Annotated in this window: 45 protein-coding genes (1 of these 45 cut by a window edge); 17 read left to right on the forward strand and 28 right to left on the reverse strand. The window is 61.1% G+C overall.

Features of this window, described 5'->3' with window-relative positions; translation table 11 throughout:
* On the reverse strand, positions 1–296 hold the 5' end (the start) of the coding sequence (locus tag WBK19_RS18385; RefSeq protein WP_511292341.1) for a glycerate kinase type-2 family protein. Its footprint begins 961 nt before the window's first position; the window shows 296 of its 1,257 coding nt (coding positions 1–296); it begins with the start codon at positions 294–296; the stop codon falls past the left edge of the window.
* A complete protein-coding gene (hyi, locus tag WBK19_RS18390; RefSeq protein ID WP_511292343.1) occupies positions 293–1,066 on the reverse strand; it encodes a hydroxypyruvate isomerase in 774 nt (257 codons plus the stop codon). The genes WBK19_RS18385 and hyi overlap by 4 nt, the downstream gene beginning before the upstream one ends.
* Before the next feature lie 62 nt (positions 1,067–1,128).
* On the opposite strand from hyi, the gene WBK19_RS18395 reads away from it, so the two are divergent.
* From WBK19_RS18395 to WBK19_RS18405, 3 genes are read left to right on the forward strand one after another with little or no spacing between them, the layout of a single operon-like run.
* The gene (locus WBK19_RS18395) at positions 1,129–1,707 is read left to right on the forward strand and encodes a cob(I)yrinic acid a,c-diamide adenosyltransferase (protein WP_511292345.1); all 579 of its coding nucleotides are present in this window, start codon (positions 1,129–1,131) and stop codon (positions 1,705–1,707) included.
* 40 nt (positions 1,708–1,747) lie between these two features.
* Complete coding sequence (locus WBK19_RS18400) at positions 1,748–1,963, forward strand: hypothetical protein (protein WP_511292347.1); 216 nt, start codon at positions 1,748–1,750, stop codon at positions 1,961–1,963.
* A 60-nt stretch (positions 1,964–2,023) separates the two neighbouring features.
* Positions 2,024–2,845 carry a crotonase/enoyl-CoA hydratase family protein gene (locus WBK19_RS18405; protein ID WP_511292349.1) on the forward strand — a complete coding sequence of 274 codons (822 nt, stop codon included), beginning with the start codon at positions 2,024–2,026 and terminating at the stop codon, positions 2,843–2,845.
* A gap of 136 nt (positions 2,846–2,981) precedes the next feature.
* On the opposite strand, the gene aroG is transcribed toward WBK19_RS18405, so the two are convergent.
* The 6 genes from aroG to WBK19_RS18435 all read right to left on the reverse strand — a co-directional run bounded on the left by aroG (position 2,982) and on the right by WBK19_RS18435 (position 11,870).
* Entirely contained in the window at positions 2,982–4,073 is a 1,092-nt protein-coding gene (gene aroG / locus WBK19_RS18410) for a 3-deoxy-7-phosphoheptulonate synthase AroG (RefSeq protein ID WP_511292351.1), read from the reverse strand.
* Between the two features lie 105 nt (positions 4,074–4,178).
* Positions 4,179–4,961, reverse strand: coding sequence for a type IV pili methyl-accepting chemotaxis transducer N-terminal domain-containing protein (locus WBK19_RS18415; protein WP_511292353.1), 783 nt, complete (start codon positions 4,959–4,961; stop codon positions 4,179–4,181).
* Between the two features lie 104 nt (positions 4,962–5,065).
* A complete protein-coding gene (locus tag WBK19_RS18420; protein ID WP_511292355.1) occupies positions 5,066–5,689 on the reverse strand; it encodes a c-type cytochrome in 624 nt (207 codons plus the stop codon).
* A gap of 28 nt (positions 5,690–5,717) precedes the next feature.
* The gene (tldD, locus tag WBK19_RS18425; RefSeq protein ID WP_511292357.1) at positions 5,718–7,163 is read right to left on the reverse strand and encodes a metalloprotease TldD; all 1,446 of its coding nucleotides are present in this window, start codon (positions 7,161–7,163) and stop codon (positions 5,718–5,720) included.
* Positions 7,164–7,173: 10 nt separating this feature from the next.
* A complete protein-coding gene (locus WBK19_RS18430; RefSeq protein WP_511292359.1) occupies positions 7,174–7,983 on the reverse strand; it encodes a carbon-nitrogen hydrolase family protein in 810 nt (269 codons plus the stop codon).
* Positions 7,980–11,870 (reverse strand): YhdP family protein, encoded by a 3,891-nt coding sequence (locus WBK19_RS18435; RefSeq protein WP_511292361.1) that lies wholly within the window; start codon positions 11,868–11,870, stop codon positions 7,980–7,982. Before WBK19_RS18435 ends, WBK19_RS18430 begins: the two co-directional genes overlap by 4 nt.
* A gap of 100 nt (positions 11,871–11,970) precedes the next feature.
* Between WBK19_RS18435 and glnE the strand changes: the two genes are divergently transcribed.
* Together glnE and WBK19_RS18445 are read left to right on the forward strand one after the other, a co-directional pair.
* Positions 11,971–14,667: a bifunctional [glutamate--ammonia ligase]-adenylyl-L-tyrosine phosphorylase/[glutamate--ammonia-ligase] adenylyltransferase gene (gene glnE / locus WBK19_RS18440; RefSeq protein WP_511292363.1), complete on the forward strand. Its 2,697-nt coding sequence runs from the start codon at positions 11,971–11,973 to the stop codon at positions 14,665–14,667.
* A gap of 215 nt (positions 14,668–14,882) precedes the next feature.
* Positions 14,883–15,461 (forward strand): Spy/CpxP family protein refolding chaperone, encoded by a 579-nt coding sequence (locus tag WBK19_RS18445; protein WP_511292365.1) that lies wholly within the window; start codon positions 14,883–14,885, stop codon positions 15,459–15,461.
* Positions 15,462–15,526: 65 nt separating this feature from the next.
* Here WBK19_RS18445 and mscL read toward each other — a convergent pair whose 3' ends face one another.
* Positions 15,527–15,952, reverse strand: coding sequence for a large conductance mechanosensitive channel protein MscL (mscL, locus tag WBK19_RS18450; RefSeq protein WP_511292367.1), 426 nt, complete (start codon positions 15,950–15,952; stop codon positions 15,527–15,529).
* Between the two features lie 174 nt (positions 15,953–16,126).
* Positions 16,127–17,410, reverse strand: a complete 1,284-nt coding sequence (gene nhaD, locus WBK19_RS18455; RefSeq protein WP_511292369.1) for a sodium:proton antiporter NhaD — start codon at positions 17,408–17,410, stop codon at positions 16,127–16,129.
* 147 nt (positions 17,411–17,557) lie between these two features.
* On the opposite strand from nhaD, the gene nhaR reads away from it, so the two are divergent.
* Positions 17,558–18,457: a transcriptional activator NhaR gene (gene nhaR / locus WBK19_RS18460; protein WP_511292371.1), complete on the forward strand. Its 900-nt coding sequence runs from the start codon at positions 17,558–17,560 to the stop codon at positions 18,455–18,457.
* 243 nt (positions 18,458–18,700) lie between these two features.
* Here nhaR and WBK19_RS18465 read toward each other — a convergent pair whose 3' ends face one another.
* Both WBK19_RS18465 and WBK19_RS18470 read right to left on the reverse strand, forming a co-directional pair.
* Complete coding sequence (locus WBK19_RS18465) at positions 18,701–19,234, reverse strand: hypothetical protein (RefSeq protein ID WP_511292373.1); 534 nt, start codon at positions 19,232–19,234, stop codon at positions 18,701–18,703.
* Between the two features lie 86 nt (positions 19,235–19,320).
* Positions 19,321–21,120: a DUF294 nucleotidyltransferase-like domain-containing protein gene (locus WBK19_RS18470; RefSeq protein WP_511292375.1), complete on the reverse strand. Its 1,800-nt coding sequence runs from the start codon at positions 21,118–21,120 to the stop codon at positions 19,321–19,323.
* Between the two features lie 489 nt (positions 21,121–21,609).
* Here WBK19_RS18470 and WBK19_RS18475 point away from each other — a divergent pair, with 489 nt between their 5' ends.
* The 5 genes from WBK19_RS18475 to WBK19_RS18495 all read left to right on the forward strand — a co-directional run bounded on the left by WBK19_RS18475 (position 21,610) and on the right by WBK19_RS18495 (position 26,194).
* A complete protein-coding gene (locus tag WBK19_RS18475; protein ID WP_511292377.1) occupies positions 21,610–21,864 on the forward strand; it encodes a DUF4212 domain-containing protein in 255 nt (84 codons plus the stop codon).
* Positions 21,865–21,875: 11 nt separating this feature from the next.
* On the forward strand, positions 21,876–23,681 hold the full coding sequence (locus tag WBK19_RS18480; protein ID WP_511292379.1) for a sodium:solute symporter family protein: 1,806 nt from the start codon (positions 21,876–21,878) through the stop codon (positions 23,679–23,681).
* Between the two features lie 139 nt (positions 23,682–23,820).
* Positions 23,821–24,192: a hypothetical protein gene (locus WBK19_RS18485; RefSeq protein ID WP_511292381.1), complete on the forward strand. Its 372-nt coding sequence runs from the start codon at positions 23,821–23,823 to the stop codon at positions 24,190–24,192.
* Positions 24,193–24,228: 36 nt separating this feature from the next.
* Positions 24,229–24,921 carry a response regulator transcription factor gene (locus WBK19_RS18490; protein ID WP_511292383.1) on the forward strand — a complete coding sequence of 231 codons (693 nt, stop codon included), beginning with the start codon at positions 24,229–24,231 and terminating at the stop codon, positions 24,919–24,921.
* The gene (locus WBK19_RS18495) at positions 24,902–26,194 is read left to right on the forward strand and encodes a sensor histidine kinase (RefSeq protein ID WP_511292385.1); all 1,293 of its coding nucleotides are present in this window, start codon (positions 24,902–24,904) and stop codon (positions 26,192–26,194) included. The genes WBK19_RS18490 and WBK19_RS18495 overlap by 20 nt, the downstream gene beginning before the upstream one ends.
* Positions 26,195–26,287: 93 nt before the next feature.
* Here the strand turns inward: WBK19_RS18495 and WBK19_RS18500 are convergent, their stop codons facing one another.
* Positions 26,288–27,448 carry a pyridoxal phosphate-dependent aminotransferase gene (locus tag WBK19_RS18500; protein ID WP_511292387.1) on the reverse strand — a complete coding sequence of 387 codons (1,161 nt, stop codon included), beginning with the start codon at positions 27,446–27,448 and terminating at the stop codon, positions 26,288–26,290.
* Positions 27,449–27,569: 121 nt separating this feature from the next.
* On the opposite strand from WBK19_RS18500, the gene WBK19_RS18505 reads away from it, so the two are divergent.
* Genes WBK19_RS18505 through dmeF form a run of 5 tightly spaced genes read left to right on the forward strand, consistent with a single transcriptional unit; the run spans position 27,570 to position 30,837 of the window.
* The gene (locus WBK19_RS18505) at positions 27,570–27,794 is read left to right on the forward strand and encodes an AbrB/MazE/SpoVT family DNA-binding domain-containing protein (protein ID WP_511276113.1); all 225 of its coding nucleotides are present in this window, start codon (positions 27,570–27,572) and stop codon (positions 27,792–27,794) included.
* 1 nt (position 27,795) lies between these two features.
* Positions 27,796–28,176 (forward strand): type II toxin-antitoxin system death-on-curing family toxin, encoded by a 381-nt coding sequence (locus tag WBK19_RS18510; protein WP_511292389.1) that lies wholly within the window; start codon positions 27,796–27,798, stop codon positions 28,174–28,176.
* Between the two features lie 3 nt (positions 28,177–28,179).
* Positions 28,180–29,268, forward strand: coding sequence for an S-methyl-5-thioribose-1-phosphate isomerase (gene mtnA / locus WBK19_RS18515; RefSeq protein WP_511292391.1), 1,089 nt, complete (start codon positions 28,180–28,182; stop codon positions 29,266–29,268).
* Positions 29,261–29,890 carry a class II aldolase/adducin family protein gene (locus WBK19_RS18520; RefSeq protein WP_511292393.1) on the forward strand — a complete coding sequence of 210 codons (630 nt, stop codon included), beginning with the start codon at positions 29,261–29,263 and terminating at the stop codon, positions 29,888–29,890. The genes mtnA and WBK19_RS18520 overlap by 8 nt, the downstream gene beginning before the upstream one ends.
* Positions 29,887–30,837, forward strand: coding sequence for a CDF family Co(II)/Ni(II) efflux transporter DmeF (gene dmeF, locus WBK19_RS18525; RefSeq protein ID WP_511292395.1), 951 nt, complete (start codon positions 29,887–29,889; stop codon positions 30,835–30,837). The genes WBK19_RS18520 and dmeF overlap by 4 nt, the downstream gene beginning before the upstream one ends.
* Positions 30,838–30,858: 21 nt before the next feature.
* Here dmeF and WBK19_RS18530 read toward each other — a convergent pair whose 3' ends face one another.
* The 14 genes from WBK19_RS18530 to WBK19_RS18595 all read right to left on the reverse strand — a co-directional run bounded on the left by WBK19_RS18530 (position 30,859) and on the right by WBK19_RS18595 (position 46,994).
* Entirely contained in the window at positions 30,859–31,605 is a 747-nt protein-coding gene (locus WBK19_RS18530) for a flagellar brake protein (RefSeq protein WP_511292397.1), read from the reverse strand.
* Positions 31,602–32,456 (reverse strand): NAD(P)-dependent oxidoreductase, encoded by an 855-nt coding sequence (locus WBK19_RS18535; RefSeq protein ID WP_511292399.1) that lies wholly within the window; start codon positions 32,454–32,456, stop codon positions 31,602–31,604. The genes WBK19_RS18530 and WBK19_RS18535 overlap by 4 nt, the downstream gene beginning before the upstream one ends.
* Positions 32,453–33,319 (reverse strand): NAD(P)-dependent oxidoreductase, encoded by an 867-nt coding sequence (locus WBK19_RS18540; protein WP_511292401.1) that lies wholly within the window; start codon positions 33,317–33,319, stop codon positions 32,453–32,455. The genes WBK19_RS18535 and WBK19_RS18540 overlap by 4 nt, the downstream gene beginning before the upstream one ends.
* Before the next feature lie 225 nt (positions 33,320–33,544).
* Positions 33,545–35,491, reverse strand: coding sequence for a putative bifunctional diguanylate cyclase/phosphodiesterase (locus WBK19_RS18545; RefSeq protein ID WP_511292403.1), 1,947 nt, complete (start codon positions 35,489–35,491; stop codon positions 33,545–33,547).
* Between the two features lie 163 nt (positions 35,492–35,654).
* Complete coding sequence (locus WBK19_RS18550; protein ID WP_511292405.1) at positions 35,655–35,879, reverse strand: YgaP family membrane protein; 225 nt, start codon at positions 35,877–35,879, stop codon at positions 35,655–35,657.
* Positions 35,876–39,106 carry an efflux RND transporter permease subunit gene (locus WBK19_RS18555; protein ID WP_511292407.1) on the reverse strand — a complete coding sequence of 1,077 codons (3,231 nt, stop codon included), beginning with the start codon at positions 39,104–39,106 and terminating at the stop codon, positions 35,876–35,878. The genes WBK19_RS18550 and WBK19_RS18555 overlap by 4 nt, the downstream gene beginning before the upstream one ends.
* A 3-nt stretch (positions 39,107–39,109) precedes the next feature.
* Positions 39,110–40,045: an efflux RND transporter periplasmic adaptor subunit gene (locus tag WBK19_RS18560; RefSeq protein WP_511292409.1), complete on the reverse strand. Its 936-nt coding sequence runs from the start codon at positions 40,043–40,045 to the stop codon at positions 39,110–39,112.
* Positions 40,046–40,193: 148 nt separating this feature from the next.
* Complete coding sequence (locus WBK19_RS18565) at positions 40,194–41,471, reverse strand: MFS transporter (RefSeq protein WP_511292411.1); 1,278 nt, start codon at positions 41,469–41,471, stop codon at positions 40,194–40,196.
* A gap of 33 nt (positions 41,472–41,504) precedes the next feature.
* Positions 41,505–41,807: a c-type cytochrome gene (locus WBK19_RS18570; protein WP_511292413.1), complete on the reverse strand. Its 303-nt coding sequence runs from the start codon at positions 41,805–41,807 to the stop codon at positions 41,505–41,507.
* A 73-nt stretch (positions 41,808–41,880) separates the two neighbouring features.
* The gene (locus WBK19_RS18575) at positions 41,881–42,939 is read right to left on the reverse strand and encodes a potassium channel family protein (RefSeq protein WP_511292415.1); all 1,059 of its coding nucleotides are present in this window, start codon (positions 42,937–42,939) and stop codon (positions 41,881–41,883) included.
* Entirely contained in the window at positions 42,936–43,433 is a 498-nt protein-coding gene (locus WBK19_RS18580; RefSeq protein WP_511292417.1) for a DUF3124 domain-containing protein, read from the reverse strand. The genes WBK19_RS18575 and WBK19_RS18580 overlap by 4 nt, the downstream gene beginning before the upstream one ends.
* A 95-nt stretch (positions 43,434–43,528) precedes the next feature.
* Positions 43,529–43,909, reverse strand: coding sequence for a response regulator (locus tag WBK19_RS18585; RefSeq protein ID WP_511292419.1), 381 nt, complete (start codon positions 43,907–43,909; stop codon positions 43,529–43,531).
* Positions 43,906–46,659 carry a response regulator gene (locus WBK19_RS18590; protein ID WP_511292421.1) on the reverse strand — a complete coding sequence of 918 codons (2,754 nt, stop codon included), beginning with the start codon at positions 46,657–46,659 and terminating at the stop codon, positions 43,906–43,908. Before WBK19_RS18590 ends, WBK19_RS18585 begins: the two co-directional genes overlap by 4 nt.
* Positions 46,659–46,994 carry an Hpt domain-containing protein gene (locus tag WBK19_RS18595; protein WP_511292423.1) on the reverse strand — a complete coding sequence of 112 codons (336 nt, stop codon included), beginning with the start codon at positions 46,992–46,994 and terminating at the stop codon, positions 46,659–46,661. Before WBK19_RS18595 ends, WBK19_RS18590 begins: the two co-directional genes overlap by 1 nt.
* Before the next feature lie 209 nt (positions 46,995–47,203).
* On the opposite strand from WBK19_RS18595, the gene WBK19_RS18600 reads away from it, so the two are divergent.
* Positions 47,204–47,908: a response regulator transcription factor gene (locus WBK19_RS18600; protein WP_511292425.1), complete on the forward strand. Its 705-nt coding sequence runs from the start codon at positions 47,204–47,206 to the stop codon at positions 47,906–47,908.
* Between the two features lie 87 nt (positions 47,909–47,995).
* Here WBK19_RS18600 and WBK19_RS18605 read toward each other — a convergent pair.
* Positions 47,996–48,405, reverse strand: a 410-nt coding sequence (locus WBK19_RS18605) for a YybH family protein (protein ID WP_511291105.1), incomplete at its 5' end; no start/stop codon positions are given.

A 48,405-nucleotide genomic window follows, 5' to 3' on the forward strand; every position in this document is an offset into this window, starting at 1 on the left:
AAAATGAAATGGGCTGCTGCCTCGCCGGCGGCGTCGGGTACCGGGTGTGAGGCTTCGATGATTTGGATTCGCTCGCACGGCACGCCGTGGCCGTAGCGCGTCACGACCGTTCCTTCGAGCGGCCCGGACCAATGTTGCTCAACGGCCCGCGCCATCGCCGCCGAGGCTTTGCCGGCACCGATGACGATGAGCCGGCCACCATCGTCCGGCGGTAAATGCGGCGGCACGCGCAGCGCCGGATCGGCGGCGGCGATTGCCGCATCGAAGAGCCGGCGGAGGATTTCGCGCGGGGTCACTTAGGGATCCAGCCGAGACCCGCTTCGGTCGTCGTCAGCGGCTTGTATTCGCAGCCGACCCAGCCAGCGTAACCGAGACGATCAAGCAGATCGAACAAGAACCGATAGTTGATTTCGCCGGTGCCCGGTTCGTGGCGTCCCGGGTTGTCGGCGATCTGGACGTGGCCAATACGCCCGATGTTGGCTTCGATGGTTCGCGCCAGGTCGCCCTGAATGATCTGCGCGTGATAGAGATCGAGTTGCAGTTTGACGTTGGGGCGGTCGATGGCGTCAAGCAGGCGTAGCGCCTTGTTCACGTCGTCCAGCCAGTAGCCCGGCATGTCGATGCGGCTGTTGATCGGCTCGATCATCACCGTCGCGCCGACGGTGGCAAAGCGGTCGGCAGCAAATTGCAGGTTGGCGATGTAGGTCGCTTCCAGCTCCATCTCGCCAACGCCAGCGGGACGAAGCCCGGCCATGCAATGCACGCGTTCGCAGTCGAGGACCATCGCGTAATTGAGCGCCTGCTCGACGCTTTCGGCGAATTCGCCCTGGCGGTGCGGCAAACAGGCCAGACCACGCTCGCCGGCCGCCCAGTCGCCGGGCGGCAGATTGAACAGAACCTGCTCGACAGCGGCCGCCTTGAGCCATTCCGCGACATCGCGGGCCGGCCAGTCGTAGGGAAAAAGATACTCAACACCCTGAAAGCCGGCCGCCGCCGCCCGCTCGAAACGCTCAGGGAAAGCTGTGTCGGTAAATAAAAAACTGAGATTGGCAGCGAACTGGGGCATAAGGATGGCTGTCTGTAGTGCGGACCAAAAGTATAATCTGCACTGACTCTGGAGAAAGCACCGTGAACGACACCGAACATGAACGCAAGGGCAACCGCCTGTCGAAGATCGTCACCCGCACCGGCGACGCTGGCACGACCGGCCTCGGCGATGGCAGCCGGACGACCAAGGACAGCCTGCGCATCGACGCCATCGGTGAGGTCGACGAGCTGAACTCCAGCCTCGGCGTACTGCTCTGCGAAGACATGCCGGAAGCCATGCGCGCCGCCCTGCTCGATGTCCAGAACGACCTCTTCGACCTCGGCGGCGAACTTTGCCTGCCCGGCATGGAAGTCATGAAGGACGCCCAGGTTGCCCGCCTCGAAACGCAGGCCGAAGCCTTCAACGCCGACCTGCCGATGCTCAAGGAATTCATTCTGCCTGGCGGCACGCGCGCCGCCGCGCTCGCCCACCTGAGCCGCACCGTCTGCCGCCGCGCCGAACGTTCCATGGTCCGCCTGCACGGTGCCGAGCCGCTCTCCGAAGCGGCCCGCCGCTACATCAACCGACTTTCCGACCTGCTCTTCATCCTCGGCCGCGCCCTCAACCGGGCCGGCGGCCGCGGCGATGTGCTCTGGCAAAAGGGCAAGAATGCCGCCTAGCGCGCCCCGGCCGGCCATCCACGCCCCTCCTGGTTAAACCGTGTACCGCGTCAAGACAAGCTACCGCACCGGCACCGACCGCCCGATCATCGAGCACGGCCCCTGGCACGACTCGCGCCAGGTCGCCGAACACTGGGCCGAGCAACTGCGCATCGCCGGCTACGCCGTCAGCATCGAGAGCCAGAACATCCATGCCGGCGGCGGTGGCGACGACGACAACGCCGACCTCGCCGCGGCGCTGGCCGGGATGGCCTGAGCGGGCAGCGCCGGACTGGCGTAACATCGGCAAAAAACCCAGGCATCAGGAGACCAGCCGATGAATCCCCCCCAATTCAGCACCCTCGCCGTCACGCTGGTCGATCACGTCGCCGAAGTCCGCCTAAATCGGCCGGACAAGTCGAATGCGATGAACGAGGCGATGTGGCAGGAAATCCGTCTGGCTTTCGAATGGGTCGATGCCACGCCGGAAGCCCGCGTCGCCATTCTGAGCGGCGAAGGGAAGAACTTTTGCGCCGGGATCGACCTCGCCATGCTGAGCGGCATCCAGCAACAAATCGCTCACGCCGATGGCGCCCGCAGCCGCGAAATGCTGCGCCGGCTGATCCTCGACTTGCAGGATTGCCTGAGCAGCATCGAACGTTGCCGCAAGCCCGTTATCGCCGCTATCCAGGGCGCCTGCATTGGCGGCGCGCTGGATCTCGTGACCTGTTGCGACATGCGCTACGCGGCGCCGGATGCGGTTTTTTCGATCAAGGAAATCGATCTCGGCATGGTCGCCGACGTCGGCACCCTGCAGCGCCTGCCGCGTCTGATCGGCGAAGGCATGGCGCGCGAATTGGCGTACACCGGCCGCAATGTAGACGCCGAAGAAGCGGAAAAACTTGGCCTGATCAATTTCAAATTTGGCGATTTTTCCCGGTTGACCGTGGAAGTCCGGAAAATCGCCCAAACCATCGCCGCCAAGTCGCCGCTGGCTATTCGCGGCTGCAAGGACGTGCTCAATTTCAGCCGTGACCACTCGGTGGCCGACGGCCTCAATTTTGTCGCCGGCTGGAATGCAGCGATGCTGCTCTCGGCTGATCTCGGCGAGTGCATCGCCGCCCAGCGCGAGAAGCGCCGCCCGAATTTCGCTGACTGAGCCGGAAACAGGCGAGCCAGAAACACGAAGGCCCGACCGGCTTGCGCCAATCGGGCCAGAATTCAGGGCTCGGGGAGAATCAGTTGAGGCCGCAGCTTTGCCGCTTGCTGCCCGCACCCAGCCAAGTCGGGAAGGCCTATTCGGCCGCTTCGGACACCCGCCGGGCGCGCACGGCGGCGGCCAGCTGATCGAGCACCTTGACGCTGTCTTCCCAGTTGATGCAGGCGTCAGTGACGCTCTGGCCGTAGGTCAGCGGCTTGTCCGGGACGATGTCCTGGCGGCCTTCGACGAGGTGCGACTCGACCATGACGCCGACGATGCGGTCTTCACCGGCGGTCAGCTGGGCGGCGACGCTGTCGCTGACTTCCATTTGCAGCTTGAATTGCTTGCGGCTGTTGCCGTGCGAGAAATCGACCATGAGCCGGGCAGCGAGGCCGGACTTAGCGATTTCGGTGCATGCGGCATCGACGCTGGCGGCGTCGTAATTCGGTTCCTTGCCGCCGCGCAGGATGACGTGGCAGTCCTCGTTGCCGGTCGTCGACACGATGGCGGTGTGGCCGGACTTGGTCACCGACAGGAAATGGTGCGGTGAATTGGCCGAGCGAATGGCGTCGACGGCGATGCGCATGTTGCCGTCAGTACCGTTCTTGAAACCGACCGGGCAGGACAGGCCGGAAGCCAGCTCGCGATGCACCTGCGATTCGGTGGTGCGGGCGCCAATGGCGCCCCAGGCGATGAGGTCGGCGGTGTATTGCGGCGTGATGGTGTCGAGGAATTCAGTGGCGCACGGCAGGTCGAGCTCGTTGATTTCGAGCAGGATGCGCCGGGCCAGGCGCAGGCCTTCGTTGATACGGAAGGTGTTGTCCATGCGCGGATCATTGATCAGGCCTTTCCAGCCGACCGTGGTGCGCGGCTTTTCGAAATAGACGCGCATGACGACGATGAGGTCTTCAGCGTATTTTTCGGCCTCCTTGGCCAGCTTTTTGGCGTAATCCATGGCCAGGTCATGGTCGTGGATCGAGCAGGGGCCGATGACAACGAGCAGGCGGTCGTCGGCACCATGCAGGACACGGTGAATCGCCTGACGAGCGGCGTAGGTTGTTTGGGCGGCGCGGGTGGAAACCGGATATTCGCGGAAAACGTGGGCCGGTGGCACCAGTTCCTTGATTTCCTTGATGCGCAGGTCGTCGGTATTCGGTTTGCTCGTTTGCGTGCTATGCGGCGTCATGGCCAGCCCCATTCAGAAATGCTGAAAACCCAGCATTCTACCGGATGCCCATGGAAGATTTCGCGCTGGCCGCCTGCGAACACGCGGCAATTCAGCCAGTTCCGGCTACTTCGGCAGCTTTTCGTAAAGGCCGACGACGCCCTCCATCTCATCGAGAATACGTTCGCTGGTTGTCGCCACGGCCAGCTGTGCCCGCTTGTCGCCGCCGGTTTTCTGGTTGAGGGCGCTCTCGAAGAAAATCCACTGCTGCTTGACGAGGCCAAGGCTATCGTTGATCAGAGTCGTGTTGGCCGGTGCCCCAGCCAGTTCCTGCAACGCGGCGGAAAAATCCTGGCGGGCCTTGCCCAGATTGGCCGTGCCGCCAGTGTCGCCGATGCCCCACGAAGCGGCTTGGTAATACTTGGCCATGCGTTGCGACAACATGCGCTGACGGCCCGATAAATTGACCAGACGGCCTGCGTTCGAGCCCGACTTCTTTTCCAGCTGGAGGGTGGCCTGATGCGCCAGCTCTAGCACTTCCTCGGAAATGGCCAGCACCTTGCGCCCGTTTTCCGGGGAAGGCGTCGCCCCGACCAGTACATCCTTGTAGGCCAGCCAGGATTTTTCGAGCTTGAGGTAGGTTTCCTTGATCTCCGGCGTCGGCGCGTAGTTCTTCAACTCGACCAACTGCCGGTCGAAAACGGCAATCGAGCCATCGAGAACCTTCTTGCTACGGTCAACATCGATTTGCTGGCCAATCTGGAAATAGGCCTTGGCCATGCGCTGCGACAACATGCGTTGCCGCCCCGCCTTGTTGATAGCCGAATTGATATCGCTAATCTGGGCCAGCGCCTCATGGCCGGCCAAGGTAAGGAAAAGTGCGAGCAACGCAGACAGTACGGTCTTCACGAGGCCTCCCGGGATGGCTTTTTTCGAGCCAAGAGGATAGCCGCGGCATTTGCCGCAAGACCATGATACGTATCAACAATGTCACACGACGGTAAATCCGTCGATCAGGGCATCTGCGTCAGGTAATTGGCAATCGCCGTGATGTCTTCGTTTTTGAGGGTTGCCGTGGCAATCGACATCAACTGGTTGTTGCGCACGCCGGTCATGTCACGATAACGGGTGATCGAGCTTTTTAGGTACGGCACTTTCTGGCCGGCCAGACGGGGATACAGCTCGTTGCCACGAGCCTGTTCGCCATGGCAGCGAACGCACAGCTTGGCGAACAGCTCCTTGCCGCGCGGCACCTGGCTGTTGTCGGCGACGGACGGCGGCACCTTGACGCTGGCGTAGTAGTGGGCGACCTGAATGCGCTCGTCGCCCTTGAGGACCTTGATCAGGCCTTGCATGAACTGGTCCTTGCGTTCGCCGCTGCCGAACTTGCGGATCTGCTCAAGCAGGTAGGCCGGGTTCTGGCCGGCCAGGTTGGGCACCTCGGCCGTCTTGCTGATACCGTCTTCGCCGTGACAATTGGCGCAGAAGAAAGTGACCTTCTTCCCTGCATCGACCGCCGAACGCAGTGCCACCGGGTCGGAACCGATGCTCTTCAGGCGTTCCTGCAAAGCGGGGTCAGACTGGGCATACCCCGAAGTGCTTGCAAAAAAACAGGCCAAAATGAATAGTCCGCGCATCAAATCACCTCAACAATGTGACTAGATATTATGCAGTACCACCCACCGTCAGTCCATCAATACGCAAGGTGGGTTGTCCGACGCCGACCGGAACGCTCTGTCCATCCTTGCCGCAAGTACCGACACCGGGGTCGAGCTTGAGGTCGTTGCCGATCATCGAAACGCGGGTCAGCGCGTCCGGACCATTGCCGATCAGCGTCGCGCCCTTGATCGGGCGCGTCACCTTGCCGTCTTCGATGAGGTAGGCCTCGCTCATCGAGAAGACGAACTTGCCGCTCGTGATATCGACCTGGCCGCCGCCGAAATTGGCGGCATAGATGCCCTTCTTGACCGACTTGATGATTTCCGCCGGATCATGCTTGCCGGCCAGCATCATGGTGTTGGTCATGCGCGGAATGGGCAGATGGGCGAAGGATTCGCGCCGGCCGTTGCCGGTCGGTGCAACGCCCATGAGACGGGCGTTCAGGCTGTCCTGCAGATAGCCTTTGAGGATGCCGTCCTCGATCAGCACGGTGCGCTGCGTCGTATTGCCTTCGTCGTCGATGTTGAGCGAGCCACGCCGGTCGGCAATCGTGCCGTCGTCGATGACAGTGACGCCCTCGGCGGCGACGCGCTGGCCAACCCGGCCGGAAAAGGCCGAACTGCCCTTACGGTTGAAGTCGCCTTCGAGGCCGTGGCCGACGGCTTCGTGCAACAGGATGCCAGGCCAGCCGGCACCGAGCACGACAGTCATCTGGCCGGCCGGGGCCGGATCGGCGTGCAGGTTGGTCACGGCCTGATGAACTGCTTCCTTGGCATAGCGCTGGAGGATTTCGTCGTCGAAATAGCCGAAATCGAAACGGCCGCCACCGCCCGACGAGCCCTGCTCGCGTTTGCCGTTTTCTTCGATGATGACCGAGATCGAGCAGCGCACCAGCGGCCGGATGTCGGCGGCCAGACGGCCGTCGGAACCGGCGACGAGGACCACTTCGTACTCGCCGGCCAGCGAGGCCATGACCTGGAGGACGCGCGGGTCAAGCGCCCGGGCGAAACCTTCGAGGCGTTCGAGCAACTTGACCTTGGCTTCGGCCGGTAGCGAGGCAATCGGGTCATTCGGCACGTAGAGCGACCTTGCCACGGTCGACGGGAAAAATTGGCCAAATTTTGAATTCTGGCCGGCCGCGGCAATCGCCCGCACGGCGTTGGCGGCATCGCCGAGCGCCTGCGAACTGATGTCGTCGGAGTAGGCAAAGGCCGTTTTTTCGCCCGAGATGGCGCGGACGCCAACCCCTTGGTCGATGTTGAAGCTGCCCGACTTGACGATGCCTTCGTCGAGGCTCCATGCCTCGGAACGCGAATACTGGAAATAGAGATCGGCGTAATCGACCTGGTGGGTCAGGATCTGTCCGAAGGTTCGCGACAGGTCGCCCTCGCTGAGCGAGAAGGGGGCCAGCAGCAGGGATTCGGCCTGGGCCAACGCGCTGTTTTGAGTCATGAATACTTCCTTAAAGTTTGCGGTGTGCAAGCGCCGGCAGGCTCTCGCGAATTTCAGCAATGCGCTGGTGATCGAGGTCGGCGATGACGACGCCCGGCCCCTTCAATTTGCGGTCGAGAATCTCGCCCCACGGGTCGATGATCATGCTGTTGCCGTGTGTCATGCGACCATTTTCATGGCGCCCGCCCTGTCCGACAGCGAGAAGATAACACTGGTTCTCGATGGCTCGAGCGCGCAGCAAAATTTCCCAGTGCGCCTTGCCCGTCGTTTCCGTGAAGGCAGCTGGCATGAGGATCAGATCGACCGGCGCCAAGGCCCGGTACAACTCTGGAAAGCGCAGGTCGTAGCAGATCGACAGGGCGACCTTGCCGAACGGTGTATCGACCGCGACCGGCGTATCGCCCGGCTCGATGAAGCTGGCCTCGTCGTAGGACTCATCGCCCTTCTTGAAGCCGAACAGGTGAATCTTGTCGTAACGCGCGACACATTCGCCAGCCGGGTTGTAGACCAGGCTGGAATTGCGCATCTTGTCCGGACTGCTGGCGGTCAACGGGAGGGAACCGGCAACAACCCAGATGCCGTGGCGCTGCGCCATTTCGGCCAGCCAGGACTGGATCGGTCCGGCGCCAAAATCCTCGCGCGCCCGCACCCGGTCGGCATCGGCGGCGCCGATGATGGGAAAATACTCGGGCAGTACGACCAGCTGGGCGCCCTGTCCAACGGCATCCTCGATCAGCCGGCCGGCGGTGGCCAGATTGTCGGCAACGCGCGGCCCGGAAATCATCTGCACGGCGGCGATACGGCAATTCTGCTTGCTCAAGGCTTGCTCTCCATGGGTTTGCTGGCGTCTTCTGGCTCGGGTTTTACGTCCTGCACCGACTCACCCGCCTTGTCGACGAGCGGATCGGCCCAGGTGCCGGTCACATGATAGCGGTAGCTGAACAGCCGGTTGAGCGGTTTTTGCAGCACGGTATTGGCCAGCAGCGCCGCCGCCCCGATGGCCGGATTGACCAGTGCTGCGGCGCCGACGGCGGCCAGCCCGCCGAGTTCCGGCCGGACGACCACCTGGAGGTCCTGCGTTTCTGCCTTGAGATCGGTTTCGCCCCGCATTTCGACCTGCGCAGCCGGCCCGGAGATGCGCAGCGGCTCGACGGTGCGCATGATGCCTTTGCGGATCGACAGCTTGCTCTCGATGCTGTCGAAAGCCAGGCCATCGCTGAAGATATCGCGGAAATCGAGGGTCAGGCGGCGCGGCAGGGATTGCAGCGAAATCAGTCCGAGCAGTTTGCCGACCCCCGGTTCGAGCTTGTTGAACTGGCCTTTTTCGGCCTCGACAGCCAGTTGACCGGTCAGCGACGGGTAGTGAATGCCGGTCAGCGGCCCGTTCCATTGCAGGTCGCCGGTCAGTTTTGCCTTGCCGCGGCGGACGGTGTCGCCGTAGCCAAGACGATCAAGCAGCTTGCCGACATCCTTGGCGGTCAGCTCGAAATCAAGCCGAGTCTGCGGGCGAACACCCTGCGTCCACACCCCTTTGCCCTTGAGAGCGCCATCCGGGTTCTCAAGGTTCAAGGTATCGAGGTGCCAGGCCCCCTTGTCGTTGCGTGCCTTGAGTTCGAGCCGGCCCAGCGCCTTCTCGCCGAGGTGAAAATCATCGACCGACAGGCTCATCCCGGGCAGGGTATTGATCAGCGACGACGCGTCATCGATCGCCTCAGTCGCCGGACGCACAATGAGTCGCTTGAAATTGCCCTCTACCCAGCCCTCGCCGGCACTCTTCCAGAACACCTCTCCGACTGCTTCACGGGTATTCAGACCAATTTGCCAGCCGCTGTCGCGTGGCCGCAGGCTGACATCAACCTGGTTGTAATCGCGCTCGAACAGGCGTAGCTGCGGCGTTTTCAGCGTCACCACATTGAGTGCCAGACCACCGTTATCGGCGTCGCCGGTCGCCCCTTCGGGCAGGAAATTCTTCCAGGCATCGGCATCGATGCGCGACGTCGCCACGCGCACGGCCAGCCCCTTTTCCGGCAGGCGCGGCTCGGCATCGCCAACAGCGAAAACGCCCCGCTCCCAGCTCTCCCCCTTGCGGACAATCAAGCCCTGGGCCACCTTGCCGAGCGTGATCCGGTATTGTTCGCGCGGGGCATCCGGCGCCGTCCGCTCGATACGCAGGGCGAGCGGCATGGTCGCATTCTTGTTCAAGGGTTCGGGCAGCGGCGAGCTGATGCCGAGCAGGTCCGATTCGACGACGACTTCGGCATTGCGCCGACGAATGTTGATGTCGGCCTTCCACGCCGCATTGCCGCTCAGATGGTTGATCAGCGGCCAGCCGAAATACTTGCTCACCTCGCCGATGCCGGCCGTGCCGGTGGCTACCACGCCAACCTTGTCGCCGGCGCTCTTGACCTGCACCTTGAGCGGCCCGCCAAAAACCTGGCCGGCAATATCCTTTGCCGAGACGGTATTTTCCGTTATCAACAGGCGCCCGTTGACCTGCGTCAGGGGAGGCAATCCGGCCAGAGGCTGGAGCTGATTATTCTGGAAACGATAGTCGCCACGTACCTTGGTATCGAGCGCGTGACGCAGCGGAATATCGAGTTCGAGATTCAGGCTGCCATTGCCCACTGCCTTCATGCCATCGGTGAAACGATCGATCTGCTCCGCCACCGGGCTTTGCTCGATGAAGCGGAAGAACTCGCTGGTCGGCCCGAGTGCCGTGCCACGGACCAGCAACATCTCCTCGTGCGACTCGAAATCCGGGATATCGACCTTGACGTCGGCCAGTGAGGCACCAAGGATGCGGCCCTTGCTGGCCTTGATGCGCATGCCGGTATCGAAGCTCATGTCGGCATTGATGTCGTCGATGACCGGCCAGCCGTCGGCGTAATCGACCTTGGCACCGGTCGCCTTGGCGGTGACGATGAACTTGCCACCCTTGCCGTCGCGGAACGGGAAATCCTTGAGATTGCCCTTGAGGATGAGCTTGCCGTCATAGCCACGCCCGCCGACGATGCCGCGCCGAATCCAGTTGCGCGCCGCCGCATTGACGGCGTGTGGCATGTAGCGCCAGACAGCAGTTCCCTCACCACGGTCGACGCTGGCCGTCAGATCGATTTCGCCCGGCCCTTCGCCGGTGTAGCGATACGTCCCCTGGGCCGTACCAGCCGCATCCGGGCCGGCGAATTCGAGTTTTTCCAGCTTGATATCGGTCCCCTGCGCCGAGTTTTTCCAGCTCGCCTTGACCTTCAGCGCATCGAGCGCGATGTTCGGCTCAGGGAAAATCGCTGGCAGGGAAAGACTGGAAACCCCCGAATCCAGCTTCAGGTCACCACCTTTTTCGGTCAGATCGATCGTTCCGGAAACGCCGCCGGCGCCGGGGAAAATGCCGTCCGCCTCGATGCCCATTTCACGGAAGCCGGCCTTCAGACTGTAGCGCTTGAGCGTTTCGCCGGCCAACGACCAGCTCGCCTTCAATTCGGCAATCTGGCCCTGTGGCCGATGGCGGATCAACAAGTCCCGGCTCTGTGCATCGAGCGGCAAATAGGAAGCGAGGCGGCCGAGCACCGCCAGATCGAGAAAACTGGCGCTGGCATTACCATTGATCGCAGTACTGGCCGCGTCCTGGCGCCAATCAACCTTGAAGTCGGTCGGCGCGATGCGAATGCCATCCTGCGTCTGCAGTTCGACCTGATGACCGGAAACCGCCCATTCATCAGCCTTGTAACGACCTTCGAGACGGCCACGCATGCTGGCCAGGTCAAGTTCGGGGAGCTTGCGGCCAAGGCGGATGCGTAATTCCTCGAGCGCCACGTCGGCTGTCACTTTGCCGGCCCCTTCGTCGAGATCGCCCCAGATGCGCAAAGCGCCCCGCCCCTGTGGCAGATTGACCGGGTAATCGACCCATGCCCGCCAGCCGGCCAGATCGGCGTAATCGAGTTCGACAAAAATCTGTCCGGACAAATGCTCGAGCGCCTCGCCGAGATCGCCCTTCACCTCGCCACGGATATCGACGCGGGAGGCCAGCTCATCGGGCGGAGCGGCGGAGATACCGAAGCGATGGCGGCGCCCGCTGTTGTCGAGGGCGAACTGCAGGTCTTCGAGGACCAGCGGCGGCGCCTTGCGCAGCCGGTCGTCCCAGACAATCGTCGCATCGCGGATGCGGATGCGCTTCTGTTCGAGCACCCACTCGCCAAAAGCCGGGTCGCTCTCGCCTTCGGCATCGACGCCGGCCACCGTGATCTTGCCGTTGGTGTCGCGCCGGACATGCAGCACCGGGCCATCGAAAGCCAGCAGGGCCAAGGTCGGGCGCAGGCGCCACAGCGTCTGCCAGGACAGAACACCTTCGACACGGGTCAGCGAGAAGGCCGGGGCGCCCTGACGGTCGGCAATGACCACGTCAGTCAGCACCAGGTCAGGATTCAACCCCCGCCAGCGCGCCTCGATCCGGCCAATACTGACCGGTTGCCCGACGGCGCGCGTTGCCGCCTGCTCGATCTCAAGCTGGTAGTCGCCAATCCTGGGCAACACCGCATAGCGCAAGGTCAGCACAAGGACGGCAAAAGCCAGCCAGGCGGCGAACAGCCCCCAGCCCAGGACGCGAATGCTGCGCCCGGCGAGCACCGGCCACAGCCAGTGCAGCCGGTGATAGAGCGCCGCGCGCACATCAGGCGAAATCACTTGGGTTTTGTGGTGGAGCGGCTCACTCACGCGTCAAACCGTTTTGCCAGAGGGGGGAATAGATCACTACAATCGAATACTGGATAAAAACGACATTCTACCTTTTCGGCCCAGCTGCCGATGGACCATCATGGACACAACCCTAGATCCCCGCTGGCAAGCGGCTGTACACCACAGCCGTTATCTCGCCAATTTGCTGCAGGCGCACCCGGAACTGATTCCCGAGCTGCTCGCCACCTGGCAACAGCCGCTCTCCGAGGCCATGCTGCTGGCGCCGCTGCAACGGGAGTTTGCCGACGACGATGCGGTTCGCACCGCCCTGCGCCGCCTGCGCCAACGCACCATGGCCCATCTCGCCCTGCGCGACCTGGGTGGCTTGGCGCCGCTGGCTGAAATCGTCGAGTGTATGACCCTGCTTGCCGACGTAACGACCAACTTCGCGCTCGAGTACTATCACCGCCAGCTCGTCGCCACGTACGGGGAACCGCTCGACAAGGCCGGCCAGCCGCAGCGCCTTCTGATCATCGGCATGGGCAAGCTGGGCGGGCGCGAATTGAATGTGTCTTCCGATGTCGATTACATTTTTGTTTACCCGGAAGACGGCGACACGGCCGGCCCGAAAAGCATCGAGAACTTCGACTTCTTCACCCGCCTCGGCAAGCGCATCATCGGCGCACTGGGCGACCTGACGGCCGACGGCCAGGTTTTCCGTGTCGACATGCGCCTGCGCCCGAACGGCGACTCCGGCCCGCTGGTCTGTTCGCTCGACGCCCTGGAGAACTATTTCATCACCCAGGGTCGTGAATGGGAGCGTTACGCCTGGATCAAGGGCCGCACCATGAATGCCGGCGAGAATCTGCAACCAGCATGGGTGACGGCCATGCAGAAGGTCGCCCGGCCCTTCGTCTTCCGCAAATATCTCGATTTCGGCGCCATCAACGCGATGCGCGACCTGCACGCCCAGATCAGCCGCGAAGTGGCCCGCAAGGACATGGCCGACCACGTCAAGCTCGGCCCTGGTGGCATCCGCGAAATCGAGTTCATGGCCCAGGTTTTCCAGCTCATCCGCGGTGGACGCGACCCGGCGCTGCAGATTCGGCCGACCCTTTCCGTGCTCAAGCTGCTCGTCGACCGCAAGCTGATCCCGGCCGAAACCGAGCAGGAGTTGCGCGAAGCCTACGTTTTCCTGCGTCGCCTTGAGCACCGGCTGCAATACGTCGAGGACAAGCAGACGCACATGCTGCCGGTCGACGCCGAAAATCGGCAAAATATCGCCGTCAGCATGGACTTCCCGGACTGGCCAGCGATGCTGGCCGTGCTCGACAGCCACCGCGAAAAGGTCAGCCAGCATTTCGGCGCCATTTTCTCCGACCCGGAAGCCGGCGAGCACCCGCTGACCGGCCTGTGGCAAGGCCAGCTCGACGAGGACACGGCCATTGAAGCCTTCGGCAATCTCGGCTACCGCCACCCGAAGGAGGCCATCGCGCGGCTGGCCGAGCTGCGCGCCGCCAGCCGTTATCTGCAACTGCCGGCGACCAACCGGGCCCGTCTTGATGCCGTCGGGCCGCGTCTGATCGAGGCGGCCGGCGCGACGCCCGCCCCCGACACAACGCTGGCCCGCGGCCTCAGTTTCCTCGAAGGCATTTCCCGCCGCGGCGCCTATCTGGCGCTGTTGCAGCAATATCCGATGGCGCTTCGCCGCGTCGCCGACATGATGTGCGCCTCGAACTGGGCGGCCGATTATCTGAACCGCCACCCGCTGCTGCTCGACGAACTTCTCGACCCGCGCCTGTATGAAATCGCCACCAACTGGACCGGCTTCCGCGAAATCCTGCGCGACAACCTGGCCCATCACGCCGATGACACCGAGCGCGAGATGGACATCCTGCGCGAAATGCACCACGGCCAGGTTTTCCGGCTACTGGCCCAGGATCTGGCCGGCCTGCAGACCATCGAACGGCTTTCCGACCACCTGACCGAACTGGCCGATACCATCGTCCAGGAAACCCTGCCGCTGGTCTGGTCCAAGATCAGGAATCGCCATTGCCCAACACCGAAATTTGCCGTCATCGGCTACGGCAAGATGGGCGGCAAGGAACTCGGCTACGCCTCCGACCTCGACCTCGTTTACCTCTATGACGACGACGATCAGGACGCCCCGGAAAACTACGCCCGCCTTGGCCAGCGCCTGAACTCCTGGCTATCAAGCCAGACGCCGGCCGGCATCCTGTTCGAAACCGACCTGCGCCTGCGCCCGAATGGCGACTCCGGGCTGCTTGCGGTGTCAGTCGACTCCTTCCGCGAATACGAGCTCAAGAACGCCTGGACCTGGGAACACCAGGCCCTGACCCGGGCCCGTTTCTGCGCTGGCGATCCGGCCGTCGGCAAGCGTTTCGAGGAAATCCGCTGCGAAATCCTGCGCCTGCCGCGCGACCTGGCCAAGCTCAGGGAGGAAGTCGTCGCCATGCGGCAAAAGATGGTCGATGCGCACGGCACGAAAAGCGAAACCGAGTTCGGCCTCAAGCATGACGAAGGCGGCATCATCGACGTCGAATTCATCGTCCAATACCTGATCCTCGGTTATTCGCACCAGCACGCCAGCCTGACCGGCAATCTCGGCAACATCGCCTTGCTGCGCATGGCCGGCGAACTCGGCCTGATTGACCCGCAACAAGGTGAAGCGACTGGCAACGCCTACCGCGAATACCGTCGCCTGCAACACGCCAAGCGGCTGTCGGCCTTTCCCAAGGCGCCGATTCCGCGTGAGGAGGTGGAAAAGCATATCGCCGCCGTCCGCCAGTTGTGGGTGGCCGTTTTCGGTAGCTGAAGGGGGGGCGGGGCTTGTTTGAGGCGAAATAGCCGGCCGCCGAACATTTCATTTTTGGCCATTTTTTACGGTTGACCGTAGCAAGCCCGGTTGACCGTGGGAATGGCCAAAACAGCACTCCGCCGGGCTGTGAGACAAAGTTTTACCTCCGCTTAACGTCGTTTAACGGCGGCGCCCCGGACAATCCGCTGACTCTTCCTTTTCCGGACCCGACGATGAAGCGCCGATTGCCCGCCCTGCTTGTAGCCACCACACTCATCCTCTGCGCCTGCGCGCCCATGGGCGGACGTGGCCCGGAAAACGTCCCGCCCGGCGGCGAGCGGGACGAACGTGGTGGCGGAGGCACATCGGTCGTCGCCAACATCCAGGAACGCCTGCGCCTGACGGCTGAAGCCCTGAAACTGACACCAACCCAGTTGCCACTGTGGGATCGCTATCAGGAAAAGATCGGCGCCCTGATGGCCGATCAAATGAAAATGGAATCCCATCAGGCACGCCAGGGCGCGCTGCAGCAGATCAGCCGGCGGGTGGATACGGCCCGCAACCGGCTGACCGCCATGGAAGATATTCATGAATCAGCCGGCAAGCTCTACGCGGCGCTCGATGACAAACAGAAACTGATAGCCGACCAGATGCTGATTTCAACCGTACCCGCCCTCTACTCCGGTCTCGGCAGCGGCGGCGGAGGCTCGGAACGCGATAGCGAGCGTCCCGGCAGGCGGGGCGGCCCGGGCGGCGGCGGTGGAATGGGCGGACCCGGCGGCGGCATGGGTGGTGGCTTCGGCCGCATGTAAGCCTGGCGCCAGCTCCAGGCGTGAAAAAGGCCGCACGCGGCGGCCTTGATCAGGGCGGAAGTCGTTTACTTCTTCAGCGAATCGCGAATCTCGCGCAGCAGCACGACGTCTTCCGGGGTAACCGGGGCTTCGGGCGCTGCGGCCGGCTCTTCCTTGCGCATGCGGTTCATCTGCTTGACCATCATGAAGATGATGAAGGCGAGGATGACGAAATTGACCAGTATGGTCAGGAAGGAGCCGTAGGCAAAGACCGGAATGCCCGCCTTCTTGATTTCGGCCAGGGCCACGAGGTTGTTCGGGTTATCGCCGAGAACGACAAACAGGTTGGAGAAATCGAGCTTGCCGACAATGCGGCTGACCAGCGGCATGATCAGGTCGCCGACGATGGAGTCGACGATCTTGCCGAAGGCTCCGCCGATAATGACGCCGACCGCCAGATCCATCGCGTTGCCCTTGACGGCGAATTCCTTGAATTCCTGGACCATTCCCATTTTTCTCTCCTTGGCTATGATTTGGTCGGCGGATTATTCGCTTTGAAGCGCGCGATGGTCAAGCGATTTTCATAATTTCAGGTTTCATTACAAAGCTTTACAGAGCCGTTCGGCAGTGGCCTTCAGCATATTTTCCGGGTTGGCAAAAAAGCGCTCACAAGGCGATGATCGCGCCTATGAAAGCAAGTTCATTTGCACGAGATAAATGCCCGCACCGGCAAAATAGCCAATCAGGGCCAGCCCGCTGATCTTCTTGACGTACCAGAAGAAGTGGATTTTCTCGAGGCCCATGGCGGCAACACCGGCAGCCGAGCCGATGATCAGGATGGAGCCGCCCGTGCCGGCGCAGTAGGCCATGAATTGCCAGAGGAAATGATCAGGCGGGAAGTTCGTCAGGCTGTACATGCCCATCGAGGCGGCAACCAGGGGCACGTTGTCGACGATGGCGCTGACGATGCCGATGATCAGAACGATGACGTCCTGACGCCCGACCGTCTGGTCCAGCCATTGGGCCAGCGATGTCAGGATATGCGTGTGTTCCAGCGTGGCGACTGAAAGCAGAATGCCGATGAAGAAGACGAGCGAACTCATGTCGATCTTGCTCAGGGCATGGGCCAGGGTGAAATGGACCTTGTATTCGTCTTCCTTGTGCCGATGGACCAGATCGCCGACCAGCCAGAGGATACCCAAACCGAACAGGATGCCCATGAATGGCGGCAGGTGCGTAATCGTCTTGAAGGCGGGAACGGCAACCAGAATACCGAGCCCCATGAAGAACATCAGGTTGCGTTCAAATTCGGTGGTGCGCACACCATGCTCGTCGTCGACAAGCTCCGGACTTACGACCTCGCGCCCGCGCAAGACGTAGGCGGTAATCCCCATCGGGACGATCATGCTGACCAAGGCCGGCAAGAGCACCGCCTTCATGATGGCCAGCGAAGTAATCTGACCGCCAATCCACAGCATTGTCGTCGTCACGTCGCCAATCGGTGACCAGGCGCCTCCTGAATTGGCGGCGATAACGATGATCCCGGCAAAGAACAGGCGGTCATCATGCTTGGCCAGCAGCTTGCGCATGAGGGAGATCATCACGATGGTCGTCGTCAGGTTGTCGAGAATCGCGCTCAGGAAGAAGGTGACGAAACCGACCAGCCACATCAGGGACGACAGTTTGGTCGTCCTGATCCGTTTGGTGATGACCTCGAAGCCGTTATGCGCGTCGACGACTTCAACGATGGTCATGGCGCCCATGAGGAAAAACACGATCTGCGCCGTGCCGGTCAGCGACTCGCCCAATTGCTCCGTCAGCAAATGCGTATCGCCCAGCGAAAGCGCATAGACCGTCCACAGCAAACCGGCGCCAATCAAGGCCGAGGCCGATTTGTTGACCTTGAGCGGATGTTCCAGCGCGATGGCGGCGTAGGCGACGACAAAAATAATGACGATGGTGGCAAGCATGCAAAACCTCGGCGGGATTGGACTCTGGCGTGACTCAATTAGCCCGCCCCGATCAAATTGGGCTAGTAAGTTAGCGCAACTGACGACTAAAATAAATTCGATTTATTTCTTGAAACAATACAATTTTCTCGATGAATTGAATACACAGTGAACCACAAGCATCTGTTTTATTTCTGGAAGGTGGCCAAGGCGGGCAGCATTGCCCGGGCCGCCGAGGCCATCAATGTCACGCCGCAAACCTTGAGCGGTCAGATCGGCCTGCTGGAAAGCGACCTGGGAACCGAGCTGTTTGCCCGCCAGGGCCGTTCCATCGTCCTGACTGAGGCCGGCAAAATGGCCCTGGAATACGCCGACGAACTGTTCGCCCTGAGCGCCGAACTGGAAGTGATGATCAAGCATCACCCGAAGGGGCGCCCAGCCGAGTTCCGCGTTGGCGTCTCCGATGCGGTACCGAAATCCCTTGCCTGTATGTTGCTCCAGCCCGCCATCCATGGCGAACAATCGACGCGCATCGTTTGCCGCGAGTGGCAGTTGGACCGTTTGCTCGCCCAGCTGGCGGTACACGAACTCGACATGGTCATTTCCGACGCCCCGGTGCCGCCGGGCTTCAGCGTTCGGGCCTACAACCATCGCCTGCTCGATTCGGGAATTTCATTTTTGGCGGCCAGGCACCTGATCGCTGAAACGCTCCCCGAGTTTCCCGCCTGCCTCAACGAACTGCCCTTGCTTTTACCGGGGGAAGACTCAACTGTCAGAACGAGTCTTCTGCCCTGGCTGGAAAGAGAGGGCATCCGGGCGCGCGTTGTCGGCGTGTTCGATGACACCGCCTTGATGGCGGCATTCGGCAAGGCCGGCGTTGGTGCCTTTCCGGTTCCCACCATTGCGGAAGACGAATTTCTCACCTCGGGCGAACTGGCCGTCATCGGGCGGACCACCGACGTTCAGGTCAGCTACTTCGCCATTTCGGTCGAACGACGCCTGACTCACCCGAGCGTCCTGGCGGTAACCCAGTCAGCGCAGCGTATCGGTTTGCCCGTCGACGAATAGCTTCGCTCTGAAGGAAACCCCATCGCTAATCCGGGGCAAAAAAAGAAAACCCACCGAAGTGGGTTAAAAATGGTCTTGTCTGGACCGTGCAGCAATCTCTTGGGGAGTCACACTCCACTTGAGAAGCGTGACTAGGCTAACCGCACAGGAATTAACAGTGCATCACGGACAGATCAAGAAACGGTAAACATCCGGGAAATTTTCGAGCGCCCGGTTTGAATTGTCTGAATTTTTACCCAGCGACTAATAAGGCCGCATCCAGGATTCGGCACTTTGATTGCGCCGCAAATCGGCCAAGGTCTCGATCTCCGAATCTTCTGCGTAGGCCAGCAGCGCCTGCAGCAGCTGAGCCATGGCAAAGACATCGTAAATCGCATCGTGCTCATGCCTTCCGCCGGTTTTCATTTTCTCGTGCCAATGGCTCAATGAAGTGGCGGCAACGCCCTCGCCACCGATGACACCGGCCGTAGCTGACATATCCAGCCACGTCCCGACCGGGGGGGGCAATTGGCAGCGATCAGCCGTCAGCGCCAGCATATGCTGGACGAAATTGGGGTTGATGGTCACCACCACACTGCTTGCCATCAGATCCAGGCAAGCCCGATAGCCAGCGATAGCTTCGGGGGCGCAACGCCCTTCCGCAGAGCTCGGGTCGGCGAAGCGGATGTAACGCAATTCAGCTGGCCGGAAAGCCCCATCAACCAGGGGAAGGAATGCCAGGCCGATCACCGAATCCTGGGTGGCATCGGTGCCGGTCAGATCGATGTCGAGCAGCACAAATTCCAGTTCGGCCAACAACTGCCCATCCTGGGACTCTGTGGATGGGGTTTGGCCAATTTTTTGCCGGATCCAGGATGCGATGCTCATCGCTTGTAATCCAGTTTCAGGCGCTCCTGCAGCGAAGCTGCCTGGCGAAATGATTCGCGAAGAATGCGCTGCTGCAGCTCATCAAGCGCGTATGGGTCCAGACTATTCGCCGGCTCGCCATCGCCAAGCGAAGCGAGTTGGCGCTGCAAGCGCAAGGTTTGGACATGGTGGAAGGCGGCGATATCGCCCTGTATGGCGCTGACTGAACGCTTGATGCGCTGGCCGACAAGGGCCAGCCGCTGTTCGGTATTAACCGCCTTCACACCGCATTGCAGCGCATAAATCCGGGCGATATCGACGAACAGTCGCGTGCCTTGCGTTTTTACGTCAATTTTCCCGTTGACCGTGGCAAAGCGGCTCAGGCGTCCGAGTGGCGGCGCGACTTCGAGGGCATTGATGGCCAGCAGATGAATGAAAATGCTGTTGCCCTTGACTTCGGCGAGCAGATGATCGCGCATTTCTTCGGCGAGCTGCATTTCACCAAAGATCGGTCTGAAGTCAAAAAAGATGGTCGAATTGAGGATCGCAGTCGGTGTCGTGGCACGAATCCACGACGAGAAGCGCGCCTTCCACTCACCGAGGCTCAGGCACCACTCCGGATTCCCGGCCATGATATTGCCTTTGCAGCGCTCGAATCCGCAGAGATGGAGAGCATCGTTCATTTCCCGAGCCAGCTCGAGAAAGCGCTCCCGAAGGGCTGCCTCATCGGCCCCGGCGGGCGGCAGAAAAACCAGGCCATTGTCCTGGTCAGTGACGAACCCCTGTTCCTCGCGCCCCTCCGACCCGAAGGCCAGCCAGCAAAAGCGCGCGGGCGGCGGATGGCGGGCTATCAGCAACTCAAGCAATCGCTTGGCAATGCGATCATTGATCGAGGATGTCAGGCGAAGAAACTGGCTGACATCCATACCCTGACTGAATACGCGCTCACCGAACTCGCGGGCCGCACCAGCCAGCGCCACCAACTCATCAACGCTGCCTGCCTCGTTAATCGGCTTGAAGACATGCGAAATACCTTGTTGCTGGGCGTGAAACAAATCCCGCTCGGAAACGATGCCGGCAACCAGGCCTTCCGAATTTTTGAGCAGCAGGTGGCGATATTTTCCCTGGGCCATTTCGATGGCTGCGCCGAAAACCGAAATGGAATCGTCAACCTCGACCGGATTGCTCGTCATCACCTCGAAAATCGGGCTTGTGTCGGGCAGTCGCCGGGCAATGCCACGCCGCACCAGGTCGGTTGCCGTCACAATGCCCTCGACGGCCTGCGGCGTACCAACCAGCACCGAACCAATACCCTGCTCACTCATCAAGCCGGCAACATCATGTATGGAACAATCGGGTGGCACACAAGTTACTTGCGTTGCTCCGATTGACCGGGCTGGCAGCGCCAATGCCTGATCGGCAACCTGTCGGCTATGAACCAATTCGATCATCAAGCGTTGCATCGCTTGTTGTTCTGCCTGCAAGGCCTCGGCCAGCCAACGCAGAAACGGAAGTTCGCTGAGCCACTCATCAATCGCCAGCCCCTCTATCCGCCAGAGAAAGCAGTCTTCTTCCGCGATGTAGGCATAACCGCCATCGCTGCCATCGAGAATCGACTCGACCGGGAAGATGCCCCCCACACTCAACAGTGGCGATGTTTCTCCGATGGAGCCGCCGCTCCGGGCAACACTTCCCTGCCGAATGATCCAGAACGAACGTTCCCGCAATGCAATTCCCGGATGAAAAATCCGGCTGCCCTGACGTTGAAAAACGACGCTGCTGTTGGAGAGGAGCAGAGCAAGACGACTGCGCTCCATTCGAGAAAATGGTGAACCCGCGACAAGTACGTCGAGTTCACTTGCAAGGATAGGCTCAATGTTTGAATTCACGATTCACCTGCGCTCAATTAGCCGGACCAGAAATAGCCCCGAAAGATGATTGGCCATCAGACACGCCCATCCATGGCCGTAAAACCCTTCCCATGATAACCATCTACGTTAATAACGTTCAGTTACAGGAGTCAATCTATTCATTCCAAATAAAATCAATTTATGATCAATGAAACAGCCGGTGACAGGCATTTAATCGCCTACAAATCGATCAAATAAATTATCACTTATTTGCATAAAACCAATGGTTTGTATTCTTTAGGTAAACGTTAGATCAACAAACGATCAAGACTCGAAAATAGTGGCTATTTCTGACAATTTTTGTCAGCAATCTGTAAGTTTCAACCTAAAAACTGCCCCCGTGGCTCAAACAAGTGTTTAACCGAGTCAACAATAAATTCTTTGGAGGAGTTAACTATGGATGACGTCAGCAAAGGCTACTGGTCTGCCACGCTGGGGTTGCTGGGCAAGATCCTGGCAATCTGGTTCCTGGTCTCATTCGGTGCGGGCATTTTGTTTGTCGACGTACTGAACGGTATCAAGTTGGGCGGTTACCCGCTGGGCTTCTGGTTCGCCCATCAGGGTTCGATGTACATCTTCATTGCCCTGATTTTTTACTACGCCAAGGCAATGGGCGACATTGACCGTCGGTTCGACGTTCACGAAGACTAAGGGGCGACCACATGGATCTGCAAACAACGATTTACCTGTTTGTCGGTGCGAGCTTCGCGCTCTACATCGGCATCGCCATCTGGGCACGTGCTGGCAGCACCAGCGAGTTCTACGCCGCAGGTGGTTCCGTCCCCCCCGTGATGAACGGGATGGCGACGGCTGCTGACTGGATGTCGGCAGCCTCCTTCATCTCCATGGCCGGCCTGATCGCCAATATGGGTTATGGCGGCGGCCTGTTCCTCATGGGCTGGACCGGTGGTTACGTTCTGCTGGCAATGCTGCTGGCGCCGTACCTCCGGAAGTTCGGCAAATTCACCGTGCCGCAGTTCATCGGCGACCGCTTCTACTCGAAGTCGGCGTCGACGATTGCCGTGGTCTGTCTGCTCACCGCTTCGCTGACCTACATCATCGGTCAGATGACCGGCGTCGGCGTCGCCTTCTCCCGCTTCCTGGGCGTTTCCAGCGATACCGGGATCTACATCGGCATGGCCATCGTCTTCGCCTACGCCGTGTTCGGTGGCATGAAAGGCATCACCTACACCCAGGTCGCCCAGTACTGCGTACTGATCGCTGCCTATATCATCCCGGCTGTCTTCATCTCCCTGAGCCTGACCGGCAACCCGATCCCGCAACTGGGCCTGGGTTCGACGATGTCCGGTTCCGACATCTCTCTGCTGACCAAGCTGGATCAGGTTGTTGTCGATCTCGGTTTCGGTCAATACACCACGACGACAGCCGGCAGCACGCTGAACATGTTCGTGTACACGATGTCGCTGATGATCGGTACTGCCGGTCTGCCGCACGTCATCATGCGCTTCTTCACGGTGCCGACGGTTGCTGCTGCGCGTAGCTCGGCTGGTTGGGCCCTGGTCTTCATCGCCCTGCTGTATACGACCGCCCCGGCTGTTGCCGCGATGGCCAAGCTGAACCTGCATGCCACGGTCAACTCCGCTGTCATCAAGGGTGGCGACCTGTACGCATCTGAAGCCAGCATCAAGGCCGACGAGCGTCCGGACTGGATGAAGCGTTGGGAAAAGACCGGTCTGCTGAAGTTCGAAGACAAGAATGGCGACGGTCGCATCCAGTACTACAACGACAAGACCAAGAATGCCGATGCCAAGGCCAAGGCCGAAGCTGCCGGCTGGAAGGGCAACGAACTGACGGTTAACGCCGACATCATCGTGCTCGCCAATCCGGAAATCGCCCTGCTGCCGAACTGGGTTATCGCCCTGGTCGCCGCTGGTGGTCTGGCTGCTGCGCTGTCGACCGCTGCAGGTCTGCTCATGGCTATCTCTGCTGCAGTTTCCCACGACCTGGTCAAGGGTGTTTTCAACCCGAACATCAGCGAAAAGAACGAACTGCTGGCAGGCAAGATCTCGATGGCAGTTGCTGTCGTGGTTGCCGGCTACCTCGGCCTCAACCCACCGGGCTTCGCGGCCGGTACCGTGGCTCTGGCCTTCGGTATTGCCGCTTCGTCGCTGTTCCCGGCGATCATGATGGGTATCTTCTCGAAGAAGATGAACAAGGAAGGCGCCATGGCCGGCATGCTGGCAGGTCTCTTCGTCACCCTGTTCTACGTGTTTGCGCACAAGGGTATCTTCTTCATCAAGGGTACCGATTTCGTCGAGATGATCGGTGGCGCCAACAGCTTCTTCGGCATCACGCCGGAAGCCTTCGGAGCCATCGGTGCGCTGGTCAACTTCGCCGTTGCCTTCGCGGTCGACAAGGTCACCAAGGAACCGCCAGAGCACATCCAGCACATGGTTGAGTCCGTGCGTATTCCGCGTGGCTCGAAGCTGGTGGATGGTGCTCACTAAGCAGTAGTCGGAGTATTATCGCCGCCACGAATCCCCTTTTGGGGTCGTGGCGGCCTGCAAAGCCCTGCCGGCTGCGCTGGCGGGGCTTTTTATTTGTCGAACAGTGTTCTGCCTTTGAAAAAGGCAACAGGAGTAGCAGATGGTCTTTGATGTCAGCGTGGCCTTGACCTGGATTCTTTTTCTCGCCCTTTTCCCCATCGCCTTTTTCTGGTTTCGCCGCACCTGGCGTATCGTCGTCAAGCGCGATTTCTCGGAAGTGGCCCTCAAGCGTGGCGAGTCGCCAGCCAATCCGGAAAAATTTGCACCTTATGCCGCGGCGATCAATTTCATTGCCGGCATCATCATCGTTTTCGTCGTCATTGGCATCGTTAGCGGCAGCCTGGAATACGAGACCTGGAGTGCCATCGCGGGTTCGACGCTGTGGATGAAGTTCATCTTCGACTTCATTCTGAGCCGCCAGGCCCATCCGATCATCGGGCGCAAGAAGAGCGACCCGGCTGCGGGCAAGTAAGCCCCGCCAATATTGACATCAGGAGTTCTGAACAAGATGGCAAGCCGCCTGTTGATCGTTGAGGATGACCGTGACCTGGCCGGGAATCTGATCGATTTTCTCGAAATCCAAGGCTACGTCACCGACTATGCAGCCGATGGCCATGCTGCCTTGAACCTACTGACCGGCAACGAGTACGATCTGGTGCTACTCGACATGATGCTGCCCGGCATTGACGGCCTGACCATCTGCAGCCGGATTCGTCAGCAACTGCGGAGCAAGGTACCTGTCGTCATGCTGACCGCCAAGGATGAGGTCGACACCAAGATTGCCGCCTTCGATATCGGCGCCGATGACTACGTCGTCAAGCCCGCCTCGCTACGTGAAATCGAGGCACGGATTCGCGCCCTTATCCGGCGCTCCGGGCGCGAAAGCGATAGCGACTTGCTCGTCATTGGCGACCTGCGCATGGATGTGGGCACGATGAAGATCGAGCGGGCCGGCCAGGCCATCGTTCTCCCGCCGGTGCCAACCCGGATACTGATGCTGCTGATGCGACGCTCGCCCAATGTCGTTCATCGTCTGGCCATCCATCGTGAAATATGGGGTGAGGAACCGGGCGACAATCATGCCCTCATCGTTCATATGCATACCTTGCGCAATGCCGTCGACAAACCCTTCGAGCGGCAACTCATCCATACCGTGCGGGGTTTCGGCTATCGTATCGCCCATGAACAATCAGCCCTATGACAGCCTGCGCAGAAAGCTGGTCCTTCCCTTTGTCCTGCTAGGTTTCTCGGTCAGCGCACTGCTCAGCCTCGTCACTTTCGGCCTGGTTGCCGAGCTTGAAGAACATGCCATCGTGCGCATTCTGCAGGTCGAGATGGAAAATTTCCGCAATCGAAAAGTGCAAAATCCGCTCGCCTTGCCACCGTCCACGTCGGTTCTGAGCGGATATTTCCTGCCCGTCGAGGCGTTTCCCTTGGTCACCCCGGTCAAACCAGGAAATGATCGAATCGAGCGTTTCCTCAAGGACAGCCAGGAATATTCCGTCCTCATCACCCACATCGACGACAGACCTTACGCGCTGTTCTTCGATCGTAGCTATGTCGCCACCAACCTCGGGCGGCTTGCCCTCTTCCTGCTGGTCGGCACGACGCTGATGAGTCTGCTCTCCTGGCTGGTTGGCAACCACCTGGCGGGGAAGGTCGTACGGCCGATCGGCAAGTTGCTCAACGAAATTTCCGAAAAGACAGCAAGCGCCAGTCCGCTGGCCAATGCACCACTCAGCTTCGCAGTGGCGGACTATCCGGCCGATGAAATAGGCCGACTGGTCCTGGCGCTGGACAGTTTTGCCCTGCGTCTCCACGGCTTTCTTCAACGTGAAAGCTATTTTGCCGGCGATGTCAGCCACGAACTGCGCACACCAGTCGCCGTGATACGCGGCGCAGCCGAAGTGCTGATCGAGAGTCCCGACCTTCCTGAGCCGATCCGCCTGCGCCTGGGCACAATCCATCGACAGGCCGTGCGCATGGGGCAAATGCTCGAAGCGATGTTGCTGCTCGCTACAGAAGGAGGTGAAGCTGGCGATCCGGCCTGCGCCATGGCAGAGGTCGTCACCGACGCGATTGCCGATGCCAGCCCGGCGCTGGCTGGCCGGCCAGTCACAATCACCTTCGAGGCGGCTGAGCGTCCGATCCTGCCGGTCGAGCGCTCGCTGGCCTATGTCCTGGTCAGCAATCTGCTGCGCAACGCCTGCGCGTACACCCGCGAGGGCAGCATCGCGGTATTTCTCGACAGCCATCGCCTGGAAATAACGGACAGTGGCATCGGTATCGCCGAGGAGCGTTTTCCTTCGCTCTTCCAGCGACACACCAAGGGAGAAGACAGCACCGGTCACGGCCTTGGCTTGTCCATTGTGGCGCGCATCAGCCAACAGCTCGGTTGGAAAATCGACATTCAAAGCCACCCCGGAGAGGGGACAAAAGTCTGCATCGACTTCGCTAGCGGCGGGGAAGTCTAGGCCGGGGCATCACCGGCCGGTTTTCAATTTTGGGCTTTTTTTCGGGTTGACCGTGGGAATCAGTGTGGCACCGACCAAATGCCCAAGCAGCCCTCATGAGAAGGCTTTGCCCAGCCTTTCCGCCGCCGCCTTCAGCGTACTTTCCTGCTTGGCGAAACAGAAGCGGACCACCTTGTCGTCGCGCCCATCGGCATAGAAAACCGAAACCGGAATGACGGCAACGCCGACTTCGCGCGTCATCCACTCGGCAAATTCCCGGTCGGGCAAATCCGAAATGCGGTCGTAGCGCGCCAGCTGGAAATAGGTTCCGCGACAAGGCAGCAGTTCGAAGGGCGTGGCCGCCAGCAATTGACGGAAAAAGTCCCGTTTTTCCTGATAGAAAGCAGCCAGCCGGAGATGGCGGTCGGCGTCCTGCATGTACTCGGCCAGCGCCAGTTGCGACGGCGTATGCACGGTGAACACGTTGAACTGGTGGACCTTGCGGAACTCGGCCATGAGTGCCGCCGGGCCGACGACGTAACCGATTTTCCAGCCCGTGATGTGATACGTCTTGCCGAAGCTCGAGACGACGATCGTGCGCGCCGCCAGTTCGGGATCGGCGCACAGGCTGGCGTGCTGTTCGCCGTCGAACAGGATGTGCTCATAGACCTCGTCGGAAAGCACGACGATGTTGGTGCCGGCTATCAATTTTGCGAGTTTTTCCCGGTCGACCGTGGAAAGCAGGCTACCCGTCGGGTTGTGCGGCGAATTGACGATGATCATCCGCGTTTTCGGCGTGATGAGTTGCGCCACCTGCTCCCAGTCCGGCACGTAATCGGGAAAAGTAAGTTGGGCGTAGACCGCCGTGCCACCGACCGTTTCGATGGCCGGAACGTAGGAATCGTAAACTGGTTCGAAGACGATCACCTCGTCGCCCGACCGGACGAAGGCGGCGATAGCCGTAAAGATGGCCTGCGTCGCCCCGGCCGTCACGGTGACTTCCGACTCGACGTCATAGCGCACGCCGTAGAGCGCCGCCACCTTGTCGACGATGGCCTGGCGCAACTCCGGCATGCCGGCCATCGGCGCGTACTGGTTGCGCCCGGCCAGCATGTGGCGATGCACGGCATCGAAGAGCGCCGGCTCGGCCTGAAAATCGGGGAAGCCCTGCGACAGGTTCACGGCCCCGCATTCGGCAGCAAGGCGCGACATCACGGTGAAAATAGTGGTGCCCATATTCGGGAAGCGGGATTCGATAGTGATGGGCGTTTGCATGATTCCAACGGTCAACGGCAAAAAGAGGCTGAAATCATGCGGCAAGGCCGGCATGCGAACAAGCATCCCGTGCAAAAAAGGCTTAGTATTACATCCGTTATAACAGCATTTGGAAATCGCCATGTTCGCACTCAAACTGACCCAGATCGGCAATTCGGTAGGCGTTGTGCTGCCCAAGGAGGCCCTGGCCATGCTGCATGTCGACAAGGGCGACACGGTTTATCTCGTCGAATCCCCCGAAGGCTTTTCGATGACGCCCTACGACCCCGAAGTTGCCCGCCAGGTCGAAGCCGGCCGCGACTTCATGCGCGAGTTCCGCGACACCTTCCACGAACTCGCCAAGTAGCATGTTCACCTGGATCAACCGGCGGGCCTTGTTGCTTCTGCACGGTGAAAGTCTGGTCCTTCACGGTGGCGCCCAGGGCATCCGCGACGAAGGCTTGCTCGACTCGGCGCTGACCCGCCCGGAAAACCTGCTCCATTACGGCAGCCCGGATATATTCGATTACGCCGCCGCCTATGCCTTCGGATTGGCCAAAAATAATCCCTTCATCGACGGCAACAAGCGCGCCGGCTTTCTCGGCGCCGGTATGTTCCTGCGCCTGAACGGCTACCGCCTGACCGCCACCCAGCCGAACGCAGCGCTAACCACGCTTGCGCTGGCCGCAGGTAAAATCGGCGAAAGCGATTACGCCGCCTGGCTACGCACCCACACCTCACCGCTCTGACCCATGAACATCGACGGTATCCCCACCCGTACCCTGCGCGCCCATCCTGAACAGCGCGCCATCGACATCATCGACCAGACCCGCCTGCCGCACGCCCTGCACTGGGTTCGTGTCGCATCGCTGGACGAGGCCGCCCATGCCATCCGCGCCATGCAGGTGCGCGGCGCGCCGCTGATCGGTGCCACGGCGGCCTACGGGCTGGCCATCGCGCTTGGCGACGGCGCTGACGATGACTGCCTGCAAAAAGCTATCGCCGTTTTGTGGGCGACCCGGCCGACCGCCGTCAACCTGCACTGGGCGCTGACCCGCATAAGCAAGCGCCTGACACCCTTGCCAGCGGCGGCTCGCCACCAGGCAGCTTGGCAGGAAGCCGCCGCCATCGCCGAGGAAGACATCGCGCAGAATCTGGCCATCGGCCAGCACGGACTCGGCCTCTTGCGCCAGATCGCACGCCGCCAGGGTACTGCCCTGAACGTCATGACCCACTGCAACGCCGGCTGGCTGGCCACCGTCGACTGGGGCACTGCGCTGTCGCCGATCTATGTCGCCTATGACGCCGGCCTGCCGGTGCATGTCTGGGTCTCCGAAACCCGGCCGCGCAACCAGGGCCTGCTCACAGCGTGGGAACTGGCCCAGCATGGCGTGCCGCATACACTGATCGCCGACAACGCTGCCGGCATCCTGATGCGCGAAGGCAAGGTCGATGCCGTCATCGTCGGCGCCGACCGCATTGCCGCCAATGGCGATGTCGCCAACAAGGTCGGCACCTATCTCAAGGCACTGGCCTGTGCCGACAACGGCATTCCGTTCTACGTCGCGGCGCCCCGTTCGACGATTGATTTTGATCTGCCGGAGGGCCGTTTCATCGACATCGAAGAACGTCATGGCGACGAGTTCCGCGTCGTCCATGGCCTCGACGCCCGTGGCGTACCGTCGGCCCTGCACCAGTTGCCGGATCGCGAGACGGTGGCCAACCCGGCCTTCGACGTCACCCCGGCCCGCCTGATCACCGCCATCATCACCGAGCGCGGCGTCTGCCCGGCCAGCCGTGAAGGCCTGCTGGGGCTTTATCCGGAGGAAAACCGTGGCTGACCTACGCGCCAAACTGATCGCCACGGCCCGCGCCATGCAGCCGGCCGGCCTCAATCGCAGCACCGCCGGCAACGTCAGCGTGCGCAGCGGCGACGGCTTTTACATCACGCCGACCGGCATGGCCTACGACGTCCTGATCGAAGACGACATCCCGCTCATGGCGCTCGACGGCTCACACATCGGCAGCCGCAAGCCGTCTTCCGAATGGCGCTTCCACCGCGACCTCTATGCCAGCCGGCCGGATGTTGGCGCCGTCCTGCATGCCCACTCGCCGTTCGCCGTCAGCCTGGCCTGCCTGCGCCTCGACATTCCGCCGTTTCACTACATGATCGCCCGCTTCGGCGGCGACACGATACGCTGCGCCGAGTATTCCATTTTTGGCTCGGAATCCCTGTCGACCGTGGCAATGGCCGCCATGGCGGACCGCAAGGCCTGCCTGCTCGGCAACCATGGGATGCTCGTTGCCGGGCGCGATCTCGACGAGGCACTGGCCCTCGCCGTCGAACTCGAAGAACTTTGCGAACAATACTGGCGCGCCTGCCAGCTCGGCCAACCGGTCCTGCTCTCAGCCGATGAAATGGCCGCCGTGCTGGAAAAATTTTCGAGTTACGGCCAGCAATGAGCAACCACGACCTGACCCGCTGGGCGCACCAGCACGCGTACACCATCGGCAACGCCGCCGCCGAACGCGGCACTCGCCTCGTCATGTGGATCACCATCGCCACCATGCTGGTCGAGATCGTTGCCGGCTGGTGGTTCAATTCGATGGCCCTGCTCGCCGACGGCTGGCACATGAGTTCGCACGCCCTGGCCATCGGGCTGTCCGCCTTTGCCTACGGTGCCGCCCGTAAATATGCCGCCGACCCGAGCTTCGCCTTCGGCACCTGGAAAATCGAGGTGCTGGCCAGCTACACGAGCGCCATCTTCCTGCTCGGCGTCGCTGCCGCGATGATCTTCGGCTCGGTCGAACGACTGCTCGCACCGCAGACGATTCACTACCCCGAAGCCATGGCCGTCACGGTCCTCGGCCTGGCGGTCAACCTGATCTGCGCGCTCATTCTCGGCAAGGCCCATGACCACGGGCACGATCATGGTCACGCCCATCACCATGAGCACAGTCACGACCACGACGACCTCAATCTGAAGGCTGCCTACATCCACGTCGTCACCGATGCCGCCACCTCGGTGCTCGCCATCGCCGCGCTGGCCGGCGGCTGGTTCTACGGCTGGGCCTGGCTCGACCCGGCAACCGGCATCGTCGGCGCCGTTCTCGTTGCGCTGTGGGCGAAGAACCTCATCGTGCAGAGCGGCCGCGTTTTGCTCGACCGGGAAATGGACCACCCGGTCGTCGCCGAAATCCGCAACGTCATCGCCCGGCTACCGGCCGATGGCCAGACTGAGTTGACCGACCTGCACGTCTGGCGCGTCGGCACCGGCGCCTACGCCTGTGCGCTGAGCCTGCTCACCCACGACGAAACGCTGACGCCCCTGCAGATCCGCGATGCGCTCGCCGTGCATCAAGAAATCGTTCATGCAACGGTCGAAATTCACCGCTGCGACATCTGCTAGGCCATCAGCTTTTAGCGGAAATCACTTGGCCAGCAATTCGTGCCGCTCGCGCTCGACCCGGGCGATATAGCGCTGAATACGATTTTCCTCGATAGTCGGCATGTTCTCGAAGTGCAGGCCGATCCGCCATTGCTGCACGCCGGTTCGCCCGACCTGCGGTGTAACGTGGCATACCGTCGCACTGAAGAACAGCTCGTGCTCGTCTTCGGGCAACGCGAAATGGCAATTCTCCAGCCGCTCCCCGGGCGCCAGCCCATCGGGCAAACTCAGTGCCGTCATGCCAAGACCGGCCACCGAAATGTCGTGCGCCGGCAGGTTGAGCAACCGGCTGTCCAACCTCCGGCCGAAGAACTGCAGGGGCTTGCTGCGCGGCGTTTCGATCCGGAAGGTATCCCGCCGCTGCAGGCGGACCACGTATTTGGGCAAGGCGACCGAAAATGCCTTGCTGCCTTCAAAAATCGTTTCCTTCGCCCGCCCGGTGCTGAATTGCACATGGATGCCGCCGGGGCGGCCGGAAAACACATTGCGGTTGCTTTGCAAAAGATGCCGGTTCACCTCGGCGCTACCGCTGCAATCGAAAATGAGGCGGTCACCGGCCGGCTCTGCGTCGAGCAGGGTCGTCAGCATCATCTCCTCGCCGCCGAACGAAATCGTGAATTGATCCTTGTTCCGGGCAAAGCCAACGAGCAGAAAGGCAATAGGCAGCGTACCGGTGACGTGAAAGCGCTCTTCGATTTCGGCTTCGGACAGTTGGGCGATCTGACTCATGCCAGCTCCAGCACGCGCAGCAGCGAAGACGTATCATCCCGCCCCCAGCCCTGCGCTATCAGGGCATTCAGTTGCTGCGCAACAACGGCCGTCAGCGGCACAGGCGTCCCGCTCTGCCGTGCCGCTTCGAGGACCAGCCCGAAATCCTTGTGATGCAGGCGGGCTTCGATACCAGCCGAAAAATCACGGCTGACCATGCGTTGGCCCATCACATCGAGCACTCGCGAAGCGGCCGAACCACCGGCCAGCGCCTGCCTGACCTTGGCGCAATCGACGCCGGCGCCAGCGGCCAGGCGTATCGCCTCGGCCGCTGCCTGGATGGCGGCGACCATGATCATCTGGTTGCACGTCTTGGCGACCTGCCCGGCGCCATTCGGACCGATATGGACGATGCGCTTGCCCAGACAATCGAGCAGCGAACGCACGCGGTCGAGCACGGCTGCATCACCACCGGCCATGATGGCCAGCGTCGCCTCGATGGCCCCCTGCTCACCGCCGGAAACCGGGGCGTCGATAAAATGGATGCCTTTTTCGGCCAACTTGCCGGCGATCTGCCGCGCCGCATCGGGCGCGATGGTCGAGCAATCGACCAGCACAGAACCGGGTGCCATGCCGTCGACCAGACCATCCTTGCCGAGCGCCACGCCTGCGACATCGGCGCTCGAGGTAATCACGGTAAACACCACCTCGCAACAGCGCCCCAACTCGGCCGGCGTCGCACAGACACGGGCCGGCAGATCGCCGATGCTTTCGGGACGGCGGGCCCAGACGGCCAGCTCATGGCCGGCGCGCTGCAAGTGCATGGCCATCGGGCGACCCATGGCGCCGAGACCGATGAATCCAATGTTCATTCTTGCCCCGACAAGCGTTCGAGCAATTTGAGCACGGCGATCGAATCCTCCTCGCCCATGCCGGAACCGACCATGGCATTGAACATCTGCGCCGTGGCGGCCGATCCGGGCAGGCAGAGGCCGAGTTCGTGCGCCGTCTGCATGACGATGTTCAGATCCTTTTCGTGCATCCAGCTCTTGAAACCGGGCTTGAAATTGCGGTCGAGCATGCGCTGGCCGTGATTTTCGAGAATTTTCGAATAGGCAAAGCCGCCGAGCAGTGCCTCACGCACCTTGCCACGGTCAACGCCATTTTTTGCCGCAAATGCAAATGCCTCGGCGACGGCCAGGACGCCCATGCCGGTGACAATCTGATTGGCCGCCTTGGTGACCTGCCCGGCGCCGCTGGCGCCGACGTGCACGACGTTCTTGCCCATGCATTCGAAAGCCGGTTTGGCCTTGGCAAATGCGGCTTCGGAACCGCCGGCCATGATCGACAGGGTGCCGGCTATGGCGCCGACTTCGCCACCGGAGACCGGCGCATCGACAAAGTCGACTCCGGCTGCGGCCAGGTCTTGGCCAATCTTGCGCGCTGCGGCCGGCGCGATGGTACTCATGTCGACAGCGACCAAGCCGGTCTGGCCGGCGCTGGCGACACCGAGCATGACCTCGGCGACATCCGGCGCATCGGCCACCATCGAAATAACCAGTTCATTGCCGCGGGCGGCATCGCCCGGGCTGGCGGCGCCTTTGGCCCCGGCTTCGAGCAGCGGCTGCATGGATTCGGCGCGGCGCGCCCAGACGGTGACGGCATGGCCACCCTTGACAAGATTGAGCGCCATCGGGCGCCCCATGATACCAAGGCCGATAAATCCGATTTTCATACTGCACTCCGTCCCAAGAAGGCTTGAATTCTAGTGGTCTACTTCGTAATTGGCGAGCTTCGAAGAAAGCGCCGGATTTGTGTTCCTGTCTAGGCGCGAACCACAGCAGTGGCCGAAGCTGTTGCGAGGATGAGCTACGACGCCAGGCGCACAAAGACAAGTTTTCATGGTTTGATCAATTGCGCAGCAGACCACTGGCCGTCAACGCCGCGCCTTCAAACAGTCTCAGGCAGACAGCGCGGCGTATTCCTCACAGCGACCGAAGCCAACCACCTCGGCAGCCGACACCGGCTGGTAAAAATGGAATCCCTGGACGCGCTCGCATTCGAGCGTACGGAGAAATTCTGCCTGGGCAAAGCTTTCGACGCCCTCCGCTACCAATTGCAGGCCGAGCGAGCGGCCGAGCATGACTATCGAAGTGACCAGCGAGGCGGCGTGCGTGTCGGTATCGACATCAGCCAGGAAGGAGCGGTCGATCTTCAGCCGGTCAAGCGGGAAGCGACGCAGGTAGGACAGCGACGAGTAGCCGGTACCGAAGTCGTCGATGGCCAGCCGGACCCCCATGGCCTTGAGCTGGGCCAGCGTCTGGATGGCGGCATCAACCCCGTGCATGACGGTGCTTTCGGTAATTTCCAGCTCCAGGCGTTCAGCTGGCAGGCCGGTTTCGGCCAGCACACCTTGCACGGTCTGGACGAAATCGGGCTGGCGGAATTGATGGGCCGAAATATTGACGGCCATTTCACCCATGTCGATACCGGCGTCGAGCCAGCTACGAACCTGCCGGCAGGCGGTCAGCAATACCCAGTGGCCGAGCGGCAGGATCAGGCCACACTCTTCGGCCACCGGAATGAACTCGACCGGGGCAATCATGCCGCGCAGCGGGTGGCACCAGCGGACCAGCGCCTCGACGCCAACAACCTTGCCGCTCAGCAGATCGATCTGCGGCTGATAGTGAAGCACCAGCTGATTCTCGGCGAGGGCCCGCCACAACTCGCTTTCCAGATGCAGACGTTTGTTGGCGGCGGCGTTCATCGACTCGGCGAAGAACTTGTAGTTATTGCGCCCGGCAGCTTTGGCCGCGTACATCGCCGCATCGGCATTGCGGATCAGCGTCAGGCTGTCACGGCCGTCTTGCGGATACAGGCTGATGCCGATCGACGGCGTACTGTGCAACTGATGGCCGTCGATGTCGCAGGGCTGGCCGATGGCGCTGACCAGACGATCAATCAGCCTGACCACGGCAGCACTGTTGTCGAGCTGATCGAAAACGACGACAAACTCGTCCCCACCAAGACGGAACAGGCGTTTCGTGCGATCCATTTCTGCCGCCAGCCGGCGGGCGATTTCGGCCAGCAAGCGATCACCGGCATGGTGGCCCAGCGAATCGTTAACCGTCTTGAAGTTGTCCAGATCGATGATCAGCAGTGCCAGATGGTTGATACCGGGCACCGCGCTGTCGAGCAGGTGGCCGAGGTGACCGTCAAGCGCCAGACGGTTCGGCAGGTTGGTCAGTTGGTCGTGATGGGCCAGATACTCGAAGCGTTCGGCCTGGGCCTTGGCGTCGCTGATGTCGGCAAAGGTGGCGACAAAATGCGTGACCTGCCCCGCCTCATCGCGAATCGCCGTGATGCGCATCTGCTTGGGATAGATTGCGCCATCCTTGCGCCGATCCCAGACCTCGCCTTCCCAAAGGCCGTTCTCGGCGACGAAGTCCCAGATGCTGCGATGAAAGTTCAGCCCCTGGTGACCCGAGCTGAGCATGGTCGGGGTTAAACCGATGACCTCTGTTGCCGCGTATCCGGTCATCCGCTCAAAAGCTGCGTTGACCGACAGTATCCGCTGCGCCCCATCGGTAAGGATCATGGCCTCGGAAGCGTGGTCGATGATGCGCCGCTGGAGAGTGAGCTGGCGGCTGGCCTGATCACGGATGCCGAACAACAGACGGCACCCTTCGATGATCAACAAGGCAGCGACAAGCCCTATCGTCAATAGCACGAGGCCCCATGTCGGCGCGCCCATTCCAAGGCTACGAGCGGAATCACCGGTCGCGTCGGCGGCAAGATGTCGGTCGATGGACCACCAATCCAGACCGAGGGAGCACCAGGTCAGGACAATCGCCCCAAGGGCGAAAACGACGAGTTTACGGCCAGCGAAAGCCGGATTCTGCACCACAGGGTAAGTACGCCTTTAGTTATATCGAGGCAGTTTAACCCAATAAAAACAATGTTTCACGAAGTTTTTCTAAAGCCGATTCACAGAAAAATCAGCCTTCATACCCAAGGCAATGTCGCCTTGGCTTAACCCCTGATATCAAAGTGGATTTACAGGAGTTAACCTAGCTGCCGCAAGACCCGTTGCTGCGCTTGACGCCCATTTTGGCCAACAGTTTTTCCGGCGGGCAAAAGCCGGTAAATCCGCTCTGCAGCAGGTTCAGACCGACGAAAGCCGTAAAGGCCAGGAACCATTCCGAAACGAAGATCGGGCTGCCTTGATAACCGAGGGCGAGGGAAAGCACGACGAAAAATCCCGCCATGATGCGGATGATGCGTTCAATGGTCATTGTTGATGCTCCTTGCGGAAGGCTGAGAAATAGAGAACAGGAATGACGACCAGCGTGAGTAGCGTGGACACCATGATGCCGAAGATCAGGGCAAGGGCCAGCCCGTTGAAGATCGGGTCGTCGAGGATGAACATGGCGCCGAGCATGGCAGCCAGCGCGGTCAGGGCGATCGGCTTGGCACGTACCGCAGCCGACTGGATGACCGCCTCGCGGAAGGGCATGCCGGTCGCCACCTGCAGTTTGATGAAATCGACGAGGAGGATCGAGTTGCGGACGATGATGCCAGCCAGGGCGATCATGCCAATCATCGAAGTCGCCGTGAATTGCGAGCCGAACAGCGCATGGCCGGGCATGACGCCGATGATGGTCAGCGGGATGGGCGCCATGATGATGAGTGGCACGAGGTAGCTGCCGAAGTGGGCGACGACCAGCAGGTAAATCAGGATCAGGCCGACGCCGTAGGCGATGCCCATGTCTCGGAAGGTTTCGTAGGTCACCTTCCATTCGCCATCCCATTTCACGCTGTAGCCGGCGTAGGGATCGTTCGGCTGGCGGATGAACCATTCACCGAGCGTGCCGCCCTCCTTGAGTTCCATGCCGTTGATCTTGGAACGGATATCGAACATGCCGTAAAGCGGCGAATCGAGCTTGCCGCCCATGTCGCCGACGACGTATACGACCGGTAGCAAATCCTTGTGGTAGATGGCCTTTTCGCGGGCTGCGTCGCGCACTTCGACCAGCTCGGAAACCGGCACCAGTTGGCCGTCACGCGAGCGAACGCGCAGTTTGAGGAGCGCGTCGAGGCTGGATTGCTTCTCAGCCGGCAGGGTCACCCGAACCGGGATTTCCAACTTCGATTCGGTGTTGTGCGCCGGCGTGACATCCTGCCCGGCCAGACCCATGCTGACGACTTCGACGATGTCGCTCTGCGCCACGCCGAGTTGCGCCGCCTTGCTTTGCAAGACGTGCAGGATGATCTTGCGCGAATCGGCCTCGATGTAGTCGTCGACCGCGACGATGTCTTTGGTTTCCTCGAAAGCCTTGCGCACCTGCTTGCCGACGCTCATCTGGCCCTTCATGTCCGGGCCGTAGATTTCAGCCAGGATGGGCGACATGACCGGGGGCCCGGGCGGTACTTCGACGACCTTGGCGACGCCGCCGTTGAACTTGCCGATGGCCTCGATACGGTCGCGCAGGGAAGCAGCGATTTCATGGCTCTGCCGCGAACGATGGTGCTTGTCGGCCAGATTGACCTGAATGTCGCCCTTTTCCGGCAAGGCGCGCAGGTAGTACTGGCGGACCAGGCCGTTGAAATTGATCGGGCTGGCCGTGCCGGCGTAGGCTTGATAGTTGGTGACGTCCTTTTCAAGCGCCAGTTCGGCGCCGATTTCGTGCAGCACGCGCGCCGTTTCCTCGACCGGCGTACCGACCGGCATGTCTAGGATGACCTGGAATTCGCTCTTGTTGTCGAAGGGCAGCATCTTGAGCACGACGAGCTGGAAGTAGGCCAGCGACACCGAGCCGAGAATGAGCAGGACAACGGCAATGGCCAGCTTGACGCGCATCGCGCCGCCCTTGATCGGGTCGAGGAAGGGGGTCAGGAGCTTGCGGAAAGTGCTGTCCAGTTTGGCATCGAGCTTCGACGGCTGATGGGTTCCATGCGCATTGCCATGCGACTTCATCATCCTCGCCGCCAGCCACGGCGTGACGACGAAGGCGACGGCCAGCGAGATGGCCATGCCCATCGACGAATTGATCGGAATCGGGCTCATGTACGGCCCCATCAGGCCGGTCACGAAGGCCATCGGGAGCAGAGCGGCGATCACCGTCAGTGTCGCCAGGATGGTCGGACCGCCAACTTCATCGACGGCCGGCGGGATGATTTCGAGCAGGCTTTTTTCCGGGTACAACCCTTGCCAGCGGTGGATGTTCTCGACGACGACGATGGCGTCATCGACCAGGATGCCGATGGAGAAAATCAGCGCGAACAGCGAGACGCGGTTAAGCGTGAAACCCCAGGCCCAGGAGGCGAACAGCGTTGCCGCGAGGGTTAAAGTGACGGCGACACCGACGATGACCGCTTCACGTTTGCCCAGCGCGAAAAAGACGAGCAGCACGACGAAGGCCGTGGCAAAAATCAGCTTGCCAATCAGTTTCTGCGCCTTCTCGGTCGCCGTCTCGCCGTAGTTGCGCGTCACGGTGACCTCGATGCCATCCGGAATGACCGTGTTTTTCAGGTCATTTATCCGGTTGACCGCAGCAGTCGCCACATCGGCCGCATTGACGCCCGGCTGCTTGGAAAGCTGCATGGTGACAGCGGGGAACTCGCCGCTCTGGTCGCCAAACCAGGCGTAGCGTTTTGGCTGATCAGGGCCATCCTCGACGGTCGCCACATCGCTCATGAATATGGGTTTGCGCTCTCCGGCTTCGCCACGCACAGCAATAACCAATTGCTTCACGTCAGCAGCCGACTCGAGGTAGGTGCCGGTCTGGACGAGCACTTCGCGGTTGCCGGAGGTCAGGTTGCCGGAGGATTGCAGCGCGTTCGAGACTTTGAGCGCGCCAGCGATGTCCTGCGGCGTGATGCCGAAAGCGTTCATCCGCTCGGCATCCATCAGCACGCGGATCGCGTGATCGGGGCCGCCGATGGTCGAAATGTCGCGCGTGCCCTTGATCCGTTTCAGCTCGATCTCGACAGCGCGGGCCACCTGCTGCAGGTCGAAGGCGGAGCGATTCGGGTCCTTGGTCCAGAAAGTCAGCGCGACGATCGGCACGTCGTCGATACCGCGCGGCTTGATGACCGGCGCCATGACGCCAAGGTTGGCCGGCAGCCAGTCGCTGTTCGAATGCACTGTATCGTAAAGGCGAAGCACCGCGTCGTTGTATTTGACGCCGACGTCGAACTGCACGGTGATGATGGCCATGCCCGGGCGCGAAGCCGAGTACACGTGCTCGACGCCATGCAGGCGAGAGAGCACCTGTTCACCGGGACGAGCGACCAGATTTTCGACATCCTTGGCCGAGGCGCCTGGAAAGGCGACCATCACATCGGCCATGGTCACGTCAATCTGTGGCTCTTCCTCGCGCGGCGTGACGAGGGTGGCGAAGAGGCCCATCAGGAAAGCAACCAGCGCCAGCAGCGGCGTCATCCGCGAATTCTGGAAGGCGGCGGCAATGCGCCCGGAAATACCCAAACTCGTCCCGAGCGTAGTCTTCTCGCTGCTCATGGCTTAATTAGCCGACTTGAGCTGAATACCGGCCTTGACCGGGTCGGTGACGACCTTGTCACCAGCCGACAAGCCAGCCAGCACCTCGATTTCGCCCTGCCCCACGGCATCGCCAAGGCGCAGCTGGCGCAGCGAGAGGCGATTGTCGGCCGACTGCACGTAAACGGCAGCCACTTCGCCACGACGCAGCACGGCGCTGGCCGGGACGGTCAGTTTTTCTGACTGGCCGGTGATGAAATGAACGCGGGCGAACATGCCCGGCGTCGCTTCCGGCACATCGGGCAACGTCACACGGACTTGCGAAACGTGCGTTGCGGCATCGGCCGTCGGCAAGACCTGAACCTTGACCGCATCGACCCATCTGCCCAGTTCCGGGAATTCGACGCGGGCGGTTTTGACATCGCGCATCGCCTTCAGGCGGTATTGCGGAATGCTCGCCGTGACGCGCAGGGTACCCGGCTGGTAGATCGTGAACAGCGGCTTGCCGGGCGTCGCCATGTCGCCCATTTCGGCGTGGCGGCGGGCGATGATGCCGGTCATCGGCGCGACAATGGTGGCGTAGCTCTGACCGGCGCCGGCGGCAGCGCGATTGGCGGCGGCGGCATCGAGGTCGGCGCGGGCCTTGTCGAGCGCAGCCGAGCTCATGAACTTCTGCGTGACGAGACTTTTCGTCCGGTCGTAACTGACCTTGGCATTGGCGTATTGCGCCTCGGCAGCGCGCGCTGCTTCGGCCGCCTCGCGGCCATCAATACGCATCAGCACATCGCCCTTTTTGACCGACTGGCCGGCGTCAGCCCTGACTTCGAGGACGCGGCCGGCGGTCTGGGCGCCGACCGTCGCCTGCTGCACGGCTTCGACCAGCGATTCGGCCGGGAAGGCCAGATCGACGGCATGCGGCTTGACCGTGATGACGGGCAAAGGCTCACCGGCGAATGCCACGGTCAACCCGAAAAAAAGGCTAAAAACGAAAGGTCGGAGAATGTTTGCGTTCATAAATATAAGCATACGCTAATTTATAGAAGCGACACAAGCCATGTGCCGCTGATTCATTGATTTTATTGTGTTTTGTCGAAAGCTACAGCGTAAATCATGAGGCCTGCCAGATATTCCGGCAGCGCGTTTCCTTGATCCACCAGCATGATGCCGCGCCGAGGATGGCGCAGACAGTCACCACCAGCACCCCGTGGCGCCAGATTTCGACATCGTAGACGCGCGCCCCGCTGACCATTTCGCCCGTCCAGCCGAGGTCCATAACCCAGCCAACGAAGGGCTGCAACAGCGCCGCCGTCATGAAGCCGCCCATGTTGGCGACGCTGGTCGACATGCCGGAGAGCAGCGGCGGATTGACCTCCTTGGCACAGGCCCAGGTCAGGCTGAAGCCGGCCGTGGTGATGCCGAGCAAGGCAAAAAGCAGATAGGAAACCGGAAGCGGCATGCTCACACAGGACAACAGGATCAGCCAGATCACGCCATACAGATGTGAAGTCACAATGAGCACCGGCTTGCGCCGGCCGAGGCGGTCGGACAGGCTGCCCAGGAACAGGCAACCGACGGCAAAACCGCCGAACCATAACGACAGGTGCGTCGTGGCGACCGATCTCGCCAGGCCATGCACCTGCATGAGGTAAGGCGTCGCCCACAAACCGGCGAAGGTAAAAAAGGCGCCGCACATGCCGGTATTGACCAGCAGCGGGGGCCAGGTGTCACGGTTGCGGATGACCGAAAGCAGGCCGGAAATCACAGCCGTCCGGTCAAAGTGGGGCTTCGGCGCGGCATTGCCGCCCTCCGGCGCATCGCGAACGATCAGCCAGCACAGCACGCCGAGCGCCACCGAGACGAAACCGACACCAATGAACACGCCGCGCCAGCCGGTCGCCTGGGCCACCGCCGAGAGCGGCGCGCCGGCCAGGACCGAGCCGAGATTGCCGATCAGCATGCAGATGCCGACCATGGTGGCGAAGCGGTTTTCCTCGAACCACACGGCGATCAGTTTGAGCATGGCGATGAAGGTCACCGACACGCCCAGACCGATCAGCGTCCGCCCGATCAGCGCCAGTTCGAGCGTCGGCGCCATGCCGAAAAGAAAACTGCCGGCACCGCCGACCAGCCCGCCCAGGGCCAGAATCCGGCGCGGCCCCAGCGTATCGGCGAGGATGCCGGTCGGCACCTGCATCAGCGTATAAACGTAAAAATAAGTCGCCGCCAGGACGCCCAGCGACGCCGCCGAAGTATCGAAGGCGGCGGCCAGATCCGGCGCAATGCCGGCCGGGGCAAAACGCTGGAAGAAAGACAGAATGTAGGCGACCGCAACGACGCCGAGGGCTATCCAGCGGCGGCGCATCTGTTCGTGGGTCAGTGCTTTCATTCAGTCTCGCTTCTCGTCATCCGGCGCCAGCGCTTACTTCTGGGCGAGAACCCATTTGGCGAGGGTCGCCGCTTCGGCATCGGTCACATTGTTCGCCGGCATCGGCACCTGGCCCCATTCGCCCTTGCTGCCCCCCTTGATCTTCGCCGTCAGCGCGGCCTCTGCGCCTTTTTCAGCCGCACGCTTGGCCGCGATATCCTTGTATGCCGGGCCGACAATTTTCTTGTCGATGGCGTGGCAGGTCATACAGTTCTTGGCCTTGGCCAGTTCCGGCGAAGCCTGCGCGGTGCCGGCCAGCAGCAGGAAAGCGCCGGCAATGATGATTGTTTTTTGCATGTTTATTTCCTCCGAAAAATTGCGGCCGACAGAAAAACCTGTCGAAAAACCGCCTAACCCCAAAAAAGTCTCTTCAAGACGCCATTTCGATCAACAAGGTCTCGATTTCAGTGCGCCCGACCGGGCTGGCCATGGCGATCAGCATGAAGCCAGGCTTGAGCAGAAAGTCCTTGTCCGGATTGAATTGCCAACTGCCGTTCCGCTCGCGCACGGCGAGAAAAACGTAATTGGCACTACGCAACTGCAGCGAGCCAAGCGGTTTGGGAATGAACCCGGCCGGTACCGGCACCTCTTCGACACGCAGGTTTTTCTCCGATTTCAACATTTCGTCGAGAAACGAAACCACATGCGGCCGGATCATCGCCGACGCGATGCGCATGCCGCCCGTAAAGTCGGGTGAGACGATGGCGTCGGCTCCGGCCTTCCGCATCTTTTCGATATTGCGTGTTTCGGTACAACGCGCCACGACACGCAATTCGGGCTTCAACTGCTTGGCCGTGATGACGATCATCAGGTTGCGCGAATCGTCGCCAGTCACCGCGAACAGACCCTTGGCATCTTCCAGATCGGCGGCGATCAGCACGTCGTCGTCGCTAGCATCGCCGTTCAGGTAGAGAAAACCAATGTTCTTTTCCTTGTACTCTTCGAGCCGGTGCAGGTCTTCGTCAATGCCGACGAAATGCCGGTTGGTCGCCTCCAGTTCGTGCGCGATATTGCGTCCAACCCGGCCGAAGCCGCACAAAATGTAGTGGCCCTTGAGTTTCTTGATTGCTTTTTCCATGCGTTTTCTCCGCAGGGTTCCATTGAGGTCGGTTTCGAGCAGCGCTACAGTGACGACCGAAAAGAGCAGCGACAGATTGCCGGCACCGAGAATGCCGATCACGACCGTCAAGATCCGCGCCGGCTGGTTGCTCGCCATGTCGATGATTTCACCGAAGCCGATGGTGGCGACGGTGATGAAGGTCATGTAGAAGCAGTCGAACCACGAATACTTGCCTTCGGTCAGCACCATGTAGCCGATGGTGCCGAACAGATGCACGGCAAACAGCATGCCGAGCGCGACATAGAGCAGCCGGACGATGTAGCCGGTCTGCAAGGTCCTAATCGGAGATGCGCTCGAATTGCCGTTCATTCAGTCAGCGGCACCGACTGGGTCATAAAAATGACGGCCTTGCCGCCATCCATATTGACGTGCAGCGACTCGACTAGCGGCGGATTGACCGGCTGCTCGGCTTCCCATTTGATGATGAAATTGGCGCCCGAGCCACCGGAAGCATCGTTCAGTTCAACAAACAACTCGAGCGTACCGAGCGGCGGCACGACAGTCGGCACCGACACGCGCTCGCCGAGCAATTTGCCGCCGGTATCGAAATACCTGGCCGACAGCACCCGGATCGAACGCTTGATGTCGGTGTTACGAATGCTGACCAAGGTAGACAGCAAGACGTTGGAGGCCTTGCCGCTCTTGCCCAGATTGCCGTAGAGCATGTGCGAGTAGATCGGCAGGTAAAGCGTTTGCCCCTTGGCCAGCGGTCTGGCTTCCTGGGCGAATGCCACGGTCGACGGCAAAAAACTGCCAAAAACAAAGGCGTAAAACAAGCCTCGCCAGAATTTCCGATATCGCATTTCTTTCCCCTTGTTCTGCCGCCCCTGGCTTTGATGCCATTTGTCCAGATTCTGCCACAAGCCTTGCCCGGCGGGGCGGCGGGAAACTCGGGGGCTTAGCGCTTTGCGGCGGCCAGCAGGGAACGCAGCTGGCCGGCCAGCGAGGTCCAGTCAATCGGCTTGGCGATGTGACTGGACCCCAGCTGGCCTGCCCGCTCGAGAAATTCGGGATCACTGCGCCCGGTCAGCAGAACGACAGGAAACCCGCTGCCCTGCGCCTGGCGGATGGCAGCGCACACCGCGAAGCCATCGAGGCCGGGCATTTCGACATCGAGCAGGGCAAGATCGAAGCCCGAAGTTTGAAACCTGGCCAGCGCAGCGTCGCCGCTATCGGCCAGCGTCAACACGAAGTCGCTGCCGGCCAACGCTGCCTGCATCAACAACCGGGTTGTCGGATCATCATCCGCCGCGAGAACCCGCCAGGGCGTGGCACTCATGCCTCAGGCCTGGCCAGAAGTGCCCTCAGGGCGGCTTCGACGCGCAGCCATTCGGCGCGAACGCCGTCCACCCGGGTCAGCAGTTGTCGCATATTCCCGTCCCGGCCGAATTGCTCGATCTCGCTGCACCGCCTGGCCAGGCCGTTGGCGCCGACGTTGAAACTGCTCGACTTGAGGGCATGGGCAGCGCTCGCCAGCAAGCCGGCATCGCCTTCGGCCAGCCCCTCATCGAAGCGACCCCACTCACGCTCCGCCGCTTTGAGATAGGCCGTCAGTACCTGCCCGACGAGCGCCTCCGCACCATCCGGAGACAGGGCACGAATTTTCGCTAGGGCATCCGGATCAAGCGCCGCACCATCGCTGCGCTCATGCCCGGAGCGGGCCGAATCATTGACGACAACCGGCGACTTTCGCCGCTCAGCGGGCAACCACTGCGCCAGCATCTTCAACAGGGCCTCGCCGGTATAAGGCTTGGCCAGATAGTCGTCCATCCCGGCAGCCACGCAGCGCTCACGGTCGCCCTTCATGGCATTGGCGGTCAGCGCAATGACCGGCAGATGCTGACCGCTGAGCGCTTCGCGTTCCCGCAGTGCCGCGGTCGCGGCGAAACCGTCGAGAATCGGCATCTGGCAATCCATGAGGACCAGATCGACCGTCTCGGTCGCCAGCAGATCGAGCGCCTGTTGACCATCCCCCGCGGCGACAACTTCCAGTCCCAGTCTTTCCAGCTGGGCCCGCGCCACAATCAGATTGCTTTCGTTGTCCTCGGCGAGCAATACCTTGCCCCGCAACTTCTGACTCGCCGGTAGCGCTTTCGGGCTGTCGCCGCGCTCCGGGCGGCCGAGAGCGGCGTCGACCGCACGCAGAAAATCTGCCTGGCGCAAAGGCTTGGCCAGGCAAGCCGCGACCTCCAGCCCGGCCTGCGCCAATTGCTCAGGCATATCGGGGGCCGACGAGAAAATGATGACCCGAATCGCCGACAGCCGTGAATCAGCACGCAGGGCGCGCATCAGGTCAATTCCTGACATTTCGGCCATTTCCATATCGACCAGCAATAGCGCATACGGCTCGCCTTTGGCCATGGCGGCACCAGCCATGGCCAGCGCTTGCAGACCGGAACCGGCCGTATCCGCCGTCAGCCCCCGACTGTTCAACTGGGCCAACAGAATGTCGCAATGCGCCGGCGTGTCGTCGACGATCAGCAAGCGTCGGCCAGTGACGACGACTGGCACATGCATCGGCTTTTGCTCCGGCAACTTGCCGAGGGGCATGGCCAACTCTACCGAAAAGCTTGCCCCCTGTCCCGGCTGGCTCTCGACGCTGATACCACCGCCCATCATGTCGACCAGGCGCTGGCAGATGGCCAGCCCCAGGCCCGTCCCGCCGTACTGCCGGGTGGTCGAGCCATCAGCCTGAGCAAAGTGCTCGAAAATTCGCTGCTGGGCATCGAGCGGGATGCCGATACCGGTGTCTCGCACGGTCAACCGGAATTTAAGGCCAAATTCGGAATGTTCGAGCACGCGCAAACGCAGGAAAACCTCGCCGCTCGCCGTGAATTTGATGGCATTGCCCAGCAGGTTAACAACAATCTGCCGCAAACGCAGCGCATCGCCACGGACCACCAGGCTCTCGTCCGGCGGAAGATCGGCCAGCAGCTCCAGACCTTTCTTGCCGGCCTGCTGCGAAAACAGTTCGAGCGATTCCTCGAGCAAGTGGCGCAAATCGAAATCGACCACATCGAGTTCCAGCTTGCCCGACTCGATTTTCGAAAAATCGAGAATGTCGTTGATGATCCCGAGCAGGTGTTTTCCCGAGCGCTCGACCGCCTCGACAAACTGGCGCTGGGTCGGTGCCAGTTCAGTATTGAGCAGCAGTTCGGTCATGCCCAGCACGCCATTCATCGGCGTCCGTATCTCATGGCTCATCGTCGCTAGAAACTCACTCTTGGCCAGGCTACCGGCCTCGGCCGCCTCCTTGGCAAGGCGCAGTTCACGCGTCCGCTGCTCGACAATCTGCTCGAGATTGCCCAGGTGGGTCGACAACCAGTGATCGCGTTCGCGAATCTGTTCGACCATCTGGTTGAAACCATTGGCCAGCTGGGCAATTTCCGTCACCCGACTGTCGGCAGCACGAATATCGAGCCGGCCGACCGAAACTTCCGCCATGCGCAGCGTCAGGTCCTGCAAGGGCTCGATCAGCTTTTCCACGTGCCGCGCCTGCAAACGCAAGGCGACGGCCAGAGCGACAGCCGTTTCAAACAATATCAAACCAAGATAAATCAGCAGCTGTTGATAAACACTGCTCAAATCGATACTCAGCCTCAACCAGCCGAAGGGCTGGTCTGGCGGGCCAGCCGGGGCCAGAAAATCGATCCGGCTCCAGGAAAACCGATGCCCGGCCACCGGGTCACTCAAGGGCATTGGCCTGGCATCTTCAACACCGTGGCTGTCGTAGGCAACGAACACCGAATGATCCTGCCGGTACAACGCAGCCGAATGGAGATAAGGCATGCTGCGCAGAAGCGCGAATCTTTCGTTGAATGCCTCACGCTCCCCCCCGGCCAATGCCGGGCTCAAACTTTCGTTGAGCAATTCAAGGCGAGCGTAGCCTTCGGCAACATGCCCGCGCATTGCCATCCAGCCAGCGGTGCACAAGATGAATATGCTGACGAAGGCAATCGCCAGAAGCAGCACATAAAAATTGATGCTGGCCAGTCGGGCGCGAATGGAAACGGTCGGCATCTGGTTCATCACACCCGCCCATCCGGCACCGGCTTTGTTGATTTCCAGGCCTCCGCCGCCGAAAGCCAGGTTTGCCGAAATGATGCGTGCAAGCCTTGGCGCAAGCTTTCCTGAACCGATGTCGCCAGCCCGGCCTGGCATTTCAACAACTGATCCTCAAGAGCAGCCGCCGCCTCCGCCAGCGCCGTCGCGCCGACATTTGCCGCCGCGCTGCGCAACGCGTGCACCCTCTTTTGCTCCCTGGCGTGGTCGCCGACACTCTCCTGCCACGCCTGTTCCCAGTCGGCAAAATGCTCGACGAACAGGCCGACGGCCTGCCACCAGAGCATGGGCTGATCGAGCATGCGAGCGACAGCTGCAGTCACATCAAAACCATCCAGGGAACGGGGAACAGACATCCAGTGCGGCACTATATAAATCAGTCGGAGAGGTCACAAACAGAGGGCAATTGTCGCCCGAGACGCTGGCTCAATGTTAAAAATTAGTAAAACAAAGCCTTTGTTTTGCGATGGATTACAATCCCCGCTTTATCGTGTAATCGAAACGAATAACCATGCGTCAGACTGCGCTCATAGTTGAAGACGACCCGGGAACTCGCCACGTATTGAGTACGACACTGGCCACCGCCGGCATCGACTGCATTTTTGCCGAAACCGGCGCCGCCATGTGGCGACGTCTTGACGAAAAGCCCGACGTCATCATTCTTGATTTAAGCCTGCCCGATGCCGATGGCCTTGAGCTGCTCCGCCAGCTTCGCCAGCACTCCGAAATTCCCGTTCTTATCCATTCAACCCGCTCTGACGAAATCGAACGCATTATCGGCATTGAGATCGGTGCCGACGACTTCCTGCCCAAGCCCTGCAACATGCGTGAATTGCTGGCCCGCACCCGCAGCCTGCTACGCCGAACCCAGCGCGCCGCAACTGGCCGCGGCGAGATGCGCCGCCTGCATTTCGGCAACTGGATACTGGATACCGCCTCGCGCGAACTGACCCGAACCGGCGGCCAGCCGACACCGCTTGGCGTGTCGGGCTTTGCACTGCTCGCCGCCTTCCTTGAGCACCCCTTCGAGCCGCTCTCCCGCGAACAGCTATCGCGAGTCCTCAAGCGCGAATACGTGCCCTACGACCGGATCATCGACGTCCACGTCAGCCAGATCCGCCGCATTCTCGGCAAACAGCCCGATGGCAGCGCTTTCATCAAGACGCTGCGCTCGCAGGGCTACGTTTTCATCGCCGAGGTCGAACCACTAAGCTAAGCCCCGCCCCCCATTAACGCCAAAGGCCATGCAATTGCATGGCCTTTGTCTTGATTGTCCGGTTTTCAGCCGAACACAGCGGCGGCCTTACTTCACCAGTCCCTTGCAGCCGCCCACGGTGTTGCCGTTGCACGGAATGGACGTCTCCCGGTTGATCAGCCACTTGCCGTTCACCTTGATCATCTCCAGGGTCTTCTGCGTCGTGTCGTTGTAGCCCTTCGACTGATAGATCTGGCGGAATTCGGCAAAGGCACGGTCGTTGCCGTCCATCCTGACTTTCATGTCCTGAATGTCGACGTTGATGTCACCACGGGCCGAGATGCGACCTCGGCGCAGTTGCGCCCAGTCTTCGCGGGTCAGGCCACCGTCCGGGGTGAAGGTCGGGGCGTAGAAGGCGCTGTAGGCGGCGTAGTCTCTGGCTGACCAGGCGGCTGCCCAGGATTTGACCTGGGACTGGATGCCGGCTTCGGGGCCGAGGGCGACGGGTGCGGCGGCAA

This window comes from Azonexus sp. (genome assembly GCF_049652925.1).
Lineage (GTDB): Bacteria > Pseudomonadota > Gammaproteobacteria > Burkholderiales > Rhodocyclaceae > Azonexus.

Coding starts and splice junctions, on each gene's coding strand:
- hyi (WP_511292343.1), bottom strand. CDS start 1,066: ATGCCCCAGTTCGCTGCCAATCTCAGTTTTTTATTTACCGACACAGCT.
- WBK19_RS18405 (WP_511292349.1), top strand. CDS start 2,024: ATGAATCCCCCCCAATTCAGCACCCTCGCCGTCACGCTGGTCGATCAC.
- aroG (WP_511292351.1), bottom strand. CDS start 4,073: ATGACGCCGCATAGCACGCAAACGAGCAAACCGAATACCGACGACCTG.
- WBK19_RS18420 (WP_511292355.1), bottom strand. CDS start 5,689: ATGCGCGGACTATTCATTTTGGCCTGTTTTTTTGCAAGCACTTCGGGG.
- tldD (WP_511292357.1), bottom strand. CDS start 7,163: ATGACTCAAAACAGCGCGTTGGCCCAGGCCGAATCCCTGCTGCTGGCC.
- glnE (WP_511292363.1), top strand. CDS start 11,971: ATGGACACAACCCTAGATCCCCGCTGGCAAGCGGCTGTACACCACAGC.
- WBK19_RS18445 (WP_511292365.1), top strand. CDS start 14,883: ATGAAGCGCCGATTGCCCGCCCTGCTTGTAGCCACCACACTCATCCTC.
- mscL (WP_511292367.1), bottom strand. CDS start 15,952: ATGGGAATGGTCCAGGAATTCAAGGAATTCGCCGTCAAGGGCAACGCG.
- nhaD (WP_511292369.1), bottom strand. CDS start 17,410: ATGCTTGCCACCATCGTCATTATTTTTGTCGTCGCCTACGCCGCCATC.
- WBK19_RS18470 (WP_511292375.1), bottom strand. CDS start 21,120: ATGGAGCGCAGTCGTCTTGCTCTGCTCCTCTCCAACAGCAGCGTCGTT.
- WBK19_RS18475 (WP_511292377.1), top strand. CDS start 21,610: ATGGATGACGTCAGCAAAGGCTACTGGTCTGCCACGCTGGGGTTGCTG.
- WBK19_RS18480 (WP_511292379.1), top strand. CDS start 21,876: ATGGATCTGCAAACAACGATTTACCTGTTTGTCGGTGCGAGCTTCGCG.
- WBK19_RS18485 (WP_511292381.1), top strand. CDS start 23,821: ATGGTCTTTGATGTCAGCGTGGCCTTGACCTGGATTCTTTTTCTCGCC.
- WBK19_RS18490 (WP_511292383.1), top strand. CDS start 24,229: ATGGCAAGCCGCCTGTTGATCGTTGAGGATGACCGTGACCTGGCCGGG.
- WBK19_RS18495 (WP_511292385.1), top strand. CDS start 24,902: ATGAACAATCAGCCCTATGACAGCCTGCGCAGAAAGCTGGTCCTTCCC.
- WBK19_RS18500 (WP_511292387.1), bottom strand. CDS start 27,448: ATGCAAACGCCCATCACTATCGAATCCCGCTTCCCGAATATGGGCACC.
- WBK19_RS18505 (WP_511276113.1), top strand. CDS start 27,570: ATGTTCGCACTCAAACTGACCCAGATCGGCAATTCGGTAGGCGTTGTG.
- WBK19_RS18510 (WP_511292389.1), top strand. CDS start 27,796: ATGTTCACCTGGATCAACCGGCGGGCCTTGTTGCTTCTGCACGGTGAA.
- mtnA (WP_511292391.1), top strand. CDS start 28,180: ATGAACATCGACGGTATCCCCACCCGTACCCTGCGCGCCCATCCTGAA.
- dmeF (WP_511292395.1), top strand. CDS start 29,887: ATGAGCAACCACGACCTGACCCGCTGGGCGCACCAGCACGCGTACACC.
- WBK19_RS18530 (WP_511292397.1), bottom strand. CDS start 31,605: ATGAGTCAGATCGCCCAACTGTCCGAAGCCGAAATCGAAGAGCGCTTT.
- WBK19_RS18535 (WP_511292399.1), bottom strand. CDS start 32,456: ATGAACATTGGATTCATCGGTCTCGGCGCCATGGGTCGCCCGATGGCC.
- WBK19_RS18540 (WP_511292401.1), bottom strand. CDS start 33,319: ATGAAAATCGGATTTATCGGCCTTGGTATCATGGGGCGCCCGATGGCG.
- WBK19_RS18550 (WP_511292405.1), bottom strand. CDS start 35,879: ATGACCATTGAACGCATCATCCGCATCATGGCGGGATTTTTCGTCGTG.
- WBK19_RS18555 (WP_511292407.1), bottom strand. CDS start 39,106: ATGAGCAGCGAGAAGACTACGCTCGGGACGAGTTTGGGTATTTCCGGG.
- WBK19_RS18565 (WP_511292411.1), bottom strand. CDS start 41,471: ATGAAAGCACTGACCCACGAACAGATGCGCCGCCGCTGGATAGCCCTC.
- WBK19_RS18570 (WP_511292413.1), bottom strand. CDS start 41,807: ATGCAAAAAACAATCATCATTGCCGGCGCTTTCCTGCTGCTGGCCGGC.
- WBK19_RS18575 (WP_511292415.1), bottom strand. CDS start 42,939: ATGAACGGCAATTCGAGCGCATCTCCGATTAGGACCTTGCAGACCGGC.
- WBK19_RS18580 (WP_511292417.1), bottom strand. CDS start 43,433: ATGCGATATCGGAAATTCTGGCGAGGCTTGTTTTACGCCTTTGTTTTT.
- WBK19_RS18585 (WP_511292419.1), bottom strand. CDS start 43,909: ATGAGTGCCACGCCCTGGCGGGTTCTCGCGGCGGATGATGATCCGACA.
- WBK19_RS18590 (WP_511292421.1), bottom strand. CDS start 46,659: ATGAACCAGATGCCGACCGTTTCCATTCGCGCCCGACTGGCCAGCATC.
- WBK19_RS18595 (WP_511292423.1), bottom strand. CDS start 46,994: ATGCTCGATCAGCCCATGCTCTGGTGGCAGGCCGTCGGCCTGTTCGTC.
- WBK19_RS18600 (WP_511292425.1), top strand. CDS start 47,204: ATGCGTCAGACTGCGCTCATAGTTGAAGACGACCCGGGAACTCGCCAC.